Below are 56577 nucleotides of genomic sequence, written 5' to 3'. Positions count from 1 at the left end.
CGACAGGCCGCGCAGCGCCGCGCCGTCGATCATCAGCGCCCCGCCCCAGGCACGGTCGATGTCGATGCGCTCGAACCCGGCGCGGGTGCCCGCGCCAGCGTCGAGAATGATCACGCAGTTGTCTTCCACCAGCGCCGAGGAGGCTTCGTGGCAGAACGGCAGCAGATCTTCGTGCATCACCAGCAGGCTGTCACCTGGCTGGACCACGCCGGAAAGCGCCTCGGCACTGCCGAGCAGTTGCACGCGCATTCCGGCATCCTCTGCCGCATGGCGCAATTCGTTGGCCTCGCCCGTCACACCGCGAGCAAGCAGGAGGAGCACATCGCACTCGCAATGGCGGGCGAAATCGAGTTGGCGCAGGGCAAGGCTGCGGCCCAGCACGGCGGGCGCCGGCTCAGCGCCGACGGGTTGCAGGATTATTAGAGCGGCACGCATTTCAACAGGTCTCAGGGCAAATCATTCGCGCCTAGCTAGGCGCTTGCCCCCCTGCTGCCAAGCGCCCCGAATGCCTATGTCTTCGCGGTGAGCCGGACCGAGTAATCCATGAGATGACGCACCGCCACCGGATCGCCCGGAGCGCTGTCGAGCGCCCGCTCGGCCAGCGCGACCAGTTCGCCATCGTGAAAGCTCGCCCCCAGACCCTTGAGCCGCTGTGCCGCAACATGCCAGTTCCCGTCGCACCGCGCACGACCGAGCAGGTCGATCTGAGTGACCACGCTCTCGACAAAGCCGCCGATCAGCTGCGCGCGCAGATCCGCATCCGCGCCTGCCGCGGCGGCAATCGCCGCTTCGAAGCTGCCTGATTCGTAAGCCATTCCCGCGAATATGGGGATCAGGTGTTAAGTCGGGGTTTCTCCGCAGGTCCGGTGTGATAAATCGAACTGATGACCAACCGTAAACGAGTCCTCGTGCTAGGCGACATCGATATGGCCGACAGCCCGGCACAACAGACAGAAGCGACCAATATGAGCAGCGACGAGCACGCGGCGGACAATGTGTCGCAGGAACACCAGCCTGCCCACGAAGAGGCCTGGGTGGAGGAAGAGACCTCCGAGGCATCCTCGCGCGACCGCATGCTCGCGATCGTGTTCGGGGCGCTGATGGTTGGCTGGGCTGGTTTTTGCGTCTGGGCGCAACGCGATAGCCTGTCGGGCGGTGCTGCGCCGTCCGACTGGATGTCGGGCCTGTTCGAGCTGCTGGTGCCGCTGCTGTTGCTGGCGCTGCTGTGGCAGGCGTTGCTGCGCACGGGCCGCGCCCAGCAACGCCGCTTCGCCGATACCGCCCGCATGCTGGCCGCCGAAAGCAGCGCGCTTGAAGCGCGGCTCACCGTCGTCAATCGCGAACTGAGCCTTGCGCGTGACTTCATCGCCTCGCAATCGCGCGATCTCGAATCGCTTGGCCGCGTCGCGACCGAGCGCTTGACTGGCAGTGCGGAGACATTGCAGGGCCTGATCACCGTCAATGGCGACCGGATCGAGCGAATCAGCCATGTCGGCGAAAGCGCCGTCGCCAATATGGAGCGGCTGCGCGACCAGTTCCCGGTGCTCGGCAATGCCGCACGCGACATGACCAATCTGATCGGCAGCGTCGGCAATATCGCCAACGATCAGGTCGTCGCCCTCACCTCGGCCATGGGCCAGCTGGAGGATCATGGCGCTGCGGGCCGCGCCCATGTCGAGGCCATGACCGCGCTGATCGCCCGCACCATCGCCGAGTTCGAGCAGCAATCGAGCCAGCTGGGCAACAATGCGCTTGCGACCTTTGCCGACCTCAACCGCCAGAGCGAGGACTTCCAGCGCAAGATCTACGAGCGCGACCAGCAAGCTCTGGCCGAGACCGAAGCCCGCGCCGAAAAGCTCGTCGATTTCCTCGACAGCCGCAACGCCAAGCTGATCGAGATCGAGGAGCGCAGCATCGCGCAGATTCGCGAGCGGGTGAACATCCTCGCCAGCGAATGCGACGACATCCTCGAACGGATGGGCGAAAACCGCGATCAGGCCGGCCGTGAGCTGGTCGACATGATCGAAGCGCTCGAAACCCGCCTCACCGAGGCAATCGACCGCGTGGCGATGACCGACGAAGGCGCGATTGCCAATGCGCGCGCGCGGCTCTCGGCGCTGGCCGAAGAGGCGGCGCGCATCGACGCTTCGCTCGCGCAGGGCTTTGCCGGGTTCGAGGCTGACCTGGCCCGGCGGCAGGACGAAGCCGCCCGCCGCGAACGCGAGGCGCTGGCCGCGCTCGAACACCGGATGGCGCAGTTCGACGAGCAGATCGCCGGGCGCGAGGAAGCCCATCTCGCGCATGTCGAGCAACTGGCGCAGCGCAGCGAAAGCATCGCCGAGCGGCTCGCCGCAATCGATGCCGATATCGCCAGCCTCGGCAGCCGCTTCACCGAAACCAATGGCGATATCGCCGGATCGATGGAGCAGCTTGAAGGGCGGCTCCACGCCAGCAGGCAGACGCTCGACGACAACAGCCGGGCCGTTGCCTCGCTGACCGACGACAGCGTGCGCCTGCTCGAAGTTCTGCAAGCGGGCAAGCTGCAGGCCGAAGGCGAACTGACCGGCGCCATTGCCGAAGCCCGCGACCGCCTGACCGGCTTCCACGGTCATGCCGAACGGGTCGGTGCCCTCTTGAAGGACGCCGAAGCGCGCGGCGCGGTTCTCGCCGGCCACATCGAGACCGCGAAGAACGACGGCACCGGTGCAGTGGAGGTGCTGGAGCGTCTCGAAGCGCAGCTGGCCGACGTGGCGGAACGCTCGAAAGCCCTGGCCGAACAGACGCGCGGCGAGTTGCAGGACGCCATCGCCGCGCTCACCGCGGGTTCGCAGGCGGCGGTGGAGAGCCTGCGCTCCGACCAGAACGAAGCGATCCGCGAGGTGGCCGACACGATCGCGCGCGACAGCAATGCCGCCATAGCCGAGGCACTTGCCCGCGAAGCGCAATCGGCCATCACCGAACTGCAGGAAGCGACCGAGCGCGCCAGCGAGGCGAGCCGCGAAAGCGCACGCCAGTTGCGCGACCAGCTGGCCGCCGTCAACGAGCTGACGGGCAACCTCGAACAGCGCGTCGCCACCGCGCGCGAAAGAGCGGAAGAGCAGGTCGACCACGACTTCACCCGCCGCATGGCCGCGATTACCGAAGCGCTCAATTCCTCGGCCATCGACATTTCGCGTGCGTTCGAGGACGAAGTGGCCGACACGCAATGGGCGCAGTATCTGCGCGGCGACCGCGGCATCTTCACCCGCCGCGCCGTGCGCCTGCTCGACAAGCAGGAAGCGCGCTCGGTGCACGAAATCTATATGAACGACAGCGAGTTCCGCGAGACGGTCAACCGTTACATCCACGATTTCGAGGCGATGCTGCGCAACGTGCTCTCCACCCGCGACGGCAATGCCGTGGCGGTGACGCTGCTGTCGTCCGATGTGGGCAAGCTTTACGTGATGCTCGCGCAGGCGATCGACCGCCTGCGCGACTGACCCGGCGGCTCAGGCGATATCAACCTTATTCCGGCGGTTCGCCGAACAGGTTGATATCGTCCATCACCACCCATTCCTCGATGTAGTTGGCGACGAACAGCGCGCACAGCGCAGCGGCCAGCAGCGTCGCCCGCCAGACCACCTTCCACCCGTGGAAATGGGCAGGCGCGCTATCGGCCTGTCCGGGCACCTTGGCGATGCCCACTTCGTCGGCCGTTTTCACGCCGAGCGGCAGCATCAGAAATGCGCTCATCACCCAGAACAGGCCATAGATCGCGATTATCGAGGTGATTTTCATCTCAAACTTCCGGTGTTCTGGCGAGGATCACGCGGGTCTGCGGCTTCTTGCCCGACCAGCGCTGCGCACAGCGGCGCGCGGCAAGGCGCGCGGCTTCGGCGATGGCGTCCTCGCTCTTGCGCTCGGGACCGCGCAGCTTGCCGATGGCGGTCAGCACGTCGGCCCGCGCCTCGGTGACGAAGGCGGGATAGTCCTCGTCGAGCGGCAGGCCAATTCCCTCGATACGGAGGTCATCGCCCTGCCCCAGCACGACGATCAGGATGCCGTCGCGGGCAAGGCGGCGGCGCATGGTGACCGCATCGCCATCGGCGGGCACGATAATGTCGCCATCGAGCACCAGACGCCCGGTGTGGATCTCGCCGATCTTGCCCGGCGCACCCGGCGCGAGGCGGACGATATCGCCGTTCTTCTGGAACACATTGTGCTCGATCCCGCAGCGTTCGCCGAACCGGGCCTGCTCCTGCATATGGCGGATTTCGCCGTGGACCGGCACCAGTATCTCCGGCCGCAGCCAGCCATAGAGCGCCTTCAGGTCGGGTCGCCCCGGATGACCCGAGACGTGGATTTCGCTCTGCCGGTCGGTGACCATGGTGATCCCGCACTCGGCCAGCATGTTCTGCACCCGGCCGATGGCGAGTTCGTTGCCGGGGATCTGGCGGCTGGAGAACAGCACCACGTCGCCCGAGACCAGTTGCAGCGGGTGGTTGTCCTCCGCGATCCGGGCGAGCGCCGCGCGCGGTTCGCCCTGCCCGCCGGTGGCGAGGATCAGCACCTCGCCGCGCGGCAGGCCCATCGCGGTGTCGAAGTCGACCAGCTCGGGCAGGTCTTCGAGATAGCCGTTATCCTGCGCCACCTCGATGATCCGGTCGAGCGAGCGTCCGGCCACGCACAGCCGCCGTCCGGTCTGCTCGGCAATCGCGCCCAGGGTCTGCAAGCGTGCCACGTTGGAGGCGAAGGTGGTGACCAGCACCCGCTTGCCGCGATGGAGCGAAACCTCCTCCAGCAGTCCGCGATAGACCTCGCCTTCCGAGCCCGAGGTGGCATCGTTGAACACATTGGTCGAATCGCAGACCAGCGCCAGCACACCCTCGTTGCCGATCTCGGTCAGCTCGGCCTCAGTGGCCGGCGTGCCGATCTGCGGCTCGTCGTCGAGCTTCCAGTCGCCGGTGTGGAACACGTGGCCGAACGGGGTCTCGATCAGCAGCGCGTTGCCCTCGGCAATCGAGTGCGCGAGCGGGATATAGGTGATGGTGAAGGGATCGAGCGTGATCGAGCCGTGATCGTCGGGGATCACGTTCAGCTCGACCGCATCGACCAGCCCCGCCTCCCCCAGCTTGCGCAGGATCAGGTCGGCGGTGAAGGGCGTGGCATAGAGCGGCACGCCGAAATCGGCAGCGAAATAGGGGATCGCGCCGATATGGTCCTCGTGCGCGTGGGTGAGGACGATGCCGATCAGGTCGTCGAGCCGGTCCTCGATGAAGTCGGGATCGGGGAACATCAGCTCGGTGCCGGGATATTCCGCCGCGCCGAAGCTCATGCCGAGATCGACCATCAGCCACTTGCCCCGGCAACCGTAGAGATTGAGGTTCATCCCGATCTCGCCCGAGCCGCCAAGCGCGAGGAACAGCAGTTCGTCTTCGGGAGTAAAGTCTTTTTTCATGTGGCCTTTGCCTGAGTTGCGAGAATGGCGAGGCCATGCAGGGTCAATTCGGGTTCGACCATGTCGAACACCTGGGTATGCTCGTCGAACAGCACGGCAAGCCCGCCGGTGGCGAGCACCTTTACGGGCCGTCCGATCTCATCCTTCATGCGCGCGATCAGGCCCTCCATCATCGCGACATAGCCCCAGTAGACGCCGATCAGCATCTGGCTTTCGGTGTTGCGACCGATCACGCTGTCGCTCTCGGGCGCGGCGATGGCGATGCGCGGGAGCTTGGCGGTCTTGCCGACCAGCGCGTCGAGCGAGAGGTTGATGCCGGGGGCGATGATGCCGCCCTTGTAGGCACCGTTGAAGTCGACCGCCTCGAACTTGGTGGCGGTGCCGAAGTCGACCACGATCAGGTCTCCGCCGATCAGCTTGTGCGCGGCGATGCAGTTGAGCGCGCGGTCCGCCCCGAGCGAGCTGGGCTGCTCGACATCGATCTCGAACTGCCAGGCGGCCTTGCCCTGCCCGGCGAACAGCGGCTCGACCCCGAAGTACTTCTCGGCCAGCACGGTGAGGTTGTGGTCCGCGCGCGGCACCACCGAGCCGATGATGACCTCGCTCACCTCGGCGCGATCAATCCCCTCGATCGCCATGAGCTGCACCAGCCAGACCGCATATTCGTCGGCGGTGCGGCGCGGGTCGGTGGCGATCCGCCAGCGGGTGCGGATCGTGTGTCCGCCCTCGCCATATTCGACCAGCGCGAACACGACATTGGTGTTGCCAACATCAATCGCCAGCAGCATCAGGCTTTCTCCTCGGTCACGTCGCCTGCGTGAATGACACGCTGGCTGCCATCGTCCAAGCGAAGGATCAGCGCGCCGTCGTCGGCAAGACCGGCGAACTGGCCGGAAACCGCAAGGCCGCGCTCGTCATGAACCGACAACGGGGTGCCGAGCGGGTGGGCCGCGGCCAGCCAGCGGGTGCGCAGATCGTCGCCGCTATGGCTGCGCCAGCGCGCAACTTCGCTGGCGAATGCTGCGGCGAGATCGCGCGCGAAGGCGTCACGCTGCGGGGCCGGACCCAGCGCCGACAGCGCCCGCGTCTCGCGGCCCTCGACAGGCGGAGCGGCCACAAGGTTCACCCCGATGCCGATCACCGCATGGTCCTTCACCCGCTCCAGCAGGATACCGCTGAACTTGGCGCCATCGAGCAGCACGTCGTTCGGCCACTTGAGCCGCACCCGCGAAGGATCGGCCAAGCGTTGCATCACCGTCTCAAGCAGCGCCAGCGCGGCAACCATGCTCAGCTGCATCGCCGGCGGATCGTCAGCGCGCAGCGTAACCACTGTCGAGCCCATGAAGTTGCCCGGTGTATCGAGCCACTGCCGCCCTTGCCGTCCGCGCCCGGCAGTCTGGCGGTCGGCGACCAGCCAGTAGCCCTCGGCCAGCGTCTCGCCAGCGAGCAGGCGCGCGGCGAGATCGGCGTTGGTGCTGCCGGTTTCGCCGATGGTGTCGATTTGCACCAGCGCCCTATCCTGCCAGCGGCAGCGATCCTGCGGCCGTGTTGGCAACCGACACCAGCCAGCCCGTGAGCAGATAGCCGACCGGCGAGATCAGCACCGCGCAGATCGCCAGCAGCACCCAGTTCGCGGTGTCGGCTTCGCCCTTCACCCGGTCAATAGGCTCGTCGAAGAACATCACCTTCACGAACTTGAGATAGTAGAACGCGCCGATCACGGAGGCGGCCATGCCGAGCACGGCGAGCGCCAGCAGGTTCGCCTCGACCGCGGCCCAGAACACCACCAGCTTGCCCCAGAAGCCCATCAGCGGCGGGATACCGGCAAGGCTGAACATGATCAGCAGCAGGCACCAGGCCAGCGCCGGGCGGGTGGTCGACAGACCGGCAATGTCAGCAAAGGTCTCAAGCTGATTACCCTCGGCATCGCGCAGCAGCAGCAGCGCGGTGAAGCTGCCAATGGTCATCACGACGTAGATCGCGAGGTAGACCAGCATCGCTGCCAGGCCCGCCTGCGTGGCGGCGGCAAGACCGACCAGCAGGAAGCCAACGTTGTTGATCGACGAATAGGCGAGCAGACGCTTGAGGTTCTTCTGACCGATCGCGCCAAGCGCACCGACCACGATCGAGGCGAGCGCAGCGAAGATCACCACCTGCCGCCAGGCATCGGCCTGCGAGCCGAAGGCCTCGACCGCGACCCGTCCGAGCAGCACCACCGCCGCCACCTTGGGCGCGCTGGCGAAGAACATCGTCACCGGGGTCGGCGCGCCTTCGTAGACGTCGGGCGTCCACATGTGGAACGGCACCGCGCTGATCTTGAAGGCAAGGCCCGCCAGCACGAAGATCAGCCCGAACAGCATGCCGGTGCTCATCTCGCCCGCCGATGCGGCGGCCTGAATGGCAGCGAAGCTGGTGCCGCCGGTAAAGCCGTAGGTCAGGCTCATGCCGAACAGCAGGATGCCCGAGGCCAGCGCACCCAGCACGAAGTACTTGAGGCCCGCTTCCGCCGACTTCTCGTTGGAGCGCAGGAAGCTCGCCAGCACGTAGGACGACAGCGAGTTCAGCTCGAGGCCGATATAGAGCGTGAGCAGGTCGCTGGCCGAAACCATGATGCTCATGCCGAGCGCGGCGAACAGGATCAGCACCGGATATTCGGCGCGCATCGCCCCGAGCCGGTCGAAATAGCGCGGGGCGACAATCAGCGCCGCACCGCTGGCGGCGTAGATCATCAGCTTGGCCATGCCCGCATAGGCGTCGGCGCTGAACTGGCCGAAGAAGGCCATCGTGCCGGGGCCAGAAGCACCAGCGCAGACCGAGGGCGCAACCAGAGCGAAGGCAGCACCAAGCGCCACACAGCAGGCGACCGAAATGGAGCTGGAGAGCCGATCACCACCCCAGGCGGCAAACAGCAGCATGACCAGACCCGAAAGCGACAGGATCAGTTCGGGCAGGACGAGGCCGAGCGAGGTCGAGAGTTCCATCAGTGGGCCTCCCCTTCAGCATGGGCTTCTTCGGCAGACACGCCCGTTCCCATCTTGAAATGCGCATCGCCCTGCGGCGCGGCGCGCGACACACGCGCGTCGAGCACGGCGATATCCTGCCTCATCGGGGCGAGGAAGCTCTCCGGGTAGACACCCATCCACAAGGCGGCGGCCGCAATGGGCACCAGCAGCAGATATTCGCGCGTCGAAAGGTCAGGCATGGCAGCGGCGTCTTCGTTGACTTGGGCGCCGAAGGCGACGCGGCGATAAAGGTAAAGCATGTAGGCAGCGCCAAGGATAATGCCGGTGGTGCACACGAAGGCGGCCCAGCTCGAAATCTGGTAAACGCCCGCGAGGCTCAGGAACTCGGCAACGAAGCCGCTGGTACCCGGCAGGCCGATCGAGGCCATGGTGAAGAACAGAAAGATCGTGGCATAGGCCGGCATGTTGATCGCAAGGCCGCCGTAGCGCGAAATCTCGCGGGTGTGCAGCCGGTCGTAGATCACGCCCACGCACAGGAACAGCGCACCCGAAACGAGGCCGTGGCTGAGCATCATCACCATGGCGCCCTCGAGCCCCTGGGTGTTGAAGGCGAACAGGCCCGCCGTCACGATGCCCATGTGGGCGACCGACGAATAGGCGATCAGCTTCTTCATGTCGTGCTGGACCAGCGCGATCAGGCTGGTGACCACCACGGCCACCATCGAGAGACCGAGCACCAGCCACATGAACTGCGCGCTGGCCTCGGGGAACATCGGCAGGCTGAAGCGGATCATGCCGTAGCCGCCGAGCTTGAGCATCACGCCCGCGAGGATCACCGAACCGGCGGTGGGTGCCTGCACGTGCGCGTCGGGCAGCCAGGTGTGGACCGGCCACATCGGCATCTTCACCGCGAAGCTGGCGAAGAAGGCGAGCCAGAGCCAGGTCTGCGCCTGCGGCGGGAAGTCGTAGACCATCAGCTCGGGAATGCTGGTGGTGCCGGCTTCCATCACCATCCACAGCATGGCGATCAGCATCACCACCGAGCCGAGCAGCGTATAGAGGAAGAACTTGTACGAAGCGTAGATGCGGTTGTCGCCGCCCCAGATACCGATGATCAGATACATCGGGATCAGGCTGGCTTCGAAGAAGATGTAGAACAGCAGGATGTCCTGCGCCATGAAGACGCCGATCATCAGCACTTCCATCAGCAGGAAGGCCGCCATGTACTCGCCCACGCGCTTGGTGATCGAAGTCCAGCTTGCCCCGATGCAGACCGGCATCAGGAACACGCTGAGCATGATCAGCATCAGCGCAATGCCGTCGATGCCGAGCGCATAGTCGAAGCCTGCGAACAGCGCGGCGCGTTCGGTGAACTGCCACTGGGCCCCGCCCACGTCGAAGTTCATCCACAGCACGATGCCGAGGGCAAGGTCGATCAAGGTGGCGACAAGCGCGATCACCCGGGCGGTCTTAGCCTCGGAGAACAGGCAGGCGATGGCACCGACGAGCGGCACCAGCAGCATGGCGGAAAGGATCGGAAAGCCCCCCATCAGAACAACACCCAGGTGATGGCGGCAACAAGGCCGAGCAGCATGATCAGCGCGTAGCTGGTAAGATAGCCCGATTGCACGCGGGCGGCGAGGCCCGAGCCGCGCATGACAAGCCATGCCGCGCCATCGGGGCCGAAGCGGTTGATCGTACCTTCGTCACCGGCCTTCCAGAACAGGCGGCCGAGCCAGAAGGCGGGCTTCACGAACACGTAGTTGTAAAGCTCGTCGAACATCCATTTGCGGTAAACGAAGCGATAGATCGGGCCGAGCTGCTGAACCACCGCCGCAGGCACCGAAGGCTTGCGAATGTAGGCATACCAGGCCGCGATGAAGCCGAGCACCATCACGATGAACGCGGCATACTTCACCAGCGTCGGCACCCCGTGCATCGCGTGGATCAGGTGCTCGTTATAGGCGATGGCACCGTTCCAGAACGCTTCGGTGTCGATGAACTGGGTGTGGAACACCTGTCCGGCCAGCACCGCGCCGACGCTGAGCACGACCAGCGGGGTCAGCATGACCCACGGGCTCTCATGCGGGTGGTAGCCACCGGTGGTGTCCGCGCCCGCCTGTTCCGGCGTCTTGTGAACCGAGTGCTGAATGTGCTCGCTCTCGATCCAGCGCGGCTTGCCCCAGAAGGTGAGGAACATCAGACGCCATGAATAGAAGCTGGTGAGCAGCGCAGCCGCCGTACCGAGCCAGAAGGCCGCATTGCCGGCCGAGGTGCCCGAAGCATAGGCCGCCTCGAGGATCGCATCCTTCGACCAGAAGCCCGCGAAGCCCGCACCGAGGTGATAGACACCCAGACCCGTGATCGCGAGTGTGCCCGCAAGCATGGCGTAGAAGGTAATCGGGATGTGCTTACGCAGGCCGCCATAATAGCGCATGTCCTGCTCGTGGTGCATCGCGTGGATGACCGAGCCTGCCCCCAGGAACAGCAGCGCCTTGAAGAAGGCGTGCGTGAACAGGTGGAACATCGCCGCGCCATAGGCCCCGACACCGGCAGCAAAGAACATGTAGCCGAGCTGCGAGCAGGTCGAATAGGCGATCACGCGCTTGATGTCCCACTGCGTGGTGCCGATGGTGGCGGCGAAGAAGCAGGTGGCCCCGCCGACGATCGTCACCACGGTCAGCGCGGCAGGCGCCGCCTCGAACATCGGCGACAGGCGGCAGACCATGAACACCCCCGCGGTCACCATGGTGGCAGCGTGGATCAGGGCCGAAACCGGGGTCGGGCCTTCCATCGCGTCGGGCAGCCAGGTGTGCAGGCCGAGCTGGGCCGACTTGCCCATCGCGCCGACGAACAGCAGCAGACACAGGATCGTCATCGTGTCCCAGCGCAGGCCGAGGAAGGTGATCGTGCTGCCCGCCATCGAGGGCGCGGCGGCGAGGATCTCGGGGATCGAGGTGGTCTGGAACACCAGGAAGGTGCCGAAGATGCCGAGCATGAAGCCAAGGTCGCCCACGCGGTTGACCACGAAGGCCTTGATCGCGGCGGCACCGGCCGAGGGCTTCTGGAACCAGAACCCGATCAGCAGGTACGAGGCGAGGCCCACGCCTTCCCAACCGAAGAACATCTGCACCAGGTTGTTGGCGGTCACCAGCATCAGCATCGCGAAGGTGAACAGCGACAGATAGGCAAAGAAGCGCGGCTGGTCCGGATCGTCGGACATGTAGCCCCAGCTGTAGAGGTGAACCAGCGCCGAGACGCTGGTGATGACCACAAGCATGATCGCGGTCAGCGTGTCGACCCGCAGCACCCAGTCGAAGCTCATCGCGCCCGACTGCACCCACTTGAGCACGGGCACCACGGTCGCCGGAACCTCACCGCCGAGGAACTGGAGGAAGATCGGCCAGCTCAGCGCGCACGACAGGAACAGGCCGCCGGTGGTGATCACCTTCGCGGGCATGTTCCCGAGCTTGCGGTTGCCCAGTCCGGCGATGATCGCCGCCAGCAGCGGGGCGAAAACAATAATCAGGATCGAAGCGGAAGTAGTCACTTCATTTCCCCTTCGTCATTGCGAGCGGAGCGAAGCAATCCAGCTCCCGAGGTTGCGCGAGAATGCCGCGTTGCGAACTGGATTGCCGCGTCGCCTGCGGCTCCTCGCAATGACGAGGTGTTGGATGAGTACGACAAGATCACGCTCAGCCCTTCATCCGGTTGACATCGTCCACGGCGATCGTGCCGCGCGAACGGAAGTAGATAACGAGAATGGCAAGGCCGATGGCCGCTTCGCCCGCCGCCACGGTGAGCACGAACATGGCGAAGATCTGCCCGGTGAGATCACCAAGGAAGGCGCTGAAGGCCACCAGGTTGATGTTCACGCTGAGCAGGATCAGCTCGATCGCCATCAGGATGACGATGATGTTCTTGCGGTTGAGGAAGATCCCCAGCACGCCCAGCACGAACAGGATCGAGCTGACGACGATGTAATGTTCGATGCCGATCATGAGACGGCTCCACAATGAATGTTACACATCCGCTCGCCCTGAGCTTGTCGAAGGGCAGGCATGAGGTCAGCCCGGCGCATGGCCTTCGGAAGCGAAGCTGTGCTGAAAGCACACCGGCTCAGGCTGAGCGGGTCTTGGGTGCGAACCGAAATCACAGCTCGACCCCCTGCCCGCTGACGGGCTGCTTGAGTTCGGTCGCCTCTTCAGGACGCCGCGCGTTCTGCTTGGCGATGTTCTGGTGACCACGCGCGCTGCGCTGTTCGCGGTGAGTCAGCACGATCGCGCCGATCATCGCCACCAGCAGAATGATGCCGGCACTTTCGAACAGGAACAGGTAGCGGCCATAGAGCAGCTCACCGATCTGGGCGATGTTGGTCTGGCCCAGCAGCACTTCACCCGAGGGCGTGCCCAGCTCGATTATGCCAGCGCGATAGGCACCCAGACCGAGCACCAGCTCGCACACGAGCACCAGCGCGATCACCACGCCGAGCGGCGCGTTCTTCACAAACCCGGCGCGCAGTTCGGCGAAGTCGATGTTGAGCATCATCACAACGAACAGGAACAGCACCGCAACCGCGCCGACGTAAACGATCACCAGCAGCATGGCGATGAATTCGGCGCCCACGAGCACCATCAGGCCCGCCGCGTTGAAGAACGCGAGGATCAGCCACAACACCGAATGAACCGGGTTGCGGGACAATATGGTCATCGCTCCGCTGGCGATCACCAGCGCGGCGAACAGGTAAAAGGCGATGATGTGCAGCATTAGCTAAGCCCCCGTTCGCCTCGAGCGGAGCCGAGAGGCGCGGCGCAAAGTGTCTCGACTAGGCTCGACACGATCGGTTGAGTGGTTCCCCGGTTCACGTGCGGCCCCTATCGATACGGCGCGTCGGCTTCAAGGTTCGCGGCGATGGCCCGCTCCCACTTGTCCCCGTTCGCCAGCAGTTTTGCTTTGTCGTAAAGCAGTTCTTCGCGCGTTTCGGTCGCATATTCGAAGTTCGGCCCTTCGACGATCGCATCCACCGGGCAGGCTTCCTGGCAGAAGCCGCAGTAGATGCACTTGGTCATGTCGATGTCGTAGCGCGTGGTGCGGCGGCTGCCGTCGTCGCGCGGTTCGGCCTCGATGGTGATGGCCTGCGCCGGGCAGGTCGCCTCGCACAGCTTGCAGGCGATGCAACGCTCCTCACCGTTGGGATAGCGGCGCAGCGCATGCTCACCGCGGAAGCGCGGGCTAAGCGGGTTCTTCTCGAAGGGATAGTTGATCGTCACCTTCGGCTTGAAGAAGTACTTGAGCGTCAGCATGTGGGCCTTCACGAATTCCCACAGGGTGAACGACTTGATGAGTTGTGCGGCGGTCATGCTGCCACTCCGTAACGGGTAAACATCAGCCAGCCCGAGATGGCGACGACGAAGAACAGGCTCAGCGGCAGGAACACCTTCCAGCCCAGCCGCATCAGCTGGTCATACCGGTAGCGCGGCACCGTCGCCATCACCCAGCTGAACATGAAGAAGAAGAAGAACGTCTTCAGCAGGAACCAGATGATGCCCGGCACATAGTACAGCACCGGAATATCGAGCGGCGGCAGCCAGCCACCCCAGAACAGCAGCGTGTTCAGCGAGCACATCAGCAGGATGTTGGCATATTCGCCGAGCCAGAACAGCGCGAAGCTCATGCTCGAATATTCGGTCTGATAGCCTGCCACCAGCTCAGACTCCGCCTCGGTGAGGTCGAACGGCACGCGCTGCGTTTCCGCCAGTGCCGAGATGAAGAACATCACCCAGATCGGGAACAGCAGCAGGTTGAACCAGTAGCCGTTGATGATCCCGAAGCCGTGGCCCTTCTGCGCCTCGACGATGGCCGAGAGGTTGAACGAACCCGCATAGAGCACCACGCAGACGAGGATAAAGCCGATCGAGACTTCGTACGAAATCATCTGCGCCGAGGCGCGCATAGCGGAGAAGAACGGGTACTTCGAGTTCGACGCCCAACCCGACATCACCACGCCGTAAACCGACAGCGAGCTGATCGCGAGAATGTAGAGCAGGCCAACGTTGATGTCGGCCAGCACCACGCCCGCGTCGAACGGGATCACCGCCCAGGCGGCCAGCGCCACGGTAAAGGTGACGACCGGCGCGATCAGGAAGATGCCCTTGTTCGCTGCCGAAGGAATGATGGTTTCCTGCAGCATGACCTTGAGGCCGTCGGCGAAGCTTTGCAGCAGGCCGAAGGGGCCGACCACGTTCGGCCCGCGGCGCAGGTTGATCGAGGCCCAGACCTTGCGGTCGACATAGATGATCATGGCCACGGCCAGCATCAGCGGCAGCGCAATCAGCAGCGAGCCGATGATGGCCGAGACGATCATCGCCCAGCCAGAGTCCATGCCCCATTCGATGAAAGTGGCGGTCATTCCGCGGCCTCCTTCAGGGCGTCACCCAAAAGCAGTTCGTTCGAGCACTGCTGCATCACCACGCTGGCGCGGGCGATCGGGTTGGTGAGGTAGAAATCCTTGATCGGGCTCGGGATCGGGCCCGAAGGCGAGGTGTTGCCCGCAACCGAAGCGGCGAGCGCGCCATAGTCGGCCAGCCCCTCTTCGCCCAGCGCCGGAACCTCGGCGATCATGGCGGCGCGCAGCTGGTCGAAGCTGTCGAAACCGACCGTCACGCCCAGCGCATCGGCAAGCGCGCGCAGGATCGTCCAGTCTTCACGCGCGTCACCCGGCGCGAAGACGGCCTTGTCGGCCATCTGCACGCGGCCTTCGGTGTTCACATAGGTCCCCGCCTTCTCGGAGAAGGCCGAGGCGGGCAGGATGATGTCGGCTGCGTGAGCGCCCTTGTCGCCGTGGTGGCCAATATAGACCTTGAGACTGCCTTCGAACTTCGCGAAGTCGACCTCGTCCGCGCCCAGCGCCAGCAGCACCTTGGGCCTGGCCGCGACCAGATCGGCAATGCCGCCCTGCTGCGCGAAGCCGAGCATCACCGCGCCCATCCGCGCCGCCGCAATGTGCAGCGCGTTAAAGCCGCTCCAGCCCTCTTTCACGCAGCCCAGCTCGTGCGCGAGGCTGAGCGCCTTGGCATGGGCACCGGCCGCAAAGCCACCCGCGCCGAGGATCACGGCGGGACGTTCGGCGGCCTTGAAGGCCTCGGTCAGTTCGGCGGGCAGATTGCCCAACGCCGAGGCATCGGCCCCGAGGAACATCGCCGGATAGGTGGTCTCCCATTCGGGTCCGACCACGAAGACCTTGGCCCCGCGCTTGGCCGCCTTGCGCAGCCGCACGTTCACCAGCGGCGCTTCCCAGCGCAGGTTCGCGCCGATGATCAGCACTGCGTCGGCGGTCTCGATCCCGGCCAGCGTCGAATTGAAATTGATCGCCGCGAGGTTCGTGCAATCGTAGTCCATGCCGGTCTGGCGGCTCTCGATCAGCGAGGACCCTGAGGCCTTGAGCAGCGCCTTGGCCGCAAACATCGTCTCGCAGTCGAGCAGGTCGCCTGCCACAGCAGCAATCGAAGCGCCGGGCTTGGCCGCCGCGATGGCGTCAAATGCCTCGGCCCAGCTTGCCTGCGCCAGCTTGCCGTCCTTGCGGACCCACACCTTGTCGAGGCGGCGGCGGATCAGGCCATCGACCTGATAGCGCGCCTTGTCGCTGATCCACTCCTCGTTGACGTCGTCGTTGACGCGCGGCAGCGCGCGCAGCACTTCGCGGCCACGGCTGTCGAGGCGGATGTTCGCGCCGATCGCGTCGGACACGTCGATGGAGAGCGTCTTCTTCAGCTCCCACGGACGTGCCTCATAGGCGTAGGGAGCGCTGGTGAGCGCGCCGACCGGGCACAGATCGATCACATTGGCGCTCATCTCGTGCTTGGCAGCCTGTTCGAGATAGGTGGTGATCTGCATGTCCTCGCCGCGATAGAGCGCGCCGATCTCGTCGACGCCCGCAATCTCTTCCGAGAAGCGCACGCAGCGGGTGCAGTGGATGCAGCGCGTCATCGTGGTCTTGATGAGCGGGCCCATGTTCTTCGAGGTCACCGCGCGCTTGTGCTCGTGATAGCGCGAGCCCCCGCGGCCATAGGCGACCGACTGGTCCTGCAGGTCGCACTCGCCGCCCTGATCGCAAATCGGGCAATCGAGCGGATGGTTGATGAGGAGGAACTCCATCACCCCTTCGCGCGCCTTCTTGACCATCTCGCTATCGGTGCGGATTTCCTGCCCCTCGGTGGCGGGCAGCGCGCAGGAGGCCTGCGGCTTGGGCGGCCCCGGCTTCACCTCGACGAGGCACATGCGGCAGTTGCCCGCGATGGAGAGACGTTCGTGATAGCAGAAACGCGGGATTTCCTTGCCCGCCAGCTCGCACGCCTGGAGCACGGTGGCACCAGCGGGAACCTCGATTTCCTGTCCGTCTACGGTGACTTTAGGCATTATTCGGCTGCCTCTTGCATAGCGCCCGCACGCTCATTGATGCGGCGCTCGATTTCGGGGCGGAAGTGGCGGATCAGGCCCTGGATGGGCCAGGCGGCGGCATCGCCCAAGGCGCAGATCGTGTGGCCTTCCACCTGCTTGGTGACCTGTTGCAGCATGTCGATCTCTTCGATCTCGGCATCGCCGGTCTCAAGCCGCTTCATCACGCGCCACATCCAGCCCGTGCCCTCACGGCAGGGGGTGCACTGGCCGCAGCTCTCGTGCTTGTAGAAGTAGCTCAGACGCGAGATCGCGCGCACCACGTCGGTGCTCTTGTCCATCACGATCACGCCAGCGGTGCCGAGGCCCGAGCCAAGCTCTTTCAGCCCGTCGAAGTCCATGAAGGCATTGCGGATCTGCTCGCCCGGCACCAGCGGCACCGACGAGCCGCCGGGGATCACCGCGAGCAGGTTGTCCCACCCGCCGCGAATGCCGCCGCAGTGCTTCTCGATCAGCTCCTCGAAGGTGATGCTCATCGCCTCTTCAACGACGCAGGGCTTGTTCACGTGCCCCGAGATCTGGAACAGCTTGGTGCCCTTGTTGTTCTCGCGCCCGAAGGACGAGAACCACGCAGCCCCGCGCCGCAGGATCGTCGGCACCACGGCGATCGATTCCACGTTGTTGACCGTGGTCGGGCAGCCATAGAGGCCCGCACCCGCCGGAAACGGCGGCTTGAGGCGCGGCTGGCCCTTCTTGCCTTCGAGGCTCTCGATCATCGCGGTCTCTTCGCCGCAGATGTAAGCGCCCGCGCCGCGATGAACGTAAACGTCGAAATCGTAGCCCGACCCGGCGGCGTTCTTGCCCAGCAGGCCGGCGTCATAGGCCTGCTCGACGGCGGCAAACAGCGTCTCGGCCTCGCGGATATATTCGCCGCGAATGTAAATGTAGGCCGCCCTTGCGCGCATGGCGAAACCGGCGATCAGCGCGCCTTCGACCAGCTTGTGCGGATCGTGGCGGATGATCTCGCGGTCCTTGCACGAGCCGGGCTCGGACTCGTCGGCGTTGATGACGAGGAAGCTGGGCCGTCCGTCCTTGCTTTCCTTCGGCATGAAGCTCCACTTCATACCCGTTGGGAAGCCCGCCCCGCCCCGGCCGCGCAGGCCCGAGGCCTTGATCTCGTCGATGATGGCGTCTTGCCCGACTTCCATCAGCTTCTTGGTGTCGTCCCAGTCACCGCGCGCCTGTGCCGCCTTCAGGCCCCAGTCCTGAAAGCCATAGACGTTGGTGAAGATGCGGTCTTTGTCAGCCAGGCTCATGCGCCCAGTCCTCCGAATACAAATGCTGCGGCGAGTGCCAGAATGACCACCAGCGCCACCGTCTTGACGATGCCCTTGAGCACCTTCCACGCGACCACCACCAGGATGAGCGCAATGACGATGGGCAGGATCTGATCCATCTTACCACTCACCCCGATAGTCGTGGTTTTCCTCGACCATCTCTTTGAGGCTCGACAGCGCGCCGGCGGGCTCGCTGGTGTGGCGGCCAGGCTCCTGCGTGCCGGTCTTGGGGCTCTCGCCCTTGGCCAGCGCGTCGAGCACGGCGTCCATCCGCTCGGCGGTCAGGTCTTCGTAGTTATCGTCGTTGATCTGGACCATCGGCGCGGTGGCGCAGTTGCCCATGCACTCGACCTCGGTGAACGACCAGAGGCCATCGTCCGACACGTGCCCCGCCTTCATCCCGCGCTTCTTGCAGGTGGCGATGATCTCGTCCGAGCCGCGCAGCATGCACGGCGTCGTGCCGCAGACCTGCACGTGGTATTTGCCCACCGGCTCAAGGTTATACATGGTGTAGAACGTCGCCACTTCGAGCACGCGGATCACCGGCTGATCGAGATAGGCGGCGACATATTCGATCACCGGCAGCGGCAACCAGCCTTGCGTGTCGGTCTCGGCGCCGACCTGACGCTGGGCATAGTCGAGCAGCGGCATGGTGGCTGAGCGCTGACGTCCCTCAGGGTAACGGGCGATGGCCTTGTCGGCCTTGGCCTTCGTTTCTTCGTTGAAGGTCCAGCTGCCCCACTGCGCGCGCAGTTCGGGCGTATCAGGGGCGATCTTACGCGCGGCCATCGGCCAGCCTCCGTTCCAGATAGCGGCCCGCATAGAGGCCGATCACCGCCGCAAAGGCGGTGGACAGGGTTTCCTTGAGCGGTGCCTCGCCATGGAACACGGCGAGATAGCCCGCAACCGCAGCGGCAAAACCAGCCAGCACGGCAATGAGGATGATGATCTCGCGCAGCATCAGCGAATGAACTCCACGCGGCTGCACTTGTCACCCTCGAAGCTGTAGACGGCGACCACGTCAAACGGCTCGACCAGCTCCGAGCCATCGGAAGCGGGGCCGCGCGTGACGTGTTCGCGGAAGATCACGAAGTCGCCGATGGCCTGCTTCTCGACGATCTCGGCATGGTTCTGCGGCCACTTGGCAAAGGCGGCAGCGAGCCCGGAGCGGGTGCCCTCCTTGCCCTCACGCACGACCGCGCCGCGATAGTTCGCTTCGCAGGCGTCGTCGGTCATGTACGAGACGTAAGTATCCACGTCCTGCGCGTTATAGGCCGCGATCATCGCTTCGGCGGTTGCGACATTGCTCACCGGTCGCACTCCCCGAACACGACGTCGATTGCGCCGAGGATGGCGGTTGCGTCGGGCAGCATGTGGCCCTTGCACATGAAATCCATCGCCTGAAGGTGGCTGAACGCGGTCGGGCGGATCTTGCAGCGATAGGGCTTGTTCGAGCCATCGCTCACCAGATAGACGCCGAACTCGCCCTTGGGGCTCTCGGTCGCCACGTAGACCTCGCCCGCGGGCACGTGGAAGCCTTCGGTGTAGAGCTTGAAGTGGTGGATCAGCGCTTCCATCGACTGCTTCATCTCGCCGCGCTTCGGCGGCACGATCTTGCGGTCGGTCGAAGCCACCGGACCTTCGGGCATCTGCTCGATGCACTGCTTGATGATGCGCGCCGACTGATAGACTTCCTGCATGCGGACCATGAAGCGGTCGTAGCAGTCCGAATTGGTGCCGACGGGAATGTCGAACTCCATCCGGTCGTAAACGTCGTAAGGCTGACTCTTGCGGATATCCCACGGGATACCGGCAGCGCGGATCATCGGGCCGGAGAAGCCCCATGCAATCGCGTCTTCCTGGCTCACCACGGCGATATCGACGTTGCGCTGCTTGAAGATGCGGTTGTCGGTAACGAGGCTCATCGCATCGCCGAACAGCTCGGGCAGACGCCCGTCGCACCAGTCGGCAATGTCGGTCAACAGCTTGAGCGGCACGTCCTGATGCACACCGCCCGGGCGGAACCAGGCCGAGTGCATGCGCGCGCCCGAAGCCCGCTCGAAGAAGTTGAGGCAGTCCTCGCGCAGCTCGAACATCCACAGGTTCGGCGTCATCGCACCCACGTCCATCACGTGGCTGCCCATGTTGAGCAGGTGGTTGCAGATGCGGGTCAACTCGGCGAACAGCACGCGCAGATACTGGCCGCGCTCGGGCACTTCCAGATTGAGCAGCTTCTCGATCGCCAGCACATAGGAGTGCTCCATCCCGAGCGGCGAACAATAGTCGAGCCGGTCGAAATAGGGCAGCGCCTGAAGATAGGTCTTGTACTCGATCAGCTTCTCGGTGCCGCGATGCAGCAGGCCGACGTGCGGATCGATCCGCTCGATGATTTCACCGTCAAGCTCCATCACCATGCGCAGCACGCCGTGCGCAGCCGGGTGCTGCGGGCCGAAGTTGATCGTGTAGTTGGTGATTTCCTCGTCACCGGTGGTGGGCGAGGTTTCCTGGACGAGGCCGCTCACTTGCCCTCCTCCTTCTTGTCGTCAGACTCTTTGGCGGCCTTGGCATCAGTCTTGGCGCCAGCGCCAGTATCCTTGGCGTTTTCCGTGGTCTTGGGCTTATCCACCGGAGGCGGCGCGGGGGTTTCGCTCGCCTTTTCGTCGCCGGGGAGGATATATTCCGCCCCTTCCCACGGGCTCATGAAGTCGAAGCTGCGGAAGTCCTGCGCCAGTTCGACCGGCTCATAGACCACGCGCCCTTCCTCTTCGGAATAGCGCAGCTCCTGATAGCCGGTGAGCGGGAAGTCCTTGCGGAAGGGATGCCCTTCGAAGCCGTAGTCGGTGAGGATGCGGCGCAGGTCGGTGTTGCCCTCGAACAGCACGCCGTACATATCGAACACCTCGCGTTCGAGCCAGCCTGCGACCGGCCACAAGGTGGTGACGGTTGGCACCGGGGTATCCTCGGCGGCCTGCACCTTCACGATGATGCGGTGATTCTTCGTCAGGCTGAGCAGCATGTAGACAACTTCGAACCGCTCGGCGCGATCCGGGTAGTCGGCCCCGGCGATTTCCATCAGCTGCTGGTAGGCATGTTCGTCGCGCAGGGCGCGCAGCGCGTTCTCGATCTCACCGCGCGCGACGGTGATGACGATCTCGCCATGCTCTTCCTTGGCGGCGACAACCTTGTCACCAAGCGCGGCGGTCAGCGTGTCGAGCACACCCTCGTTCGAGGCAATGCGGGGGGCGGAGTGAAGGACAGCAGCCATCAATTGCACCCTTTCCGTTCGCCTCGAGCGAAGTCGAGAGGCGGTGCGCGGCGTGTCTCGACTTCGCTCGACACGATCGGCTGGTATTGCAAATGGGCCATCTTAACGCTCAATCGTCCCGGCGCGGCGGATCTTCCGCTGCAGTTGCATCACGCCGTAAAGCAGGGCTTCGGCTGTCGGCGGGCAGCCGGGGATATAGATGTCGACCGGCACGATGCGATCGCACCCGCGCACCACCGAATAGCTGTAGTGATAGTAGCCGCCGCCATTGGCGCAGCTGCCCATCGAAATGACATATTTCGGGTTCGACATCTGGTCGTAAACACGGCGCAGCGCCGGGGCCATCTTGTTGCACAAGGTGCCGGCCACGATCATCACGTCCGACTGGCGCGGCGAGGCGCGCGGGGCGACGCCGAACCGCTCCATATCATAGCGCGGCATGTTGACGTGGATCATCTCCACCGCGCAGCAGGCGAGCCCGAATGTCATCCACCACAGCGAGCCGGTGCGCGCCCACTGGAACAGGTCCTCGGTGCTGGTAACGAGGAATCCCTTGTCATTCACCTCGGTGGAAAGGGCGTTGAAATAGTCCTGATCGGGCTGGCGCACTTCGCCGCCGGTGGCAGCGGGCGCGAGCGTTTCGTTCACTCCCATTCGAGAGCTCCTTTCTTCCAGGCATAGGCCAGGCCAATGGCCAATTCGCCGAGGAACACCATCATGGTGATCCAGCCGGGCCAGCCGGTGAGATCGAGGCTGACCGCCCAGGGAAACAGGAAGGCTGCCTCAAGATCGAAGATGATGAACAGGATCGCCACCAGATAGAAGCGCACGTCGAACTGGCTGCGCGGATCTTCGAAGGCGGGGAAGCCGCATTCGTATTCGCTGAGCTTGGCGGCGGTCGGCTCGTGGGCGCCGGTCAGCCGGGCCACGCCCATGGGCAGAAACACGAAGGCGGCAGACAGAATCACCGCGATTCCCAGAAAGATGAGGATCGGCAGATATTCGGTCAGATCGATGGGTGTAGCCATAGGGTACGGACTCGGTTGTTCGGCGCGACGATTTGAGCGCGTCTAGGCAATGGTCGAGCCAAGCGCAAGGCACGGCTGGCGCTGATTTCGGGCCTTTCTGTGCGTTTCTTGCCGCAAAGCAGCATGATGCGAATCGTTCTCAAGGCCAAACCCGCTGACAAGTCATTGCGAGCACGGCGCTTGGCCCCCATGTGCCTAGCCGTTAAGACGTAATCGAAGCCAGTTACCTTTCGCCTATCACCTCAACGGAGCGACCGTCCAATGGCCACTTTCAATTCCGCCGATCCTATCGTTATTCTGTCCTATGCGCGCACCCCCATGGGCGCGATGCAGGGCGCACTGTCCGAGGTTACCGCCACCGATCTGGGCGCCACGGCAGTCAAGGCAGCGATGGAGCGCGCCGGTGTTGCAGGCGAAGATGTGGACCGGGTCTACATGGGCTGCGTACTGCCTGCCGGCCTCGGCCAGGCTCCGGCGCGTCAGGCGGCGCTGAAGGCGGGCCTGCCGCTCTCGGCGCAGGCCTCCACCGTGAACAAGGTCTGCGGCAGCGGCATGCAGACCGTGATCATGGGCTCCGAGGCGCTCGCTTCGGGCGGCGCGGATGTGATCGTGGCGGGCGGCATGGAGAGTATGACCAACGCCCCCTACCTGCTCAAGAAGCACCGTGGCGGCGCGCGGCTCGGCCACGACACCGCCTATGACCACATGTTCCTCGACGGGCTGGAAGACGCCTACAAGGCTGGCACCGCCATGGGTGCCTATGCACAGGACATGGCCAACGAATACCAGCTCACCCGCGAGGACATGGACAGCTACGCCATCGCCTCGCTTGAGCGTGCCAATGCCGCCATCGCCAGCGGTGCCTTTGCCGATGAAATCGTGCCCGTCACCTTCACCACCCGCAAGGGCGATGTGACCGTGGACACCGACGAAGGCCCCGGCAATGGCCGTCCCGACAAGATCCCGCAGCTGCGCCCCGCCTTCGCCAAGGACGGCACCATCACCGCCGCCACCTCCTCGTCGATCTCCGACGGCGCGGCGGCCATGGTGCTCACCCGCAAGAGCGTGGCCGACGAGAAGGGCCTCACCCCCGTCGCCACGGTGATCGCCACCGCCGCCCATGCGCAAGACCCGGCCGCCTTCACCACCGCGCCGGTGGGTGCGATCAACAAGGTGCTCGAAAAGGCCGGGTGGAGCGTCGATGACGTCGACCTGTGGGAAGTGAACGAGGCCTTCGCCTGCGTCGCCATGTTCGCGATGATGGACATCGGCATCGCCCACGACAAGATCAACGTGAACGGCGGCGGCACTGCGCTCGGCCACCCGATTGGGGCCAGCGGCGCGCGCATCATCGTCACCCTCATCAATGCGCTCAAGCAGCAGGGCAAGAAGCGCGGCGTGGCCTCGCTCTGCATCGGCGGCGGCGAAGGCACGGCGATTGCGGTGGAACTGGTCTGACGGCTTATCCGTTGACCAGTCGGACATAATCAACGAATGTCCCGCTCAACAGAGGGAGCATGGATATGAAGAAGAGCCTTTTCGCCGCCGTCGCGGTCCTTGCGCTGGCCGCTTGCAGCCAGAGCGAGACACCTGCCGATGCACCCGAAGCCGCCCCCAGCGGCAATGTGCTGACAGGGGCCGAACCCGGATTCGAAGCGGTCGCGCCGGGCACCTATTCGGTCGAACATGCCAATGGCGATGTCGATACGATCACCATCCACCCCGGCATGACCTTCTCACGCATTTCTGCCGATGGCACGCCCTCGGGCGGCACCATCTTCATGCAGGACGGCAAGACCTGCTTCGTGGTCGAAGGCGTGGAAGGGCACAGCTGCTTCACCGACGGCCCGGTGCAGGCAGACGGCTCGATGCAGACCACCTCGGATGCGGGCAATGTCTCGACCGTGCGCCCGGCCCCGGCTGACGAAGCCGTCACCGCCGGCGACGACTGAGCGGTTTCGACCAGTTCGATACGAAAAGGGCGGCCATGGTGCCGCCCTTTTTTGTGTCGCCAATGGTTCGCCGCGGTCAGGGGTCGCCGTCGCCCCAGAGCCGGTCGGCCTCGACAAAGCCGCGATGACCGCGCACCGAAAACGCGCACCAGCCCGCGCTGCATTCGCCCAGTTCGCCGACCACCCCCGGCGCGACATGCCAGCGCAGCGCGGCAGAGGCGCTCCCCTCGGCCCGGATCGCCGCGTTGCCCTCGCCGGTCACGATTGCGGCGCGGGTGCGGCTGAGCATGCGCGAGGCCATCCAGCCGCGCTTGCCATCGGGGTCTTCGACATAGCGCCACCCCTCGTTCACGCGCAGCACCTTCACCGGCAGCCCCTCGCGCTTGTACACCCACTCGATCGGATAGTTCATGCTGGGGCCGACGCGCATGAAGACCCTGCTGACCGAAATGCTCGCCCAATAGGGCGTCTCGGCAGTCTGCGCCGAAGCCGCGACAGCCGATAGCCCTGCCCCGAGCACGCAACCGATGGCGGCAACAGCCGGAATGATCTGCCTTGCAAACATTTCCGCGTGATAGTCCGGTGAGTACATGTGGTGCAACATCCCGCACAATCTTGCCCGCAACGCTGTTTGTGCTCTAACAGGCTCCGCCACGGGGAGAGGCCCATCGGCAGCTTGGCCTGCCGGGGCGAATTGCAGGGGAAGATCATCGCATGGTTCGCAAAATCGCCACCGGACTGTGGCTCGCCGCCGCATCCGACGCCGCTATGGCACAAGACCTCGTGCCCGCTGCCGGCGATAGCGGCGATACGGCATGGATTCTGGTGTGTTCGGCGCTGGTGCTGCTGATGTGCCTGCCCGGCCTCGGGCTGTTTTACGGCGGGCTGGTGCGGGCCAAGAACTTCCTCTCGGTGCTGATTCAGGTCGCCGCGGTGGCGGGCCTTGCCTCGGTGCTGTGGGTGATCGTGGGCTATACGCTTGCCTTCGGCGAGACCACCGGCGGCGTGCTCGGCAATGGCCGCGCATGGATGCTGATCGACCTTGGCGCCGTGCGCGCCGGACTGACGATCCCGGAAAGCGCCTTCGTGCTGTTCCAGATGACCTTTGCCGCGATCACCCCGGCGCTGATGGTCGGCGCCTGGGTCGACCGCGCCCGGTTCGGCTGGGTCATGGCCTTCACCGCGCTGTGGAGCCTGCTCGTCTATGCGCCCGTCGCACACTGGATGTGGGGCGGCGGCTGGCTCGCGCAGCTGGGCGCGCTCGACTTTGCTGGTGGCATCGTGGTGCATACCACGGCGGGCGTCTCGGCGCTGATCGTCGCGCTTCTGCTGGGCCGGCGGCAGGGCTTTCCCACCGCCTCGCTGCTGCCGCATGCCCCCGGCATGACGATGCTCGGCGCGATGCTGCTGTGGGTCGGCTGGTTCGGCTTCAACGGCGGCTCGGCCCTTACCGCCACCGACGATGCCGCGAGCGCCATCATCGCCACCCACACCGCCGCCGCCGTGGCCGCGCTGACATGGGTGCTGATCGAGAAGATCAGGTTCGGCAAGCCGACCACGGTGGGCTTTGCCACCGGCGCCATCGCCGGGCTGGCCACGATCACGCCTGCCGCCGGGTTCGTCTCGCCGGGCGCTGCGATCCTGTTCGGAGCATTGGCCGCGATAGTGTGTTTCTGGGCCATCGGTCTTGTCAAGCATCACCTCAGGATCGACGATTCGCTCGACGTTTTCGCCGTCCATGGCGTGGGCGGGATGCTCGGCTCGCTGCTGCTGGCGCCGTTCCTCTCGGCGGCGCTTGGCGGCACCGGCTATGCCGAGGGCGTGGGCATGGCCCGAATGCTGGCGCTGCAAGTCGCTGCCGTGGGTGTCGTGGCGCTGTTCTCGGCGATTGTCACCGCGCTCATCGCGCTGGCGGTCTCGCTGTTCATCCCGATGCGGGTGAGCGCGGAGGAGGAAGTCGAAGGGCTCGATCAGACCAGCCACGGCGAACGCGGGTGGATGTTCGATTGATGGCTCGTCAAGCTCAGGTTCAGCGCTGCTCGCATAAGGGGCGCATCATGCACAAGACCCTCACCACTCTGGCGCTGGCTTCGGCCATGCTGGCCGCGCCTGCCCTGGCGCAAAACGATATCGGCACGCTCGAACGTGGGGCCTATATCTGCGAACTGCCCGGTGACGTGCGCGGCGCGGCGGGCATTCCGCAGCCGGAGGAGAGCTTCACGATCACCAACGCCTCGCGCTATTCCAGCCCGCAAGGCAGCGGCACCTACCTACGCCGCGGCAACGAGGTGCGGATGACTTCCGGCCCGCGCAACGGCAATGTCTACCGCATCATGAGCCGCAGCTTCCTGCGCCTGCTCGACGGGGACGGCACGCCGGGCAAGCTGCGCTGCATCCGTCTGGGGCGCTGAGGCTACTCGCCGATCAGCCAGTACAGGTGGATCAGCCACAGCTCGCGCAGGGCGAAAGGCACTTTTGCGGCCAGCGACCGATAGCGCGTCAGCGGAGTGGGTTCGGGCTGGGCATCGTAGCCCAGATCGCGCGCCATGGTCAGCGCGCGGCGCATATGCAGCGGATCCGTCACCAGCAGCACGCTTCCGCCCGTGTGGCCGAGATTGCCCGGCTGTGCGAAGACGAGGTTTTCCATCGTCGTGCGCGATGCCTCTTCGGTTAGGATCGCCGTATCGGGCACTCCCGCTGCGACAGCGCGCAGGCGGGCGGCCTGCGCCTCGCCGAGCCGGTCACCCTGTGCGCGACCGCCGGTGAACAGGATGCGCTTTACCCGCCCTTCGTTCCACAGCGCGATGGCATGGTCGATCCGCGCCGCAAACACTGGCGAAGGTTCGTCATCGTCAACCGCCGCGCCGAGAACCAGCGCGATGTCCGCCCGCGCATCGGGGGCGCTGTCCGCTCCCTGCCAGATCCAGCCCAGAACCAGCGCCAGCCAGACCAGCACCAGCCCGGCCAGCCCGATCAACCAGCGTCGCCTCACGTCAGCAGTTTGGCAAAGGCCTTCACCGCCGCGACCTCATCGCCGTTCCATACCGCGCCGGAAACCGCGAGGAAGTCAGCCCCGGCCTCGATCAGCGCGGGCGCATTGTCGGGCGTGATCCCGCCGATGGCGACGCAAGGAATCTCGAACAGGCTCGACCACCAGCGCAGCAGATCGAGGTCCGGCTTGTGCTCACTCTGTTTGGTGCTGCTGGGAAAGAAGGCCCCGAAGGCGACATAGTCGGCCCCCGCATCGCCCGCTTCCATCGCGAGATGGCGGCTGGCGTGGCAGGTAACGCCGATCTGGACCTCACGGCCCAGTTCCTCGCGTGCCTCACGCGGGTCGCCGTCGCCCTGCCCGAGATGGACGCCGTCGGCCTTGATCCGCTTGGCCAGCGCCACCGAATCGTTGACCACGAAGGCCACATCGCGCGCGCGGCAGATTTCCTGCAAGGGCGCGGCAAGGCGCGCGGCCTCGTGCTGGTCGACGTCTTTCACGCGGAACTGGAAGGCCGCGACCGGGCCGGCGTCGAGCGCGCGTTCAAGCCGCGCCGGAAAGTCGCCCCCCACCTCAAGCGGAGAGATCAGATAAAGCGAGCAGCTGGTGGTTGGTGCGTTCATATTCAGGCCATTAGCAATCGGGCAGCGATGCGCAAATGACCATGAACACTCTTCTGACGCCAATCGCCCTCGCCGCCGCCCTGTCGGGCTGCGCGATCATTCCCCAGACCGGCGCGCCCATGAGCGCTCTGCCCGCAGGCAGCGCCACGGCGCTGAACGAAAGCGTGGCGGTCGGGCCGCTGGTGGCAACCCCGCTGAAAGTGGTGGAAGACAGCCGCTGCCCGATGAACGCCCGGTGCATCCGCGCGGGAGAGGCCATCGTGACGACCCGCCTGAGCAATGGCGAACGCACCGTCACCACCGATCTCAAGCTCGGTGAACCGGCGCAGGCGCTGGGCTATGCGGTGCGGCTGGTGGATGTCGCGCCGGCGAGGATGACCGATACCACCCTCACCGCGCGCGACTACCGTTTCACATACGAACTCGCCGAGTAATTACCCGGCGATCGAAGCCTCGCAGATCGAGCCGATTGCTTCGCCGAGCGACGCGTCGAACTCGGCGTCGCTCATCTGCGCACGCAGGTCGCCGAGCAATGCACGGCTGAAGCTCGCGATCATGCCGATGTTTTTGGCCAGTTCGACACAGGCCTCGGCGCGGGTGAACCCGCCCGAGAGCGCCACCACCTTCAGCACCTTGGGGTGGTCGACCAGTTCCTTGTACTGGTTGGCCTTCGCCGGGATCGACAGCTTGAGCATCACCTGCTTGCCCTCGTCCAGCGCATCGAGCTGCTTGAGGATTGCGTTCTTGAGGATCTCCTCGCCTTCCTCACGGTCCTCGGCGGTGATTGTATATTCGGGTTCGAGGATCGGCATCATGCCATGCGCGATCACCTGCTCACCCACCGCGAACTGCTGCGCCACGATTGCGGCGATGCCCTCGGGGTTGGCGGCGTTGATCACCGAACGTTCCTTGGTGCCATAGACGCCGAGCGCCTTGGCGCGGGTGAGCAGCGCATCGAGATCGGGCATCGGCTTCATCAGCTGAACGCCATTGGCCTCGTCTTCGAGGCCTTTGTCGATCTTAATGAACGGGGCGACGCCCTTGTCGAGCAGCGCGGTGGGCGTGGGCTTGCCGCCGACTTCACCGTCCATGGTCTTTTCGAACAGGATCGCGCCGAGGATTTTCTCGCCGCTGAAAGCCGGGCTGGAAATGATGCGCGAACGCATGTCGTGGATCCTGGCGAACATTTCGTCGTCGCCGTTCCACTCGTCATCGGCCACGCCATAAGCGCGCAGCGCCTTGGGGGTGGAACCGCCCGATTGGTCGAGCGCGGCGATAAAGCCCCGCCCGGCAGCAATCTTCTGCGTGATCTGATCGGTATTCATCGCGCCTACTTCTCCTCAAGTAATTGGCACAGGCCTGTTATGGCGCATTTCGCGCCTGCACAACCGGGCAGATGGCCGCCGCCTGCCCCGTGCGATGACGGGACAGTTCGGCAGACACAATCAACCTTGGATCAGGCGCGCTGAAGCGCCGCGACGCCGGGCAGTTCCTTGCCTTCCATCCATTCGAGGAAAGCGCCGCCCGCGGTCGAGATATAGGTCACCTGGTCGGTCACTCCGGCATGGGCCATGGCCGCGACCGTATCGCCGCCGCCCGCCACCGAAATGAGCGATCCTTCCTGCGTCAAAGCTGCCGCCGTGCGTGCGAGAGCGACGGTAGCGGCATCGAACGGCTCCATCTCGAAGGCACCGAGCGGACCGTTCCACACCAGCGTGCGGCACGTCTTGAGCACATCGCCCAGCGATTCGACCGCCTGTGGGCCGACATCGAGAATCATCTCATCGGCGGCCACCTCGTGCACATTGCAAACGCGGTAGCTGTCGGGATTGGCGGCAAATTCTTTCGCCACGGCGACATCATAAGGCAAATGGATCGTGCAACCGGTGCGGTCGGCTACTTCCATGATCGCATTGGCGGTATCGACCAGATCGTGCTCGCACAGGCTCTTGCCAACATCGACGCCCTTGGCGGCGAGGAAGGTATTGGCCATGCCGCCGCCGATAATCAGGTGCTGGACCTTGGCCGAAAGGTTTTCCAGCACCGCCAGCTTAGAGCTGACCTTGGCCCCACCCACAACGGCAGCGACCGGCGGCTGCGGGTTGCCAAGCGCCGAATCGAGCGCCTCCAGCTCCTTCTGCATCGAGCGACCGGCATAGGCGGGCAGCAAATGCGCGAGGCCCTCGGTGCTGGCATGGGCGCGGTGCGCGGCGGAGAAGGCGTCGTTGACGTAGAAGTCGCCGTTTTCCGCGATGGCCTTGGCGAAGTCGGCATCGTTCGCTTCTTCACCCGGCCAGAAGCGGGTGTTTTCGAGCATCCCGATATCGCCGTTGCCGAGAATGTCGACCGCCTGCGTCACCACCGAGCCGGAGACTTCGGGGATGAACATCACCTCGCGCCCGAGCACGCCCTCGATCGCGCCCTGCACCATGCTCATCGACATGGTCGAATTGCGCTGGCCCTTGGGGCGGCCGAAGTGCGCGAGCAGCAGCACCTTGGCGCCGCGGTCGGCCAGTTCGAGGATCGTCGGAGCAACCGCGCGGGCGCGGGTGAGGTCCGTGGCGAGGCCATCGGCCATCGGCAGGTTGAGATCGACCCGGACCAGCGCGCGCTGGCCGGAAAGATCGTCAGGAAGGTCGTCGAGGGTTTTGAAACTAGCCATAAAGTGCTCCGAACCCCCTCCCGCTGGAGGGAGGGGTAGTGAGACTTGGCAGCTTGCCTGCCTAGTCGCAACGGGGTGGGCCTTGCGGCCCAGCGCTTCGCGCCCCACCCCCGGCCCCTCCCGTGAACGGGAGGGGAGGTCTGGTGTTTAGAGGAACTTCGCCATCACACCCGCAGTGTCGATCATGCGGTTCGAGAAGCCCCACTCGTTGTCGTACCAGGAAACGACGCGGGCAAGCTTGCCTTCCATCACCGAGGTTTCGAGGCTGTCGACAGTCGAGCTGGCCGGGTGATGGTTGAAGTCCGAGCTGACCAACGGCTGATCGGTGTAGTCGAGCACACCCTTCATCGCGCCCTCGGCAGCAGCCTTCAGCGCCGCGTTCAGCTCCTCGGCGCTGGTGTCGCGGCCGGGGGTGAACACGAGGTCGACAAGGCTGACGTTCGGCGTCGGCACACGCACGGACGAGCCATCGAGCTTGCCCTTCAGCTCGGGCAGCACAAGGCCGACCGCACGGGCAGCGCCGGTGGTGGTCGGGATCATGTTCTGCGCACCGCCACGGGCACGGCGCAGGTCCGAATGCATCTGGTCGAGCATACGCTGGTCGTTGGTGTAGCTGTGGATCGTGGTCATGAAACCACGCTCGATGCCGACGAGGTCGTTCAGCACCTTGGCCACCGGCGAGAGGCAGTTGGTGGTGCAGCTCGCGTTCGAGACGATGATGTCGTCGGCAGTCAGCACATCGTGGTTCACGCCATAGACGATGGTCGCCGAAACACCGGTCGCCGGAGCCGAGATCAACACGCGCTTGGCACCGGCATCGAGGTGCGGCTTGGCGGCATCGTGGCTCTGGAAGAAGCCCGTGCATTCGAGCACGATGTCGATGCCCATGTCCTTGTGCGGCAACTTGCCCGGATCGCGCTCGGAGGTGACGGCGATGGTCTTGCCGTTGACGACGAGGTTGGTGCCATCGACCGAGACGGTGCCGGGGAAACGGCCATGGGTGCTGTCGAAGCCGAACAGCAGCGCGTTCGCCTTGGTGTCGGCCAGATCGTTGATCGCCACGAGTTCGAGATCGTGGTCACTGCGCTCGAGAATGGCGCGCGCCACGAGACGTCCGATACGCCCGAAACCGTTGATCGCTACCTTAGTCGCCATGGTAAGAACTCCTGCTTATGCGTTCAATTTGTTGATGATCTGCGGGACGATCTTGTCCGCAGTGAAGCCGAAATGCGCGAACAGCGTTTCCGCCGGAGCCGAAGCGCCGAAACGGTCGAGCCCGATGTTGAGGCCGTTCCTGCCCGTGTAGCGTTCCCACCCTTGCGTCACGCCCGCCTCGACCGAGACGATCAGTGCATCGGCGGGCAGCAGCTCGTCCTGATAGGCCGCGTCTTGCGCGCCGAACAGATCGAGACACGGCGCGCTGACCACGTCGGCGCCGATGCCCTGCGCTTCGAGCGCCTTGGCGGTGTCGAGCGCGACGGCCACTTCCGAGCCGGTGGCAATCAGCACCACCTTGCGCGCGGCGTCAGCAGCCTTGAGGCGATAGGCGCCCTTGGCCGAGCGGTTGCTGGCCGGGGTCCACTCGGCATCGCCCTCGCCGCGCACCGGTGGCAGGTTCTGACGCGACAGCGCCAGCACCGAGGGCGTGGCGGGCGTCTGCAGCGCGAGCGCCCAGCATTCCGCCGTCTCGATGGCGTCGGCAGGGCGGAACACGTTGAGGTTCGGGATCAGGCGCAGGCTCATGACCTGCTCGACCGGCTGGTGGGTCGGGCCGTCCTCGCCAAGGCCGATGCTGTCATGCGTCAGCACATAGACCACCCCGGCCTTCTGCAGCGCCGAAAGGCGGATCGCGTTGCGGGCATAGTCGGAGAAGATCAGGAAGGTGCCGCCATAGGGCAGCACGCCGCCATGGAGATACATCCCGTTCATCGCCGCCGCCATGCCGAACTCGCGGATGCCGTAATAGACGTAACGGCCCGCATAATCCTCGGCGGTGAGCGGGGTCGTGGCCTTGGTCTTGGTGTTGTTCGAGCCGGTGAGGTCGGCGCTGCCGCCGATCAGCTGCTCGATCTGCTCGGTCAGCGGGCCGAGCGCCATTTCGCTGGCCTTGCGGCTGGCGACCTTGGGCGGCTCGGCAGCAAGCGCGCGGATGTGATCCTGCAGCGCGGGCGCGGCCTTGTCGGCCACCGAGGCGAGCTGCGCGGCAAGCGCGTCCTTCTTGCCGCTCTGGGCGAGACGGTCTTCCCAGGCACGGCGCGTTTCGGCGCCCTTGCCGCCCACGGCACGCCAGGTCGAGACGATTTCATCAGGGATTACGAAAGGCGCATGCGGCCAGTTCAGCTCGACGCGGGCGGCGGCGATCTCGTCAGCGCCGAGCGGCGAGCCGTGAATGCCGGAGGTGCCCTGCTTGTTGGGCGCGCCCTTGCCGATCACGGTCTTGCAGGCGACGATCGACGGACGCGGATCGGCAGCCGCCTCGGCCAGCGCGCGCTTGATGTCGGCCGGATCGTGGCCATCGCAGCTGGTGGTGTGCCAGCCGGTCGCCTGATAGCGGGCCAGCACGTCTTCGGAAGAGGACAGGCCGACCTTGCCGTCGATGGTGACGTTGTTGTCGTCCCACAGCACGTTGAGGTTGCCGAGCTTGAGGTGACCGGCAAGGCCGATCGCCTCGTGGTTGATGCCTTCCATCAGGCAGCCGTCGCCCGCCAGCACCCAGGTCTTGTGGTCGATCACCTCGTTGCCGAACCTGGCGTTGAGGTGCCGCTCGGCCAGCGCCATTCCGACGCCCATCGCGAGGCCCTGCCCGAGCGGGCCGGTGGTGCATTCGACGCCGTCGATCAGGAAGTTCTCCGGGTGCCCGGCGCAGGGGCTGCCGAGCTGGCGGAAGTTCTTGATGTCATCGAGCGTCGGCGAGTCGTAGCCGGTCAGCCAGAGCAGCGAATAGATCAGCATCGAGCCATGGCCCGCCGACAGCACGAAGCGGTCGCGGTCGGGCCATGAAGGATCGGCGGGATCGTACTTGAGGAAGTCGGAATAGAGAACGGTGGCGACATCGGCCATGCCCATCGGCATGCCGGGGTGACCAATATTGGCGGCCTCGACCGCGTCCATCGACAGCGCGCGGATGGCGTTGGCCATGTCCGTGAAGCTGACTTCCTGCTCGCTCATTCGCTAATTCCCCGGTTGGTTCTGGCCCAAAGACAAAGGTGGCCGAATCGGATGGCGGCTGTGTGAGCAGACACAGCCCCCTCGTCAAGCGCAGCCGGGCCAGCCGTCCCGCAAGGAGGCTCACCCGCAGCTTCCGATTATTCACATATTTGCACCGCAGACCTTTGCCTAGGCCCCGCTTCGACGGCTATATAGAGTTAATGGAAGGTGATCGCATCGCGCAGGCAAAGGCCCGGATCGAGGCGGCTGCGGCCCGGATCGAGGCCGCCGCAGGCAAACTTGCAGGCGCGCGCCAGATGGGCGACCCCGAGCTGGAGGCGCGCTACAACGCCTTGCGCGCCGAGGCCGAGGAAGCGCTGGCCGGGCTCGACATGCTGATCACCCGGCTTGACCCTGACAATTACGAAGAGCCCGAGGCTTCAGAGAGCCCCTCAGAATGAGCAACGTGACCATCACCATCTCCGGGCGGCAGTACACCGTCGCCTGCGGTGCGGGCGAGGAAGCGCATGTCGAGCGGCTTGGCGCGCTGATCGAGAGCAAGATTGCCGGCATGGGCAACACCGCCGCTCAGCCCGAAGCGCGGATGCTGCTCTATGCCGCCTTGCTGCTTGCCGACGAGACGCAGGAAGCGACCGAACGCGCCCGCGCCGCCGAGGAAGCGCTGGCGCAGGACTACGAAGCGACCGCTGCGCGGCTCGAAGCGCTGGCGGGACAGCTTGAGAATGCCGGGCAAGCATCCTAGATAGGGGGTGGCGGGACTGTCCGGCACGAGCCCATGAACATCCCTGAGGCTATAAGCAATCCAAGGGAGCTGTCCCTACTGGAACCCTGGTTCCGGATATACGGCGCCCACCTGACGTGAAGGCGTCAGAGGATTTCGCGGCAAACGACCCATGATGGTTCCGCCACTTGATTTTCGCGCTACCGCTTCGCTGCTTGAGTGCGCGATTTTCGCGCTACCACTTCGCTGCTTGAGCGCGGGATTCTCGCGCTATCGCTGCGCTGCTTGAGCGCGGTGAGTTCACCCCCACAAACCCGCTCGCCCTGAGCCTGTCGAAGGGCTGCTTTCCTTTTAGCGCGCCCGGTGAGCAAAAAGGGCAATCCTTCGACAAGCTCAGGATGAGCGGACGGAGAGCAATAAGGCAAGGCGCGGGGAACCTTGTCGAAGGGCCGTCTTTCCTTCATGCGCATTGGTGAGTGAACAAGGACAATCCTTCGACAAGTTCAGGATGAGCGGGCCGAGGGTACAGAACGGGATTTCAAGGTGGCCACGATAGCCGAACAGAAAGCCGCGCTGCGCAAAGAGCTGCGCAAGGCCCGCCGCGACCACGCCGCCGCGCTTCCGCGCGAGGTTTCCGCGCTGGTCTTTGCACGCCCGCCCGCCCCGGTGCTCGACATGGTGCCTGAGGGCGCCACCATCGGGCTTTACCGCGCCGATCCGGGCGAAGCTCCGGCGGGTGGCTATATCCGCTTCTTCCACGAGCGCGGCCACCCCATCGCCCTGCCCCGCGTCACCACGCTCGACCAGCCGATGACATTTCACCTCCACACCGACCCTTACGAGGAAAGCGACCTCGTCGCCGGACCGCTCGGCCTGCGCCAGCCCGCCGAGGATGCGCCTGTCGTCGTGCCCGAGGTACTGTTCATGCCGCTGGTGGGCTTCACCGCCGATGGCGACCGACTGGGGCAAGGCGGCGGCTTTTACGACCGCTGGCTGGCCGCACACCCGGACACCATGGCCATCGGCATGGCCTGGGACATCCAGCGCGTCGACGAGCTACCGGTTGAGGACCACGACATGCCGCTGAAGGCCATCGTCACCTCCACCCGCATCTACGGGCCGTTCTGATGCGCACCGAGCCAACCTGGCGCATCCCAGCAGGCGTGATCGGCCTGACCATTGCCATTGCGATCTATTGCGTCGTGGTGGCCCGCTATGTGCCCGAACTGATCGGCGGCTGGCACGCACTGCTGCAAACGCCGGTTTACATCGTGCTGGGGTTGGTGTGGCTGCTGCCGCTGCGGCGCTTCCTGATCTGGATGGAGACCGGGCGCTGGGGGTGAACAACGCTAATCGACGGTTTTTAGGCTATTCGCGCTGAAAGCCGACCGACTTAAAACGACCCTTTTCTGCCATTAGTTTTTAGGTGCCAGCAAAGGCCGAATTGAAATGACCCGATCAACGACAAGTTCATGGTCTGACGATCCGGAATGAGCATAATGACCTCTTTTTGCGGTCCGTCGGCCGACGAACTCCACTTCATACATTCCGCCAGAGCCTACCTGTGGCCATGACGGTGGCGGCTGCAAGCTCTCGGAATACGACAGCCATACGTCATCGCCGGGCGCGTCGTAGCCGCACTCCTGCATCGGTTCGGGACAAAACCGCGAACCCTCGAAGTCATTTCGCCACAGCCCTCGCCATCTTCGAGCGGGAGCCATATCGAAGCATTGCTCCACGGAGAGGCTGCTGATTGCATTAAGTCCCCCGAAACGCGCTTTCTCTACGCAGTCGGTAGTCATGCCGGGAGAGAGTGCTTTTAGTTCAGCTATCTCTTCCTCCGACATTCGAGGCACTCGATTATCGCATGCCACGAATGCCGGAACCGCAATCAATGCGCTGATGGTGCGAAAGAGATTTCGAGTTCGGTAGCTCATGGCTGCAAGCGTCTCATACCAATTGGCGGCTTACCACCCCATCCCTGACATTGCAGAACTCACTGCCACTGCCCGAAACAAGTCAGACGACCATGCCGCCCCAGGCTCACCCTGCCCATAACGCAAAAAGGGCGACCCGAAGGCCGCCCTCATAGCCCTTCTTATCAAAGGAAAGTCCCAAGTGGCGCGAGTGACGGGACTCGAACCCGCGACCCTCGGCGTGACAGGCCGATACTCTAACCAACTGAGCTACACCCGCGCATTTTGCGGCGGCAGCGCCTCTTGGGAAGCGCGCCTCTAGGCCACCGTTTCCGGGCTGTCAACGCACATTTCCAGACTTTTTGCAGACCATTGAAATTACACCGCGACCGGCGCGGTCAGGCGGCCCTGCGGCACATAGTCGCGAACCTCGAAATCCTCGATTCGGTAGTCGAAGATAGATTCGGGCCTGCGCAGAATCGCCAATGTCGGCTCGCCCTCGGGCACGCGCGACAGCTGTGCGTCGATAAGCTCCCCGTGATTGAGGTAGAGGTGCGTGTCACCGCCGGTCCAGACCAGCTCGCCCGGCTCCAGCCCGACCTGCTGCGCCACCATGCGCGTCAGCAGCGCCGCCCCGAACAGGTTGAACGGCAGACCCAGCGCCACGTCGCAGCTGCGCTGATACAGCTGGCAGTTGAGCCGCGTGCCCCCTGCCCCGACATGAAACTGATAGGTCTTGTGGCACGGCGGCAGCGCCATCCGGTCCAACTCCGCGACGTTCCAGCCCTCGACAATGTGGCGGCGCCCACCCGGGTTGCTCTTCAGCCCCTCCACCAGCAGCGCCACCTGGTTGATCCCCGGCCCGCTGCGATAGGTACCGTCGGCCTGCGCCTCGTAGGTGGGCCAGTCGACCCACTGCTTGCCGTAGACAGGCCCCAGATCGCCCCATTCGGCGGCAAACCCGGCATCGGCCACGATCCGCGCTTCGAACGCTTCCTGCGAGATTTCATCGCCGGTCGCCTTGCGGTATTTCGCCAGCGGCCAATCCGTCCAGATCGTCACCTTCTGCTCAAGCAGCGGGCGGATATTTGTCTCGCCGGTGAGGAACCACAGCATCTCGCGCGCCGCGGCCTTCCAGAACACCCGCTTGGTGGTCAGCAGCGGCACCCGCTTGTCACCGAGATCGAAGCGCAGCTGCGGGCCGAACACCGAACGGGTGCCCACGCCGGTACGATCGATGCGCTCGTCGCCCTCGGTCCAGATACGGCGCATAAGATCGAGATATTGCTGCTCGGGATGGCTCATTGCACGCTCCTCGCGTCAGATCCTGTGATAGTCGCGGAACCACTGCACGAAGGCAGGCACGCCCGCCTCGATGCTGGTGGTCGGTTGATAGCCGAGATCCTGCCGGATCGCGTCGATATCGGCGAAGGTCCGCTCGACGTCGCCGTTCTGCATCGGCTGCATGTCGATCATGGCCTTGCGCCCGCAAGCCTCTTCCAGCAGGCCGATCACCTTCATCAGGTGCTCGCTGCGGTGGTTGCCGATGTTGTAGAGCGCATGAGGCTTCACGCTGCCACCCGGCTTTACGGCGCCATCGTCGGCAGGCGGGTTGTCGAGGCTCGCCACGACACCGGTCACGATATCGTCGATAAAGGTGAAGTCGCGGAACATCTCGCCGTGATTGAACACCGGAATCGGCTCGCCCGCGAGGATCTTGCGGGTGAATATCCACATCATCATGTCGGGCCGCCCCCAGGGGCCGTAGACAGTGAAGAAGCGCAGGCCCGTCTGCGGCAGGCGGTAGAGGTGAGCGTAGGTCTCGCTCATCAGCTCGTCGGCCTTCTTGGTGGCGGCATAGAGGCTGAGCGGGTGGTCGACCCGGTCCTCCACCGCGAAAGGCAGCTTGGCGTTGCCGCCATAGACCGACGACGAACTGGCATAGACCATGTGATCGAGCTGCCGGTGGCGCGCGATCTCCAGCATGTTGAGATGGCCGACGAGGTTCGACTGCGCATAGGCGTGCGGGTTCTCGAGCGAATAGCGCACACCGGCCTGCGCGCCGAGATGGACGATGCGGTCGAACTGTTCGTCTTCGAGCGCACGTTCGAGCTGAGCGTGATCGGCAAAGTCGAGCGTCAGGCTTTTCGCGCGGTCGCCGCCTGCGGCCAGCCAGCGGTCGCGCCGGGCGTATTTGAGGGAAGGCTCGTAGTAGTCGTTGAAGTTGTCGACGCCGATCACATGGTCGCCACGGGCCAGCAGGCGCATGGCCAGTTCGGCCCCGATAAACCCGGCCGCACCTGTGATCAAAACCCGCATAATCGCTCCTGACTAGATACTCGTGCGCGGCGAACACGTTGCATGTCCGAGGTGCCGAGAGTGCCAGAACCCTTGCGCCATGTCAGAGGGTGATTGCAACCGGCATGCCCGCACCCGAGCCAGACCGGACAGCTGCCACAGCGGCTAATCGCAGGCAGCGGAACGGCAGACGATTCGCCTGAGGCTCAGCGCCGGGATCAGGGAGAACGGCCTTGCGGTGCGAAATGGCGAAGGAGGTTTTCGGCTGCCTCGCCAAGGAGAAAGGCCGCATTGCCCGCAGATCTCTGGCGAATTGCGTAACAAAGCGCTTGCGTGCATTGCCGAGCCTGCATATAGGCGCGCTCCTGCCTTACAGCACAACGTCTGTTGGCTCCGGTCGGGGAGTAGCTCAGCCTGGTAGAGCACTGTCTTCGGGAGGCAGGGGCCGGAGGTTCGAATCCTCTCTCCCCGACCATTTTATTTCTTCATGACAATGTCACGCGACTAACCGCCGCAAGGCGCCCCGTTCGAGGGCCGCATTGCCGGTGTCGGCTTGCCAATACTTTTCTGACAATCCCAAATATGCTTGCACCCATAAATCGTTACGATAGCTTGCAATGACATATCAGGGGACGGCGACATGGAATTGGAAAGCAAGCTCGCAGATCTGGCCAAGACAATTCGCGATCACAGGGACGTACTCGCAACCGAAGAGGCCGCCAAGAATGCCCTCGTGATGCCGTTTATTCAGGCACTTGGCTACAACGTGTTCAACCCGTCCGAGGTGGTGCCGGAATTCACCTGCGACGTGGGGACCAAGAAGGGCGAAAAGGTCGATTACGCCATTCGCAACGGCGACCAGATCGCCATTCTCCTCGAATGCAAGCCCGCGCAATCCGAACTTAGCATCAATCATGCCTCGCAACTGTTTCGTTACTTCAGCGTCACCGACGCGCGGCTCGCTATTCTGACAAACGGCGTCGTCTACAAATTCTTTTCCGACATCGACGTGCCCAATCGCATGGACGAGCGCCCGTTCTTCACGCTCGACGTGGAAGCGGTTCGCAAGGCAGACCTGCGGACGCTGGAGGCCTTCACCAAGGGACGTTTCGACGTCGAGATGATCGTTCAGGAAGCGGGTAAGCTGAAGCTTCAGAGCCTGGTCTACAAAGAGCTTGAGAAGGAGATGCAAGAACCTTCGGAAGACTTTGTGCGGCTGATTGCTGCCCGCGTCTCACCCGGCCGCTTCACTTCCGCCGTGAAGGAGACCTTCAGCGCGCTGATCGTAAGCTCAATGGCGAGCCTCGTCCGCGATCGAGTGAATGCGCGACTGACATCAGCTCTCAACAATGGTGGGGAAGACCTTGAGGAACTGCCCGCAGATCCGCAGGGCGAGATCATCACCACCGAAGACGAGATCGAAGGCTTCAACATCGTGCGGGCCATTGGCGCGCGCAAGGTCGATCCCAAGCGCATCGTCATGCGCGACGCGAAGTCGTACTGTGCGATCCTGCTCGACGACAACAACCGGAAGAGTATCGCCCGGCTACACTTCAACAGCCCCACCAGCCGGCACTTCGGGACCTTTGCGGGCAAGGACGAAACCCGCCACCCCGTCGGTGCTCCCATCGACATCTACCAGCACGAAGAGGCAATCCTCAAGCGGCTCGAGGAATTGGAAGCAGACTAGGCATGCTGCCCTAGCATGTCGATATAACGCCCGCCTCATCAGCTAGGCGCTGGCAATGGCATCCATCGCAAGAACCGGGTTTTCAACGCTCGACTGCCGTCCTTCAAGGAACTCGTTGAGCACGCGGCGGCGGCTGAACTTCCATGCTCCATTGTCCTTGCGCAGTTCGTCCTCGTAAATCCCGAAGGTGCCGATCAGCGGCGAGTTTCCCGGCCCGTTGTTGGCCATCTCCCACCAGAATGCGGTGGTCCATGCGCGCTCGCCCTCCATGCGGATCACCGTCTGTCCGAGCACATGGCGCAATATCGCCGGGTTGCCCTTGTCATCTGTGTAGAGCGTGCCGATCCGCTCCTTGAAGCCGCGAATGGTCGCGACGATGGCATCGCGTCCCGAGGCGGTGCCGCGCGCATATTCAAAGGTCGCATCCTCGGTGAAAGTCTCGCCGAAGGTTTCGAAGTCGTTCCAGTCGAGCGCGAACAGGTATCGCGCCAGCAGATCTTCGATTTCTGCGCGATCCTGCGCATAGCTTGCAGAATAGACCTGGTTCGTCACGGTATCTCTCCTCACTCTGACGCAGGCACGGCGATGTGCCCGCACAATGTCTTCACCAGCGCCTCCACATCATCGGGAAGCGCATTGCCGCGCCAGGCGACATGCTGGTCGGGCCGCACGATCAGCAGACCGTGCTCGTAGCAGCCGGGCACCTGCTCCGCAGCCAGATCGAGCACCTCCAGCGGCATGTCAAAGCTCTGCGCCGTCGCTACCAGCGGGGCGATCGCGACATCGGCATCGCGCCGCAGCAATGTGTAACCCTGACCGAGCGCGTCATAGAGCGAACGTCCGTCAGCAAGCCAGAAGTGCGCCGCCCTGCACCCCGGCACCGTGGAGGGCGTGTAGTCTGCCATGGTATAGGCGGGCATCGCGCTGCCATCGTAGGCGATCAGCGGCGACTGGTCGTAGAAATAGCCGAAGTTCAGGCCCGCGCAGGCGAATTGCTGCACGTGCAGGCGCTCGGCCTCGCGACCTAGGGCGGCGCGAGCCTCCTGCGCTGCGGGCGTTTCGTCGAGGAAATTGCCCGGGATTGTCGTGCGTTCGGCAATCGCCTTGCCCGCGTGGTTCATCGCAAAGCGCGAGACCTGCTCGGTGATCGGCTTGCGCTCGGCCACATAGCCTTCGAGCATCGCCTCGCCGCCCCACCCTTGCACACAGGCGGCCAGTTGCCACGAGAGGTCCATCGCATCGGCAATGCCTGCGTTCATGCCATACCCGGCATAGGGCACCCACAGGTGCGCGGAATCGCCGGCGAGGAATACCCGCCGGTCGCGGAAGGAATCGGCAACCAGGCGGCGTCCGATCCAGTCCTCGCAGGCGAGGAATTCGTATTCGAACTCCGGCCCCACCCCCAGCACCATGCGCAGACAGCCATCGCGGTCGACTGCGTCGAAATCGCTCTCTCCGGGGAGCAGGTAGTTGTGCAGCAGCCAGGTATCGATCCCGTTGATCGCCAGCAGGTTGCCGGCGCGCTCGGGGTGATAGAGGTAGGTCATCCACCCCGGTTCGCCCGGTATCAGTGCCGCCAGTTCGGCCGAACGGAAATAGGTCGACTGCACCTTCTGGATCTCGGCATCGCCTTGCAACCTTGCGCCGATCCCCTTGCGCACCATCGAGCGACCGCCATCGCAGCCCACCAGATAGGCCCCCTCAAGCTCATAGTCCCGGCCCGTGTCGAGATCGCGCAGCGACAGGGTCACACTGTCAGGGCCCTGGGTAAAGGCCTCGGCGCTCGTGCGGTTGAGGATCGTGATCCGGTCAAGCGAAGCGGCGCGATCGAACAGCAGCGGCTCGAAGAAGATCTGGTTGCAGCGATGCGGCGGCTCGGGCGTGGGCCACCATGCATCGGGCGAACCGGTGTCGGAAAAGCGGTCGCGGCGCGAGGGGATGTGGATGCGCGCGAATTCCTCGCGCGTCGCCACCGGGCGGAACACGATGTCGTTGGGATAGTCGTCGGGCAGCCCCGCCTCGCGGACCTTCCCGGCGATGCCCATGCGGCGGAAGGTCTCCATCGTTCGGGACGAGACGTGATTGCACCGCACGGTGGGTATTTCGCGCGGGTGACGTGTGTCGACTACCGTCACCTCGACCCCTCTCATGGCAAGATCGATCGCCAGGCACAGGCCGACCGGCCCCGCCCCCACGATGACAATTGGCAACGACATACAACCCTTTCAATTATTTGGAATCAGCAGACATTCGGCCAAAAAATGCCAGCGAAGCGAGGGGCAATCACGCTCCACTGGCGAGATATGACCGTGGCGGGCTCCTTGGGAGGTGCAGGAACCCGGCGCGGTTCGATCAGAAGTTCTTGCGCAGCGACACCGCCCATTCGCGTGGCCGCCCCGGCTGGGCCGCCACAATGCCGCCGCCAGCTCCGAGCAGGTCGAAGCTTGTGACGTAGTAGTATTTGTCGAGCAGGTTGGAGACTTCCAGAGCAAGCTCCCAATCGCCCGGCGCATGGAAATAGCTCAGCCGCGCGTTGACCAGGGTGTAGGCGCTGATCTTCGAGGACGGGGTGTTGGGCGAGCGCGAATAGATGTCGCTCTGATAGGAGGCATCGATGCGCGGCGTCAGCGTGCTGCCATTGCCGAGCGCAGCCTCGTACTGGGCGCCGAGGCTCCATTTCCAGTCGGGGTTGTAGGGTGTGGTGTCGCTCAGCGGGATGCCCACGCTTGCCAGCCGCGCCTTCGCGCTTTCGCGGAAGTCGAAGTCGATATGGCTCAGCGCGCCATCGAGCTGGAACCCGCCGCCCGGCCGAATGAACACCTCGGCCTCGAACCCGCTGATGTTCGCCGCGCCCACATTGCGGGTGATCGGGCACGGCCTGGGCAGTGCCGGGCTGATATCGGGGCACTCCAGCAGATTGAGCTGGATATCGTCATAGCGCATGTAAAACCCGGTGAGGTTCAACCGCACGATGCGATCGAACAGGTCGGACTTCAGGCCAATTTCATAGCTGTCGAGCGTCTCCGGTGCGAAGTCGATAACCTGCGCCGCCGCGAAGGGACGCGGGCTGACGCCGCCGCCCTTGAACCCGGTGGAAACCTGCGCATAGGCCATCACCTCGTCGGTGATCTGATACTGCGCGCTCAGGCGGTAATCTACCTGATCGCCCGAATAGCTGCCGGTGACATCGTTCAGCGATCCGAGCAGCGGATGCGGCGTGCCATCGGGGCGATTGCGCATGTAGGTGGTGTTCTTCGATTCCTCGGTATAGCGGATGCCCGCCAGCAGCGTCAGCCGCTCGGTCGGGTTGAGGGTTAGCTGGGCGAACACCGCCTTCGTATCCGCCGGCAAGGTATCGGTGCCGATGAAGGGCGGGAAACCGGGCGCGGCATAGCGCAGATCCTGGAAGGTCAGATAGACCGACTTCTGATCCTGATAGAACCCACCCACGGTATAATCGAGCAGGCCGTTGGCCAGCGTGCCCGAAAGCCGCAGCTCCTGGCTGAACGACCAGAAGTCGATGTTGCTGCGCCCGAGGCTGTGCGCGAGCGGCGAATAGTCGTCGTCGTTCCCGAAAAACGCTTCATAGGCGCGATAGGCCGTGATCGACTTGAGCGCGAGATTGTCGGCCAGCTTCCAGTCGATCGTGGCGGCAAAGCCATAGGCTTCCAGATCGACCTCATCGCGCGAAACCGACTGCTCATAACCATTGGGGCTGAGTGGCCCCAGCGGCCCGGCCTGCGCCGGCGACTGGAACCCGGCATAGTTGCAGAACTTGCCGCAGATGAACCGGGAATCGTACTTCGCGCCCGAGCCATAGGGGTCGATGAAGCCCGCGCCCTGATAGTCCGCAACCGTCAGGACACCGGCGGGCGAATTGCGGTTGTCGGTGGTGTAATCGCCGGAGATGTTGATCTCGATATCGGGGGTCGCCTCGATCCGCAGTTGCCCGCGCACAGCCTGATAGTTCACCTGCCCGTTGCGATCGACGACGCAGCCCTCCTCGGTGGTGGTGAGCGCCGGAATGCCGCTGTCGGGGAAGGCGCAGCCATAGTCGATACGGTCGACATAGCCGTCCTGCACCTTGGAAACGGCAGAAACCCGGAAGGCGACGTTCTCGGCGATGCCCAGATCGTAGGCGCCGCGGAAGTCCAGCCGGTTGCGGCTGCCGTAAGTGACCGAGGCAAAGCCCGATCCGTCGCCCTTCGGCTGGCGCGAATAGAGCTTGATCGCGCCGCCGATGGAATTCTTGCCCGCCAGCGTGCCTTGTGGTCCGCGCAACACCTCCACCCGCTCCAGATCGAGCAGATCGAGGATCGAACCGGTCAAAGTCGCGTAGTAGACATCGTCGACATAAAGGCCGACCCCCGGCTCGAACCCGGGGTTGAAGTCGAACTGACCGACACCACGGATCGACGCGCCAAGCGCCGGACCGAATGCCGTGCCCTGCGGCTTGAGCGTCACCGACGGCGCCTGTCCGGCGATTTCGGCCACCGAAGTCTGGCTCCGCGCATCGAGCATCTCGGACGAGATCGCGGTGATGGCGAGCGGCGTCGATTGCAGCGACTGCTCGCGGAACTGCGCGGTCACGACGATGGTATTGTTCCCGGCCGCCTGCCCCGGTCGTTCCGTTTCATCCTGCGCCAGCGCCGGAGCCGAACATGCGGCATAACCAGCCGCCAGAGCAGCCGTCATCAACAACCTCGACTTGAACGTCATCACCCTATCTCCTCCCAAGGACATTTTTGGCGTTCGCACCGCGATCAGCCCGAGAGACATGAATTCATGTTTCCCTCAGGCGACCCTCTCCAAGGCACCCGCAAGCGAACGCAGGGATGATCTCAGCGTCCCGGCGGCCGGGCAACTTACCCGGTCAAATCACGACCATTAGCATGACTAATCAACGAATTTCGCGGGAGGACTAGTGCGCGATTTCCGCGCACAGCTCGACGACCAGCTTGCGCAACCATTGCGAAGGGCCATGCCGGTCGAAGCGCGGGTGCCAATACTGGAACACGTCGAGCCTTGGTACTTCGAAATCGAGCTGCAACACGCGCAGCGGCAACACCCGCGCCATCCGTTCAGCAAGGATGCGCGGCACGGTGACGATCAGGTTCGGGTTCCGCTCCAGCAGGAACGGCTGGCTGAGCGCGTTGGGTGTGCGCAAGGCGATCTGGCGCGTCAGCCCCATGCGCGCCATCGTCTGCTCGATCCTGACGCGCTTAATGTAGGGAGAATCGAACACCACATGCGGCAGCGAGACGTATTCCTCTGCCGTGATCCGGTCGGGCAAAGGGCATTCGCGCGAGACGAGCGCGACCAGTTCATGCTCCAGAATTTTCTGCACCTTCAGATCGGCGACCTCATCAATCGGTCCGGCAAAGGCGAGGTCGATCTTTCCCTTCGCCATGTATCCGGCAAGATCGGTGTCCGGCAGGGCGCGCGTGGCGATGCTCATGTTGGGGGCCGCTTGCGCCAGCCGCGACTGGAGTTCCGACAGGAAGATAAACTCGCCGAGATCCGTCATGCAGATGTTGAGCGTGCCCTGCGCCGTCAGCGGGTCGAAATTGGCCTTGGCCAGAATGCTCGATTCAATCGACCCCAGCACCTCGGCGACCGGCCCCTGAAGGCTGCTGGCAAGCGCGGTCGGCTCCATCGCGTTGCCTACCCGCACCAGCAGTTCGTCGTTGAAGAAGCTGCGCAGCCGGGAAAGCGACTGGCTGATCGCGCCCTGCGTCACGTCGAGTTGCTCGGCCGCGCGCGTCAGGTTGCGGTGTTCGAGCACGGCATCAAGCGTCAGCAAATGGTTGAGATTGAGATCTCTCAGTCGCCCGCTCCGCATATCCAGCTCCTCTCCAAGCCTGAATTGCTCCGGCAAATAGCAGGCGTTGCCGGAGCTGGCCATTGCCCTCTCCGGCCACGCGACGGCGTTTTTCAGGGCGCGGGGCGCAAATGAGCAACTGCGCCCCGCATGACGGCCTTGGAAGCCTTAGAGGTTAATCGTTACCGACTTGATCTCGGTATAGGCCTCGATGCCGTTGCGGCCATTTTCGCGGCCCCAGCCCGACTGCTTGAAACCGCCCAGCGGCATGGCCGGATCGGGGCCGCCCGCGCCGCCGTTGATCCGCACCATGCCGGCGCGAATACGCTTCGCCAGCTTGAGGCCGGTCGACATGTCGCGCGTCCAGATCGCCGATGAGAGGCCGAAGGTCGTGTTGTTGGCGGCGGCGGCGACCTGCTCCAGATCGTCGTCACCGAAGGTCTGCGTACACAGGACCGGACCGAAGATTTCCTCTTCCACGGCCTTCATGCCCGGTGCGGTGTCGCTCAGCACGGTCGGCTGCATGAAGAAGCCGCCTTCGTGCCCCTCCACCGCTGCCGCAGCGCCGCCGGCCACCGCCGTTGCGCCCTCGCTGGTGGCGCTGTCGATATAACTGCTCACGCGGTCGAACTGCACCTGGCTGACGAGCGGCCCCATCTGCGTGTCGGGCGACAGGCCCGATCCCAGCTTGAGCGATCGGGCAAAGCCCGCCAGCCCTTCCATGACCTGGTCACGCACCCGCTCGTGCACGAACAGGCGCGAGCCCGCCGCGCAGACCTGCCCGGCGTTGCCGAAGATCCCCATCGCCGTGCCCGGAATAGCCTTGGCGAGATCGGCGTCGTCGAAGATCACCACCGGGCTCTTGCCGCCCAGTTCGAGTGTCACGCGCTTGAGGTTTCCGGTGCAGGCATGGACGATCCCCTTGCCCGTGGCGGTGGAGCCGGTGAAGGAGATCTTGTCGACCAGCGGATGCTCCACCAGCGCCGCGCCCGCCGTCTTGCCATATCCGGTCACGATGTTGACCGCGCCTTCGGGAAAGCCCGCTTCGGCGATCAGTTCGGCGAGGATCACGGCGGACAGCGGCGTCTGCTCGGCGGGCTTGAGCACCACGGTGCAGCCCGCTGCCAGCGCCGGGGCGATCTTGGCCACGGCCATCACGAAGGGGAAGTTCCACGGCACGATCGCGCCGACCACGCCCACCGGCTCGCGCGTGGTAAAGGCGTGCCATTCGCCGGGGTTGGAGGGCGTGAAGGTCTCGCCGTTGAGCTTGGTCGCCCAGCCCGCGTTATAGCGCAGCTGCTCGGAGGCTGCGGCCACTCCGCCGAAGAAGGCCATCATCATCGGCATGCCGTTGTCGAGCGTTTCGGTCAGCGCGATGCGGCTGCCATTGGCCTCCACCAGATCGGCCAGCCGGGTGAGCGCGCGGGCGCGTTCCGCCGGGGTCTTGCCCGACCATGCCGCGCTATCGAAACACTTGCGCGCCGCCTTCACCGCAAGGTCGATATCCGCCGCGCCGCCCGATGCGACCGAAGCGAATTCCTCGCCGGTTGCCGGGTCGATCACGGCGAAGGTCTCGCCCGACTGGGCGGGCTGGAACTTGCCGCCGATGAAAAGCTCGCGCGAGCGGGCGGCAAGATCCTGGCGCAGATCGGGAAGGATCGAGGTGTCGACGGGCATGGTCATAGGCTGTGTCCTGACTGGTCTTGGGGGGAGTTGCGCAGATCCTGCGCGGGAAGCGGGTCTTTGCCGAGGATCATGTCGGCGGCCTTTTCCGCCACCATGATCGTGGGCGCATTGGTGTTGCCGCCCGGTACGGTCGGCATGATCGAGGCATCGACCACGCGCAGACCGGCGATGCCGTGCACGCGCAACTGCGGATCGACGACACTCATCGAGCCGGTGCCCATCGCGCAGGTGCCGACCGGGTGCTGCGTCACCTCGGCGCGGGCGCGGATATAGGCGTCGAGCTGGTCGTCGCTCTGCACGTCCTCGCCGGGGAGGATTTCCTCGCCGGTCAGGCTCGCCTGAGGCTCGGTGCGATAGATCCGCCGCGCCAGCCGGATGCCGTCGCGGGCCGTGCGCATGTCGGCGGGATCGGCAAAGAGGTTGAGCGTGATCGCCGGGAAATCCGCCGGGTCGGCCGAGGCCAGTTCGAGCCAGCCCCGGCTCTGCTGGTGCAGCAGGATCACGTCGGCGGTGATGCGATCGTCCTGCCGCTTGCGGAAGAAGGGAAACCAGATCTGCGCATCCATGCGCACCGGGTTGCTCCACAACTGGATATCGGGCCGCGAAAGTTCGGGCCGCGTGCGGATCACGATGTTGCAGCTGTTGAGCTGGCTGGCAAAGCTGCCCGTGCCCAGCAGTCGCCATTTCAGCACCGACAGCGCCACCTTGTCGGCGCGCAGCTCGTTAAGGAAGCTGACCGGCTTCTGCAGCCCGAAATGGACCGGCACGCGCGGATGCTCGGACAGGTTGCGGCCGACGCCGGGCAGCTCGTGCGCGACCGCGATGCCCTTGTCGCGCAGATGCGCCGCCGGGCCGATGCCCGACAGCATCAGCAGCTGCGGCGAATTGTAACTGCCCCCGCACAGGATCACCTCGGTGCGCGCGCTGGCGGTCTTGCGTTCGCCCTCGTGATCGAACTCAATCCCGGTCGCGCGCTTGCCATCGAGCAGCACCTTGCGGGTCAGCGCGCCGGTGATCACGGTGAGGTTTGCCCGGCCCCGCGCCGGGTCGAGATAGGCCCGCGCAGTGCTGGCGCGGCGGCCATGGCGGTCGACGGTCAGCTCGCCGCGGGCGAAGCCTTCCTCAACCTCGCTGTTCAGGTTCTCGCTGGTGTTGAAGCCTGCGGCCTTTGCGGTCTGCATCAGCGGTTCATGGAGGCGCTTGGCCGTCTGCACCGGCACCACTTCGAGCGGGCCGTCGTGGCCGTGCCAGCGGGTGTCGTCGCTCCAGTGCGTTTCCATCCGCTTGAAGTAGGGCAGCACCTCGGCATAGCTCCAGCCGGTGCAGCCCTGCTGGCGCCATTCGTCGAAGTCGCTCGAATGGCCGCGCATGTAGAACATGCCGTTGATCGACGACGATCCGCCCAGCACCCGCCCGCGCGGCAACATGATCTGGCGTCCGCCCAGATGCGGCTCGGGCTGAGACTTGTAGCGCCAGGTGAACTGCGGCTTCAGCATCGCGCGCATCATGCCGAGCGGCATGTCGAGCAGGAAATGGCGGTGCTCCCCGCCCGCCTCCAGCAGCAGCACGCTGTTGCGCGGATCTGCACTCAGCCGGTTGGCCAGCACGCAGCCGGCCGAACCGGCGCCCACGATGATGTAATCAAAGGTCATGCTGCCACCTTGCTGTGCGTCTGCTGGCGGTCCTGCCGGATAAGGTCGGCGGCTTTTTCGCCGATCATGATGGCGGCGGCATTGGTGTTGCCGCCGACGATGCGCGGCATCACCGATGCGTCGGCCACGCGCAGCCCTGCCAGCCCGCGCACCCGCAGCCGCGCATCGCACACGGCGTCCTCGCCGATGCCCATCGCGCAGGTGCTGGTGGGGTGCAGCGCGGTGTTGGTGGCTTGCCGCAGCCAGCCGTCGATCTCGTCGGGCGACTGCACATCGGGACCGGGCGCGATTTCGCCCCTGATCACATCTGGCATGGGCGAGGTGGCCATGATTTCGCGGATCTGCGGGATCAGGCGGTGGAAGAAGGCGCGGTCGGCCTCCTCCTTCAGCACATTGTTGAGGATGCGCGGCGCATCGAACGGATCGGCCGAGCGCAGCTTGACCCAGCCCCGACTTTGCGCGCGCAGCAGCACGCAGGCCATCGAGATCACATCGTCAGCCGACTTGCGGATGCCCGGAAACCACGGGCGGGCAAAGATGGTGGTGGGTTGCAGCAGGCATTGCGCATCGGGCCGTTCGAGATCGGGCCGGGTCTTGATGAAACCGTTGGCCGTCACCGGCATGTTGGCAAGCCGCCCCTTGCCGGTGAGCAACCATTGCAGGCCCGACAGCGCGATCCGGTCATAGCGCAGCTCGGGGTTGAGCGTGACCTTGCGAACCGCCTGCCAGATCATCGCGATCGAGGGATGGTCCTGCAGGTTGCGCCCCACGCCGGGGAGCGCATGAACCACGTCGATGCCGTGTTCGCGCAGTTCGTCCACCGGGCCGATACCCGACAGCATCAGCAGCTGCGGCGAATTGTAGGTGCCGCCGCTGAGGATGATCTCACGGCTTGCCGCTACCCGGTGGTCACGGCCCGCGCGCCCGCCCTGCCGATAATGCAACGCTACGGCGCGGCCATCGCGGATCTCGATGCGCGTCGCATGGGCGCTGGAGACGACCGTGAGATTGGGGCGATCCATCGCCGGAAACAGAAACCGCGCGGAGGTGGAGCCGCGCCGCCCCTTGTGGATCGAGATATCGGGCGAACCCCAGCCTTCCTGATCCGGCCCGTGATGGTCGGTCTGAAACTTGTAGCCCAGCTTCTCGGTCGCCGCGATGAAGCGCGGGAACAGCTCCTTGTCGGGGACATGTTTGGTGATCGAGAGCGGGCCGCCGGTGGCGTGATAGTCGTCGGCCTCGCCCCAGTGGTTCTCCGATTTCCTGAAGTAGGGCAGCACGTCCTCGTAGCTCCACCCCTCCAGCCCGAGCTGGCGCCATTCATCGTAGTCGCGTGCATGGCCACGGGCATAGAGCATCCCGTTGATCAGCGAGGAACCGCCCAGCCCCTTGCCGCGCGGCTGGCGTATCCGGCGGTTGTCGGCATAGGGTTCTTCCTCGCCGAAATAGCTCCAGTTGTAGCGCGGCTTGCTCATCACGATGGGAAAGGCGATCGGAATGCTGAGCAGCGGATCGCGCTCGCGCTTGCCCGCTTCGACCAGCAGCACGCGCACCTGCGGGTCTTCGGATAGCCGCGCAGCCACCGTGCACCCGGCCGAGCCCGCCCCGACAACGATATAATCGAAGCTGTCTGAATTCGCCTGCATAACCTCACCCATTCCCACGCTCTTTCTGCGCGGCTTTGACCGCCATGCCATGCCCACCTATTAGGTGATTAATCAATGTTCCATGGCAGACCGGCCAGTAGCGGTATAGACAAGTCGGCGCAACGTGCGGCATGCGCCAGGTTTAAGACGGAGACCGAAAATTGGCCGAAAATGCAGACAGGCTGCTGGCGGAAGAAGAGCTGCCCGGATGGCGTCTGGGAGAGCTTAATTACCCCACCTTCAGAATGGCTCTGCTGGCGAAGATGATGGACCGCCTCACGATCCGGCAGCTGGCCGACGAATTCGGCCTCACCTATGCCCAGTGGCGGGTGATCGCACGGCTGGGCGAATTGCGCGACGGGGCCACCGTGGGCCGCATCGCCGAGCAGGCGCTGGCCGACCGCGCCGAGGTCAGCCGCGCGGTATCCTGGCTTGCCGAGCAGCAATTGCTGTCGCGCACCGAAGACCCGTCCGACCGCCGGGCGCAGGTGCTGCGGCTGACGGCGAAGGGGCGCAAACTCTACAGCAAGGTGATCCGCACCCGCACCGCCTTTCACCAGAGCATAACCGCTGCGCTCTCAGCCGAGGAGATCGCGCAGTTCGACGGGCTGATCGACAAGATCCGGCTGACCCTGCAAGCCAAGGTCGATGCGCTGTGAGGCATTAGCCCGGCTGATTCGTTCGACCATGACGGTTGATGGCAAAGGCCGAAAGCTGCGGATATCAGGAGAAAAAAGCCAACTGACTGCGAGGATGCACGAGCATGAGCACCTTTCCCGATACCCCCAACTTCACCGGCTTCAACACCCCCAGCCGGGTCGAGGCGGATATTCTCGACCTGCCGCATGAAGGCGAGATCCCCGCTGGCCTCAACGGAGCCTTTTTCCGCGTCCAGCCCGACCCCCAGTATCCGCCGCGCCTGGGCGACGACATTCCGTTCAACGGCGACGGCATGATCACCCGCTTCCACTTCCACGATGGCCAGTGCGACTTCCGGCAACGCTGGGCCCAGACCGACAAGTGGAAGCTGGAACGGGCTGCCGGCAAGGCGCTGTTCGGAGCCTATCGCAATCCCCTCACCGATGACGACAGCGTCAAGGGCAGGCTGCGCTCGACGGCGAACACCAATGCCTGGCTGTTCGCAGGCAAGCTGTGGGCGATGAAGGAGGATTCGCCCTCGCTCATCATGGACCCGGTGACGATGGAAACGCAGCACTTCGAGACCTTCGACGGCCTGATGAAGAGCGAGACCTTCACCGCCCACCCCAAGCTCGATCCGGCCACCGGCAACATGGTCGCCATCGGCTATGCCGCCAGCGGCCTGTGCAGCGAGGATGTCTCCTATATGGAGATCGGCCCCGACGGACAGATGGTGCGGGAGAAGTGGTTCAAGGCCCCCTACTACTGCATGATGCACGACTTCGCGATTACCGAGGATTGTCTCGTGCTGCATATCGTGCCCTCGATCGGCAGCTGGGAGCGGCTGGAACAGGGCAAGCCACATTTCGGCTTCGACACGACGATGCCCGTCTATCTCGGCATCATCCCGCGGCGCGACGATCTCAAGAACGAGGACATCCGCTGGTTCAAGCGCGACAACTGCTTTGCCAGCCACACCGTCAACGCCTGGCAGGAGGGGACGAAGGTCCACTTCATCGTGCCCGAGGCTGAGAACAACATGTTCCCGTTCTTCCCCGACGTGCATGGCGCGCCATTCGATCCGGTTGCCGGCATGCCGCGCCTGACCCGCTGGACGGTGGACATGGCCAGCAACACGGACGAATTTGCCGAAGTAACCCGCCTGACCGACACCGTAAGCGAGTTTCCCCGCATCGACGATCGCTTCACCGGGCGGAAGAACCGCTACACCTGGGGGCTGGAGGTCGATATGAAGCGCCCGGTCGAACTGAAGGGCGGCAGCGCCACCGGCTTCATGATGAACTGCCTGTTCCTGAAAGATCTCGACAGCGGGAGCGAACAGCATTGGTGGTGCGGCCCGGTTTCCTCGTTGCAGGAGCCCTGCTTCATTCCGCGCACCAAGGATGCACCCGAAGGCGAGGGCTGGATCGTGCTGGTCTGCAACCGGTTGGAAGAGCACCGCAGCGACCTGCTGATCCTCGATGCATTGAACATCGAGCAAGGCCCGCTGGCGACCATTCAGGTGCCCATCCGCCTGCGCTTCGGCCTGCACGGCAACTTCGCACGGGCCGAAGACATCGGCCTGTCAGCACCTGCACCCGAAGCCGTCTGACCGCGCTGGCCGGGTGCGGGCTGCATCGAAGCCCGCACCCGGCCAGCGCCGTCTTTGCTAGATCGGTTCGCCCGCCTGTCTGGCGCGGGTCTGGATCAGGGCTTCGTCCTTGCCCAGCCTCCGCCCCATCAGCAGCAGGATGCCGATGATCACCGGCGACACCGCGAAGACCGAGAGGATCGCCATGCCCAGCTGCCCTCCGTTCGCATCGCTGACCAGTCCGACCGCATAGGGGCCGATCCCGAGGCCGAAAATCGTATAGGTCACCAGATAGATCGAGAAGGTCATCCCGCGCATTCTCGGCAACACAAGGTCGAACATGATCGCGTAAAGCGGGGGCAGCCACATCGTCAGCAACAGCGCGTGGATGATAAACCAGACGAAGAAGGTGGTGCTGTCTGTCGCGGTATAGGCGGCGATGCCGGGGAACGGCGACAACCCGAGCGAAACGATCACCACCCACAGGCGGCCCTTCCCGCCCAAGCGCGAATGGGCCCAGTCGGATACCGGCCCCGAGATCATCGGCCCGAGAATGCCCAGCACGGTCACGAGAATGCCGAACAGGATACCCGTCTCGCCCGAGCTGAGCTTGTACTCCTGCATGATGAACAGCGGAGTGAACCCCATAATGCCGTAGTTGATCACCGATTGCAGCGCGCCGACCACCATCGCCATCACCACACTGGGCGAAACGACCACGGCAAACACCGGCGGATCGGCCACCCGCAGCGACTGCCCGAGGTTGAGCAAGGCATAGGCGCCGATCCCCACGATCAGCCATTGCAGATAGTGCGGGTTCAGCGTCACGGCGCCCAGCACCACCCCCGGACGCGGCGAGAAGCTGTCGGTCAGAAGGGCAACGCCGGTCATCGCCAGCACGATCAGGACAAGGCCGCCGATATTGATCAGCCAGTCCCTGCGCCCGGCATCGGCGCGCCACAGCATGAACCAGTTGGAGACCGGCACCACCGACCCGAACACCCTGGCCGAAGACCGGAACGGATGCGGGTCGGGCACGGTTTCCACCCCGTCCATCGCGCCGCGCCGCGGCTCTTTCATCCGCCACAGCAGGATCGACAGGATCAGCCCCGGCGAAGCCGCGACAAGGAAGGCGAACTGCCAGCCGGCAAGGCCCAGAGGCGCGCCGGTGGTTGCATAGCGGGTTTCCCACCATTCCGCCGTCACCCCGCCGAGTACGAGCGAAAGGCCCAGCCCCAGCGCAATGGCAGAGGCCATTCCGGCCATGGCCAGCCCGCGCCGGTTGCGGGGGAAATAATCGTACAGCAGGCTCGTCCCCGCCGGCTGGGCAGCGGCCTCACCAATGCCCACGCCAAGGCGGGAGGCGGCCAGCAAGGCAAACCCGCTCGCCATCGCGGCAAGCCCGGTGGAAACCGACCAGATCGCAATGCAGATCGACAGCAGCCGCGTGCGCACCCAGCCGTCCGCCAGTCTGCCGAGCGGCAGCGAAAACAGCGCATAGAACAGCGCGAACACGGTGCCATAGAGCAGGCCCAGTTCGGCATCGCCAATGCCGAGGTCTTCCTTGATATGGCCTGCCAGGATCGAGAGGATATTCCGATCCAGCATGCTCAGGGCCTGCGTCAGCGAAACAAGGCCGAACGCATACCACCCCGCCCGCGAGATGGTCTGCGCCTTGTCCGGCTCGCCACCCGTGGCGGCGGCCTGCCCGTCGTTGAGATCGCGCGACAACGGCCCTACCCCTTGCGCACGGTGTTGGTGACGATGCAGGCTGTGGCGCGCGCCGGGGCACCTTCGCTGCCGCAACCGGGCCGCTGCGCGCTGCCAGCCGCCGCATCGGCACCGCCAGTCATCATATGGAGCGATGGGTAATCGGTCATGCCTGCATCCTCAGCTCGCAGGTGATCCGATTGGGACGTCCGGACACCCGCTTCGTTTGATGCGGGTGACTAACGGGAACTGCGTGACTAATCAACCAAATTGGCCGCGCCTGTACTCCTTGCCATCATCCGGGTCAGCAACTGCTCAATCGTGCAGCCACAGCTCGTGCGCGTCGATCCGCAGCTTGGTGATCGCCCGCTGCGCATCGGTGCGCGCCACAACCTCGGCGCTGAAGGCGTCGTGGACCATGCGCTCACCCAGCAGCAGGTCGGCAAGGCCGATCTCGCCCAGCTCGTTGCCCCGCCGCAGCTTTGCCAGCACTTCCATTTGCGCTGCGAGGCTTTCGCGCGCCCGCTGCCAGGCGGAGAGGCGGAAGCGCGCTTCGGCAAGATCGGCGCTGGCGGTCTCTTCGACCGAGAACCGGGCGAGCCGCTCGTCAGCAAGCGCCGCGCTCGCCGATGAGCCCGCCTCATCGGCCAAGGCCGAGCGGTGACGTCCGCCCAGCGGCATCGAGAACACCAGGCCTGCGCCCTGCTCCTCGCCGCCGCGCTCCGAGAACAGGCGCAGGCCAATCGAAGGATCGGCCACCCGGTCCAGCCGTAGCCGGTCGGCATAGGCGGCAGCGGCGCGCGCCTCGGCCTCGGCGGCGGCGATCTCGTGGCTGTTGGCGATGATCTCGTCACGGTAGGCGGCAAGCGCGGGCTCGGCCATTGCGGGCAGCGGGATCGCGGGAGCCTCGGCGGGCAGCGGCAGCGAAGGGAATTGCGCCCGCAGCCGCGCCTGCGCCAGATCGGCGCGGCCGGTAGATTGCTCGGCCCTGATCCGCGCCGCGCCGAGCGCCGCGCGCGCCTGATCGGCCTCCAGCTGCGGTGCATCGCCCAGTTCCACGCGCCGGTTCACTGCCGCCAGCGCCTGCGCGTAGTTCGTGACCGCCTGCCGGTCGACCTCAGACTCGGCATTGGCACCCAGCCAGTCCCACCAGTAGCCCGCCAGCAACAGCGCCGCCTGATGGCGCACGTCCTCGGCCATGTTCTCGGCCGCATCGACCGCATAGCCCCCGATCTCGCGGTCGAGCCGGGCCTTGCCGGGCAGGCGAATGGCGCGGGTCAGCTGGGTGTCGAACTCGTCGAAGGTGCCCTCCCGGTCGATGGTGCGGCGGCTGTAGCTGCCCGACACGGTGACTTCGTGCGGGCCGACCGCGCGGGCATCGGCACCGGC

The 56577-nt window shown here is 64.7% G+C and carries 55 protein-coding genes and 2 tRNA genes (1 of these 57 only partly in view); 14 read left to right on the top strand and 43 right to left on the bottom strand.

What is annotated here, in order from left to right; genetic code table 11:
* Both D2V17_RS06550 and D2V17_RS06545 read right to left on the bottom strand, forming a co-directional pair.
* A protein-coding gene (locus D2V17_RS06550; protein ID WP_147367265.1) for a hypothetical protein crosses the window boundary here: on the bottom strand, positions 1–435 show its 5' end (the start). The gene continues 723 nt to the left of window position 1, outside the view; only the first 435 of its 1158 coding nucleotides appear in the window; its start codon is at positions 433–435; the stop codon falls past the left edge of the window.
* Between the two features lie 74 nt (positions 436–509).
* A complete protein-coding gene (locus tag D2V17_RS06545) occupies positions 510–815 on the bottom strand; it encodes an Hpt domain-containing protein (RefSeq protein ID WP_119592293.1) in 306 nt (101 codons plus the stop codon).
* A gap of 150 nt (positions 816–965) precedes the next feature.
* Between D2V17_RS06545 and D2V17_RS06540 the strand changes: the two genes are divergently transcribed.
* Complete coding sequence (locus D2V17_RS06540; protein ID WP_147367263.1) at positions 966–3479, top strand: coiled-coil domain-containing protein; 2514 nt, start codon at positions 966–968, stop codon at positions 3477–3479.
* 25 nt (positions 3480–3504) lie between these two features.
* On the opposite strand, the gene D2V17_RS06535 is transcribed toward D2V17_RS06540, so the two are convergent.
* The 21 genes from D2V17_RS06535 to ndhC form a co-directional block, all read right to left on the bottom strand.
* A complete protein-coding gene (locus D2V17_RS06535; RefSeq protein ID WP_119592291.1) occupies positions 3505–3777 on the bottom strand; it encodes a DUF1467 family protein in 273 nt (90 codons plus the stop codon).
* Between the two features lies 1 nt (position 3778).
* Positions 3779–5437 carry a ribonuclease J gene (locus tag D2V17_RS06530; protein ID WP_119592290.1) on the bottom strand — a complete coding sequence of 553 codons (1659 nt, stop codon included), beginning with the start codon at positions 5435–5437 and terminating at the stop codon, positions 3779–3781.
* A complete protein-coding gene (locus D2V17_RS06525; protein WP_119592289.1) occupies positions 5434–6225 on the bottom strand; it encodes a type III pantothenate kinase in 792 nt (263 codons plus the stop codon). The genes D2V17_RS06530 and D2V17_RS06525 overlap by 4 nt, the downstream gene beginning before the upstream one ends.
* The gene (locus tag D2V17_RS06520; protein ID WP_119592288.1) at positions 6225–6944 is read right to left on the bottom strand and encodes a biotin--[acetyl-CoA-carboxylase] ligase; all 720 of its coding nucleotides are present in this window, start codon (positions 6942–6944) and stop codon (positions 6225–6227) included. The genes D2V17_RS06525 and D2V17_RS06520 overlap by 1 nt, the downstream gene beginning before the upstream one ends.
* 7 nt (positions 6945–6951) lie before the next feature.
* The gene (nuoN, locus tag D2V17_RS06515; protein ID WP_119592287.1) at positions 6952–8418 is read right to left on the bottom strand and encodes an NADH-quinone oxidoreductase subunit NuoN; all 1467 of its coding nucleotides are present in this window, start codon (positions 8416–8418) and stop codon (positions 6952–6954) included.
* The gene (locus D2V17_RS06510; RefSeq protein ID WP_119592286.1) at positions 8418–9950 is read right to left on the bottom strand and encodes an NADH-quinone oxidoreductase subunit M; all 1533 of its coding nucleotides are present in this window, start codon (positions 9948–9950) and stop codon (positions 8418–8420) included. Before D2V17_RS06510 ends, nuoN begins: the two co-directional genes overlap by 1 nt.
* The gene (nuoL, locus tag D2V17_RS06505) at positions 9950–11950 is read right to left on the bottom strand and encodes an NADH-quinone oxidoreductase subunit L (protein ID WP_119592285.1); all 2001 of its coding nucleotides are present in this window, start codon (positions 11948–11950) and stop codon (positions 9950–9952) included. Before nuoL ends, D2V17_RS06510 begins: the two co-directional genes overlap by 1 nt.
* A 145-nt stretch (positions 11951–12095) precedes the next feature.
* Positions 12096–12401 (bottom strand): NADH-quinone oxidoreductase subunit NuoK, encoded by a 306-nt coding sequence (nuoK, locus tag D2V17_RS06500; RefSeq protein ID WP_119592284.1) that lies wholly within the window; start codon positions 12399–12401, stop codon positions 12096–12098.
* A 151-nt stretch (positions 12402–12552) separates the two neighbouring features.
* On the bottom strand, positions 12553–13167 hold the full coding sequence (locus D2V17_RS06495) for an NADH-quinone oxidoreductase subunit J (RefSeq protein ID WP_119592283.1): 615 nt from the start codon (positions 13165–13167) through the stop codon (positions 12553–12555).
* A gap of 107 nt (positions 13168–13274) precedes the next feature.
* The gene (gene nuoI, locus D2V17_RS06490; RefSeq protein ID WP_119592282.1) at positions 13275–13760 is read right to left on the bottom strand and encodes an NADH-quinone oxidoreductase subunit NuoI; all 486 of its coding nucleotides are present in this window, start codon (positions 13758–13760) and stop codon (positions 13275–13277) included.
* Positions 13757–14809: an NADH-quinone oxidoreductase subunit NuoH gene (gene nuoH / locus D2V17_RS06485; protein WP_119592281.1), complete on the bottom strand. Its 1053-nt coding sequence runs from the start codon at positions 14807–14809 to the stop codon at positions 13757–13759. The genes nuoI and nuoH overlap by 4 nt, the downstream gene beginning before the upstream one ends.
* Positions 14806–16815, bottom strand: coding sequence for an NADH-quinone oxidoreductase subunit NuoG (nuoG, locus tag D2V17_RS06480; protein WP_119592280.1), 2010 nt, complete (start codon positions 16813–16815; stop codon positions 14806–14808). The genes nuoH and nuoG overlap by 4 nt, the downstream gene beginning before the upstream one ends.
* The gene (gene nuoF, locus D2V17_RS06475) at positions 16815–18110 is read right to left on the bottom strand and encodes an NADH-quinone oxidoreductase subunit NuoF (RefSeq protein WP_119592279.1); all 1296 of its coding nucleotides are present in this window, start codon (positions 18108–18110) and stop codon (positions 16815–16817) included. Before nuoF ends, nuoG begins: the two co-directional genes overlap by 1 nt.
* A complete protein-coding gene (locus tag D2V17_RS21260; protein ID WP_191229107.1) occupies positions 18107–18250 on the bottom strand; it encodes a hypothetical protein in 144 nt (47 codons plus the stop codon). Before D2V17_RS21260 ends, nuoF begins: the two co-directional genes overlap by 4 nt.
* A 1-nt stretch (position 18251) precedes the next feature.
* Positions 18252–18920: a complex I 24 kDa subunit family protein gene (locus D2V17_RS06470; protein WP_119592278.1), complete on the bottom strand. Its 669-nt coding sequence runs from the start codon at positions 18918–18920 to the stop codon at positions 18252–18254.
* Complete coding sequence (locus D2V17_RS06465; RefSeq protein ID WP_119592277.1) at positions 18907–19092, bottom strand: hypothetical protein; 186 nt, start codon at positions 19090–19092, stop codon at positions 18907–18909. Before D2V17_RS06465 ends, D2V17_RS06470 begins: the two co-directional genes overlap by 14 nt.
* The gene (locus D2V17_RS06460; RefSeq protein ID WP_119592276.1) at positions 19092–19442 is read right to left on the bottom strand and encodes a nuclear transport factor 2 family protein; all 351 of its coding nucleotides are present in this window, start codon (positions 19440–19442) and stop codon (positions 19092–19094) included. The genes D2V17_RS06465 and D2V17_RS06460 overlap by 1 nt, the downstream gene beginning before the upstream one ends.
* Positions 19439–20653 carry an NADH-quinone oxidoreductase subunit D gene (locus D2V17_RS06455; RefSeq protein ID WP_119592275.1) on the bottom strand — a complete coding sequence of 405 codons (1215 nt, stop codon included), beginning with the start codon at positions 20651–20653 and terminating at the stop codon, positions 19439–19441. The genes D2V17_RS06460 and D2V17_RS06455 overlap by 4 nt, the downstream gene beginning before the upstream one ends.
* Entirely contained in the window at positions 20650–21396 is a 747-nt protein-coding gene (locus D2V17_RS06450; RefSeq protein ID WP_119592274.1) for an NADH-quinone oxidoreductase subunit C, read from the bottom strand. The genes D2V17_RS06455 and D2V17_RS06450 overlap by 4 nt, the downstream gene beginning before the upstream one ends.
* A 102-nt stretch (positions 21397–21498) precedes the next feature.
* Positions 21499–22050: a NuoB/complex I 20 kDa subunit family protein gene (locus tag D2V17_RS06445; RefSeq protein ID WP_119592273.1), complete on the bottom strand. Its 552-nt coding sequence runs from the start codon at positions 22048–22050 to the stop codon at positions 21499–21501.
* Positions 22041–22424 (bottom strand): NADH-quinone oxidoreductase subunit A, encoded by a 384-nt coding sequence (gene ndhC / locus D2V17_RS06440; protein ID WP_119592272.1) that lies wholly within the window; start codon positions 22422–22424, stop codon positions 22041–22043. Before ndhC ends, D2V17_RS06445 begins: the two co-directional genes overlap by 10 nt.
* A 261-nt stretch (positions 22425–22685) precedes the next feature.
* Here ndhC and D2V17_RS06435 point away from each other — a divergent pair, with 261 nt between their 5' ends.
* Together D2V17_RS06435 and D2V17_RS06430 are read left to right on the top strand one after the other, a co-directional pair.
* Positions 22686–23882, top strand: a complete 1197-nt coding sequence (locus D2V17_RS06435; RefSeq protein WP_119592271.1) for a thiolase family protein — start codon at positions 22686–22688, stop codon at positions 23880–23882.
* Between the two features lie 65 nt (positions 23883–23947).
* Positions 23948–24376, top strand: a complete 429-nt coding sequence (locus tag D2V17_RS06430; RefSeq protein ID WP_147367261.1) for a lipoprotein — start codon at positions 23948–23950, stop codon at positions 24374–24376.
* Positions 24377–24452: 76 nt separating this feature from the next.
* On the opposite strand, the gene D2V17_RS06425 is transcribed toward D2V17_RS06430, so the two are convergent.
* A complete protein-coding gene (locus D2V17_RS06425; protein ID WP_119592302.1) occupies positions 24453–24941 on the bottom strand; it encodes an SH3 domain-containing protein in 489 nt (162 codons plus the stop codon).
* A gap of 149 nt (positions 24942–25090) precedes the next feature.
* Here D2V17_RS06425 and D2V17_RS06420 point away from each other — a divergent pair, with 149 nt between their 5' ends.
* Positions 25091–26386 carry an ammonium transporter gene (locus D2V17_RS06420; protein WP_119592269.1) on the top strand — a complete coding sequence of 432 codons (1296 nt, stop codon included), beginning with the start codon at positions 25091–25093 and terminating at the stop codon, positions 26384–26386.
* 47 nt (positions 26387–26433) lie between these two features.
* Positions 26434–26787 carry an elongation factor P gene (locus tag D2V17_RS06415; RefSeq protein ID WP_147367259.1) on the top strand — a complete coding sequence of 118 codons (354 nt, stop codon included), beginning with the start codon at positions 26434–26436 and terminating at the stop codon, positions 26785–26787.
* A gap of 2 nt (positions 26788–26789) precedes the next feature.
* Here D2V17_RS06415 and D2V17_RS06410 read toward each other — a convergent pair whose 3' ends face one another.
* Complete coding sequence (locus tag D2V17_RS06410; protein ID WP_119592267.1) at positions 26790–27368, bottom strand: YdcF family protein; 579 nt, start codon at positions 27366–27368, stop codon at positions 26790–26792.
* Positions 27365–27988, bottom strand: a complete 624-nt coding sequence (thiE, locus tag D2V17_RS06405) for a thiamine phosphate synthase (protein WP_119592266.1) — start codon at positions 27986–27988, stop codon at positions 27365–27367. The genes D2V17_RS06410 and thiE overlap by 4 nt, the downstream gene beginning before the upstream one ends.
* A gap of 41 nt (positions 27989–28029) precedes the next feature.
* On the opposite strand from thiE, the gene D2V17_RS06400 reads away from it, so the two are divergent.
* Positions 28030–28422, top strand: a complete 393-nt coding sequence (locus tag D2V17_RS06400) for a hypothetical protein (protein ID WP_147367257.1) — start codon at positions 28030–28032, stop codon at positions 28420–28422.
* On the opposite strand, the gene D2V17_RS06395 is transcribed toward D2V17_RS06400, so the two are convergent.
* From D2V17_RS06395 to tkt, 4 genes are all read right to left on the bottom strand, one after another.
* Complete coding sequence (locus D2V17_RS06395; protein WP_119592264.1) at positions 28423–29313, bottom strand: fructose bisphosphate aldolase; 891 nt, start codon at positions 29311–29313, stop codon at positions 28423–28425.
* Between the two features lie 131 nt (positions 29314–29444).
* Entirely contained in the window at positions 29445–30650 is a 1206-nt protein-coding gene (locus D2V17_RS06390; RefSeq protein WP_119592263.1) for a phosphoglycerate kinase, read from the bottom strand.
* A gap of 147 nt (positions 30651–30797) precedes the next feature.
* Entirely contained in the window at positions 30798–31805 is a 1008-nt protein-coding gene (gene gap, locus D2V17_RS06385; protein WP_119592262.1) for a type I glyceraldehyde-3-phosphate dehydrogenase, read from the bottom strand.
* Positions 31806–31820: 15 nt separating this feature from the next.
* Positions 31821–33818 (bottom strand): transketolase, encoded by a 1998-nt coding sequence (gene tkt, locus D2V17_RS06380; RefSeq protein ID WP_119592261.1) that lies wholly within the window; start codon positions 33816–33818, stop codon positions 31821–31823.
* A gap of 200 nt (positions 33819–34018) precedes the next feature.
* Between tkt and D2V17_RS06375 the strand changes: the two genes are divergently transcribed.
* From D2V17_RS06375 to D2V17_RS06360, 4 genes are all read left to right on the top strand, one after another.
* Positions 34019–34258, top strand: coding sequence for a hypothetical protein (locus tag D2V17_RS06375; RefSeq protein ID WP_119592260.1), 240 nt, complete (start codon positions 34019–34021; stop codon positions 34256–34258).
* Positions 34255–34560, top strand: a complete 306-nt coding sequence (locus tag D2V17_RS06370; protein ID WP_119592259.1) for a cell division protein ZapA — start codon at positions 34255–34257, stop codon at positions 34558–34560. Before D2V17_RS06375 ends, D2V17_RS06370 begins: the two co-directional genes overlap by 4 nt.
* 522 nt (positions 34561–35082) lie before the next feature.
* Positions 35083–35667 carry a 5-formyltetrahydrofolate cyclo-ligase gene (locus D2V17_RS06365; RefSeq protein WP_119592258.1) on the top strand — a complete coding sequence of 195 codons (585 nt, stop codon included), beginning with the start codon at positions 35083–35085 and terminating at the stop codon, positions 35665–35667.
* Positions 35667–35882 carry a DUF2842 domain-containing protein gene (locus D2V17_RS06360; RefSeq protein WP_119592257.1) on the top strand — a complete coding sequence of 72 codons (216 nt, stop codon included), beginning with the start codon at positions 35667–35669 and terminating at the stop codon, positions 35880–35882. Before D2V17_RS06365 ends, D2V17_RS06360 begins: the two co-directional genes overlap by 1 nt.
* Positions 35883–36658: 776 nt before the next feature.
* On the opposite strand, the gene D2V17_RS06355 is transcribed toward D2V17_RS06360, so the two are convergent.
* From D2V17_RS06355 to D2V17_RS06345, 3 genes are all read right to left on the bottom strand, one after another.
* Positions 36659–36735 (bottom strand) — tRNA-Asp (locus tag D2V17_RS06355).
* 98 nt (positions 36736–36833) lie between these two features.
* A complete protein-coding gene (thyA, locus tag D2V17_RS06350; RefSeq protein WP_119592256.1) occupies positions 36834–37760 on the bottom strand; it encodes a thymidylate synthase in 927 nt (308 codons plus the stop codon).
* 15 nt (positions 37761–37775) lie between these two features.
* Positions 37776–38774, bottom strand: coding sequence for an SDR family NAD(P)-dependent oxidoreductase (locus D2V17_RS06345; protein ID WP_119592255.1), 999 nt, complete (start codon positions 38772–38774; stop codon positions 37776–37778).
* Positions 38775–39151: 377 nt separating this feature from the next.
* Here D2V17_RS06345 and D2V17_RS06340 point away from each other — a divergent pair.
* Together D2V17_RS06340 and D2V17_RS06335 are read left to right on the top strand one after the other, a co-directional pair.
* Positions 39152–39228, top strand: a tRNA-Pro gene (locus tag D2V17_RS06340).
* A gap of 165 nt (positions 39229–39393) precedes the next feature.
* Positions 39394–40443 (top strand): type I restriction endonuclease, encoded by a 1050-nt coding sequence (locus D2V17_RS06335; protein ID WP_119592254.1) that lies wholly within the window; start codon positions 39394–39396, stop codon positions 40441–40443.
* A 42-nt stretch (positions 40444–40485) separates the two neighbouring features.
* On the opposite strand, the gene D2V17_RS06330 is transcribed toward D2V17_RS06335, so the two are convergent.
* The 7 genes from D2V17_RS06330 to D2V17_RS06300 form a co-directional block, all read right to left on the bottom strand.
* Positions 40486–40995: a nuclear transport factor 2 family protein gene (locus D2V17_RS06330; protein ID WP_191229105.1), complete on the bottom strand. Its 510-nt coding sequence runs from the start codon at positions 40993–40995 to the stop codon at positions 40486–40488.
* An 11-nt stretch (positions 40996–41006) separates the two neighbouring features.
* The gene (locus tag D2V17_RS06325) at positions 41007–42659 is read right to left on the bottom strand and encodes an FAD-dependent oxidoreductase (protein ID WP_119592252.1); all 1653 of its coding nucleotides are present in this window, start codon (positions 42657–42659) and stop codon (positions 41007–41009) included.
* Between the two features lie 136 nt (positions 42660–42795).
* Positions 42796–45162, bottom strand: coding sequence for a TonB-dependent receptor (locus D2V17_RS06320; RefSeq protein ID WP_191229104.1), 2367 nt, complete (start codon positions 45160–45162; stop codon positions 42796–42798).
* Positions 45163–45364: 202 nt separating this feature from the next.
* Complete coding sequence (locus tag D2V17_RS06315) at positions 45365–46285, bottom strand: LysR family transcriptional regulator (protein WP_191229103.1); 921 nt, start codon at positions 46283–46285, stop codon at positions 45365–45367.
* Positions 46286–46432: 147 nt separating this feature from the next.
* Positions 46433–47947, bottom strand: coding sequence for an aldehyde dehydrogenase family protein (locus D2V17_RS06310; protein WP_342767833.1), 1515 nt, complete (start codon positions 47945–47947; stop codon positions 46433–46435).
* On the bottom strand, positions 47944–49602 hold the full coding sequence (locus tag D2V17_RS06305; RefSeq protein WP_119592249.1) for a GMC family oxidoreductase: 1659 nt from the start codon (positions 49600–49602) through the stop codon (positions 47944–47946). Before D2V17_RS06305 ends, D2V17_RS06310 begins: the two co-directional genes overlap by 4 nt.
* A complete protein-coding gene (locus D2V17_RS06300) occupies positions 49599–51260 on the bottom strand; it encodes a GMC family oxidoreductase (RefSeq protein ID WP_191229102.1) in 1662 nt (553 codons plus the stop codon). The genes D2V17_RS06305 and D2V17_RS06300 overlap by 4 nt, the downstream gene beginning before the upstream one ends.
* Before the next feature lie 149 nt (positions 51261–51409).
* On the opposite strand from D2V17_RS06300, the gene D2V17_RS06295 reads away from it, so the two are divergent.
* Positions 51410–51907, top strand: a complete 498-nt coding sequence (locus D2V17_RS06295; protein WP_119592247.1) for a MarR family winged helix-turn-helix transcriptional regulator — start codon at positions 51410–51412, stop codon at positions 51905–51907.
* Positions 51908–52011: 104 nt separating this feature from the next.
* Entirely contained in the window at positions 52012–53499 is a 1488-nt protein-coding gene (locus D2V17_RS06290) for a lignostilbene-alpha,beta-dioxygenase (RefSeq protein WP_119592246.1), read from the top strand.
* A gap of 57 nt (positions 53500–53556) precedes the next feature.
* Here D2V17_RS06290 and D2V17_RS06285 read toward each other — a convergent pair whose 3' ends face one another.
* The 3 genes from D2V17_RS06285 to D2V17_RS06280 all read right to left on the bottom strand — a co-directional run.
* A complete protein-coding gene (locus tag D2V17_RS06285) occupies positions 53557–55209 on the bottom strand; it encodes an MFS transporter (RefSeq protein ID WP_245978565.1) in 1653 nt (550 codons plus the stop codon).
* A 5-nt stretch (positions 55210–55214) separates the two neighbouring features.
* Positions 55215–55358: a hypothetical protein gene (locus D2V17_RS21255; protein ID WP_191229101.1), complete on the bottom strand. Its 144-nt coding sequence runs from the start codon at positions 55356–55358 to the stop codon at positions 55215–55217.
* A gap of 145 nt (positions 55359–55503) precedes the next feature.
* A partial coding sequence (locus D2V17_RS06280) for a TolC family protein (protein WP_147367255.1) occupies positions 55504–56577 on the bottom strand: 1074 nt, incomplete at its 5' end.

Source organism: Aurantiacibacter xanthus (assembly GCF_003584015.1).
Taxonomy (GTDB): domain Bacteria; phylum Pseudomonadota; class Alphaproteobacteria; order Sphingomonadales; family Sphingomonadaceae; genus Alteraurantiacibacter; species Alteraurantiacibacter xanthus.
Note: the sequence above shows the minus strand (reverse complement) of the source record. Positions and strands in the feature narration are given on the sequence as shown.

Coding starts and splice junctions, on each gene's coding strand:
- nuoI (WP_119592282.1), bottom strand. CDS start 13,760: ATGACCGCCGCACAACTCATCAAGTCGTTCACCCTGTGGGAATTCGTG.
- nuoG (WP_119592280.1), bottom strand. CDS start 16,815: ATGCCTAAAGTCACCGTAGACGGACAGGAAATCGAGGTTCCCGCTGGT.
- D2V17_RS06315 (WP_191229103.1), bottom strand. CDS start 46,285: ATGCGGAGCGGGCGACTGAGAGATCTCAATCTCAACCATTTGCTGACG.
- D2V17_RS06345 (WP_119592255.1), bottom strand. CDS start 38,774: ATGCGGGTTTTGATCACAGGTGCGGCCGGGTTTATCGGGGCCGAACTG.
- thyA (WP_119592256.1), bottom strand. CDS start 37,760: ATGAGCCATCCCGAGCAGCAATATCTCGATCTTATGCGCCGTATCTGG.
- D2V17_RS06395 (WP_119592264.1), bottom strand. CDS start 29,313: ATGAATACCGATCAGATCACGCAGAAGATTGCTGCCGGGCGGGGCTTT.
- D2V17_RS06535 (WP_119592291.1), bottom strand. CDS start 3,777: ATGAAAATCACCTCGATAATCGCGATCTATGGCCTGTTCTGGGTGATG.
- D2V17_RS06540 (WP_147367263.1), top strand. CDS start 966: ATGAGCAGCGACGAGCACGCGGCGGACAATGTGTCGCAGGAACACCAG.
- ndhC (WP_119592272.1), bottom strand. CDS start 22,424: ATGGCTACACCCATCGATCTGACCGAATATCTGCCGATCCTCATCTTT.
- D2V17_RS06420 (WP_119592269.1), top strand. CDS start 25,091: ATGGTTCGCAAAATCGCCACCGGACTGTGGCTCGCCGCCGCATCCGAC.
- D2V17_RS06435 (WP_119592271.1), top strand. CDS start 22,686: ATGGCCACTTTCAATTCCGCCGATCCTATCGTTATTCTGTCCTATGCG.
- D2V17_RS06320 (WP_191229104.1), bottom strand. CDS start 45,162: ATGACGTTCAAGTCGAGGTTGTTGATGACGGCTGCTCTGGCGGCTGGT.
- D2V17_RS06470 (WP_119592278.1), bottom strand. CDS start 18,920: ATGGCCGCGCGTAAGATCGCCCCTGATACGCCCGAACTGCGCGCGCAG.
- D2V17_RS06360 (WP_119592257.1), top strand. CDS start 35,667: ATGCGCACCGAGCCAACCTGGCGCATCCCAGCAGGCGTGATCGGCCTG.
- D2V17_RS06510 (WP_119592286.1), bottom strand. CDS start 9,950: ATGGGGGGCTTTCCGATCCTTTCCGCCATGCTGCTGGTGCCGCTCGTC.
- D2V17_RS06545 (WP_119592293.1), bottom strand. CDS start 815: ATGGCTTACGAATCAGGCAGCTTCGAAGCGGCGATTGCCGCCGCGGCA.
- D2V17_RS06465 (WP_119592277.1), bottom strand. CDS start 19,092: ATGCTGCGCGAGATCATCATCCTCATTGCCGTGCTGGCTGGTTTTGCC.
- D2V17_RS06530 (WP_119592290.1), bottom strand. CDS start 5,437: ATGAAAAAAGACTTTACTCCCGAAGACGAACTGCTGTTCCTCGCGCTT.
- D2V17_RS06525 (WP_119592289.1), bottom strand. CDS start 6,225: ATGCTGCTGGCGATTGATGTTGGCAACACCAATGTCGTGTTCGCGCTG.
- D2V17_RS06310 (WP_342767833.1), bottom strand. CDS start 47,947: ATGACCATGCCCGTCGACACCTCGATCCTTCCCGATCTGCGCCAGGAT.
- gap (WP_119592262.1), bottom strand. CDS start 31,805: ATGGCGACTAAGGTAGCGATCAACGGTTTCGGGCGTATCGGACGTCTC.
- D2V17_RS21260 (WP_191229107.1), bottom strand. CDS start 18,250: ATGGATCAGATCCTGCCCATCGTCATTGCGCTCATCCTGGTGGTGGTC.
- D2V17_RS06430 (WP_147367261.1), top strand. CDS start 23,948: ATGAAGAAGAGCCTTTTCGCCGCCGTCGCGGTCCTTGCGCTGGCCGCT.
- D2V17_RS06400 (WP_147367257.1), top strand. CDS start 28,030: ATGAACACTCTTCTGACGCCAATCGCCCTCGCCGCCGCCCTGTCGGGC.
- nuoN (WP_119592287.1), bottom strand. CDS start 8,418: ATGGAACTCTCGACCTCGCTCGGCCTCGTCCTGCCCGAACTGATCCTG.
- tkt (WP_119592261.1), bottom strand. CDS start 33,818: ATGAGCGAGCAGGAAGTCAGCTTCACGGACATGGCCAACGCCATCCGC.
- D2V17_RS06370 (WP_119592259.1), top strand. CDS start 34,255: ATGAGCAACGTGACCATCACCATCTCCGGGCGGCAGTACACCGTCGCC.
- D2V17_RS06375 (WP_119592260.1), top strand. CDS start 34,019: ATGGAAGGTGATCGCATCGCGCAGGCAAAGGCCCGGATCGAGGCGGCT.
- D2V17_RS21255 (WP_191229101.1), bottom strand. CDS start 55,358: ATGACCGATTACCCATCGCTCCATATGATGACTGGCGGTGCCGATGCG.
- D2V17_RS06300 (WP_191229102.1), bottom strand. CDS start 51,260: ATGGGTGAGGTTATGCAGGCGAATTCAGACAGCTTCGATTATATCGTT.
- nuoF (WP_119592279.1), bottom strand. CDS start 18,110: ATGAGCCTGGCTGACAAAGACCGCATCTTCACCAACGTCTATGGCTTT.
- D2V17_RS06390 (WP_119592263.1), bottom strand. CDS start 30,650: ATGGCTAGTTTCAAAACCCTCGACGACCTTCCTGACGATCTTTCCGGC.
- thiE (WP_119592266.1), bottom strand. CDS start 27,988: ATGAACGCACCAACCACCAGCTGCTCGCTTTATCTGATCTCTCCGCTT.
- nuoK (WP_119592284.1), bottom strand. CDS start 12,401: ATGATCGGCATCGAACATTACATCGTCGTCAGCTCGATCCTGTTCGTG.
- D2V17_RS06445 (WP_119592273.1), bottom strand. CDS start 22,050: ATGGGAGTGAACGAAACGCTCGCGCCCGCTGCCACCGGCGGCGAAGTG.
- D2V17_RS06305 (WP_119592249.1), bottom strand. CDS start 49,602: ATGACCTTTGATTACATCATCGTGGGCGCCGGTTCGGCCGGCTGCGTG.
- D2V17_RS06290 (WP_119592246.1), top strand. CDS start 52,012: ATGAGCACCTTTCCCGATACCCCCAACTTCACCGGCTTCAACACCCCC.
- D2V17_RS06425 (WP_119592302.1), bottom strand. CDS start 24,941: ATGTTTGCAAGGCAGATCATTCCGGCTGTTGCCGCCATCGGTTGCGTG.
- nuoH (WP_119592281.1), bottom strand. CDS start 14,809: ATGACCGCCACTTTCATCGAATGGGGCATGGACTCTGGCTGGGCGATG.
- D2V17_RS06325 (WP_119592252.1), bottom strand. CDS start 42,659: ATGTCGTTGCCAATTGTCATCGTGGGGGCGGGGCCGGTCGGCCTGTGC.
- D2V17_RS06495 (WP_119592283.1), bottom strand. CDS start 13,167: ATGCTGCACATCATCGCCTTTTACCTGTTCGCCGCGCTGGTGATCGCC.
- D2V17_RS06335 (WP_119592254.1), top strand. CDS start 39,394: ATGGAATTGGAAAGCAAGCTCGCAGATCTGGCCAAGACAATTCGCGAT.
- D2V17_RS06415 (WP_147367259.1), top strand. CDS start 26,434: ATGCACAAGACCCTCACCACTCTGGCGCTGGCTTCGGCCATGCTGGCC.
- D2V17_RS06450 (WP_119592274.1), bottom strand. CDS start 21,396: ATGGCTGCTGTCCTTCACTCCGCCCCCCGCATTGCCTCGAACGAGGGT.